Source organism: Streptomyces brasiliensis, assembly GCF_014647875.1.
Lineage (GTDB): Bacteria > Actinomycetota > Actinomycetes > Streptomycetales > Streptomycetaceae > Streptomyces > Streptomyces brasiliensis.
Genome location: NZ_BMQA01000048.1, coordinates 1 through 49,436 on the forward strand (window position 1 = coordinate 1; position 49,436 = coordinate 49,436).

General features: G+C 71.7%; 45 protein-coding genes, 1 tRNA gene, 3 pseudogenes and 1 riboswitch. Of the genes and pseudogenes, 28 read left to right on the forward strand and 21 right to left on the reverse strand.

The window, feature by feature from the left end:
• From ispG to IEZ19_RS38240, 5 genes are all read left to right on the forward strand, one after another.
• Positions 1–748: flavodoxin-dependent (E)-4-hydroxy-3-methylbut-2-enyl-diphosphate synthase (gene ispG / locus IEZ19_RS38220; RefSeq protein WP_189315991.1), on the forward strand; the 748-nt coding region annotated here is incomplete at its 5' end.
• Between the two features lie 28 nt (positions 749–776).
• Positions 777–2,675 carry a 1-deoxy-D-xylulose-5-phosphate synthase gene (dxs, locus tag IEZ19_RS38225; protein WP_189315992.1) on the forward strand — a complete coding sequence of 633 codons (1,899 nt, stop codon included), beginning with the start codon at positions 777–779 and terminating at the stop codon, positions 2,673–2,675.
• The gene (locus IEZ19_RS38230) at positions 2,672–4,057 is read left to right on the forward strand and encodes an aspartate aminotransferase family protein (protein WP_189315993.1); all 1,386 of its coding nucleotides are present in this window, start codon (positions 2,672–2,674) and stop codon (positions 4,055–4,057) included. The genes dxs and IEZ19_RS38230 overlap by 4 nt, the downstream gene beginning before the upstream one ends.
• A 65-nt stretch (positions 4,058–4,122) precedes the next feature.
• Positions 4,123–4,746 carry a helix-turn-helix domain-containing protein gene (locus tag IEZ19_RS38235; protein ID WP_189315994.1) on the forward strand — a complete coding sequence of 208 codons (624 nt, stop codon included), beginning with the start codon at positions 4,123–4,125 and terminating at the stop codon, positions 4,744–4,746.
• Positions 4,743–4,865, forward strand: coding sequence for a DUF6126 family protein (locus tag IEZ19_RS38240; protein WP_189315995.1), 123 nt, complete (start codon positions 4,743–4,745; stop codon positions 4,863–4,865). The genes IEZ19_RS38235 and IEZ19_RS38240 overlap by 4 nt, the downstream gene beginning before the upstream one ends.
• A gap of 6 nt (positions 4,866–4,871) precedes the next feature.
• Here IEZ19_RS38240 and IEZ19_RS38245 read toward each other — a convergent pair whose 3' ends face one another.
• Positions 4,872–5,669: a tyrosine-protein phosphatase gene (locus IEZ19_RS38245; RefSeq protein ID WP_189315996.1), complete on the reverse strand. Its 798-nt coding sequence runs from the start codon at positions 5,667–5,669 to the stop codon at positions 4,872–4,874.
• 173 nt (positions 5,670–5,842) lie between these two features.
• Here IEZ19_RS38245 and IEZ19_RS38250 point away from each other — a divergent pair, with 173 nt between their 5' ends.
• The 3 genes from IEZ19_RS38250 (at position 5,843) to IEZ19_RS38260 (ending at position 10,349) form a co-directional block, all read left to right on the forward strand.
• Positions 5,843–7,915, forward strand: a complete 2,073-nt coding sequence (locus tag IEZ19_RS38250) for an alpha-galactosidase (RefSeq protein ID WP_189316033.1) — start codon at positions 5,843–5,845, stop codon at positions 7,913–7,915.
• Positions 7,916–8,223: 308 nt separating this feature from the next.
• Positions 8,224–8,383, forward strand: a riboswitch (cyclic di-AMP (ydaO/yuaA leader).
• Positions 8,384–8,387: 4 nt separating this feature from the next.
• The gene (locus IEZ19_RS38255) at positions 8,388–9,341 is read left to right on the forward strand and encodes a M23 family metallopeptidase (RefSeq protein ID WP_189315997.1); all 954 of its coding nucleotides are present in this window, start codon (positions 8,388–8,390) and stop codon (positions 9,339–9,341) included.
• A 222-nt stretch (positions 9,342–9,563) separates the two neighbouring features.
• Complete coding sequence (locus IEZ19_RS38260; protein WP_189316034.1) at positions 9,564–10,349, forward strand: SGNH/GDSL hydrolase family protein; 786 nt, start codon at positions 9,564–9,566, stop codon at positions 10,347–10,349.
• 85 nt (positions 10,350–10,434) lie between these two features.
• Here IEZ19_RS38260 and IEZ19_RS38265 read toward each other — a convergent pair.
• The 3 genes and pseudogenes from IEZ19_RS38265 to IEZ19_RS38275 form a co-directional block, all read right to left on the reverse strand.
• Positions 10,435–11,024: pseudogene (locus IEZ19_RS38265) on the reverse strand (TetR/AcrR family transcriptional regulator).
• Between the two features lie 53 nt (positions 11,025–11,077).
• Positions 11,078–11,497: a hypothetical protein gene (locus IEZ19_RS38270; RefSeq protein WP_189315998.1), complete on the reverse strand. Its 420-nt coding sequence runs from the start codon at positions 11,495–11,497 to the stop codon at positions 11,078–11,080.
• A gap of 135 nt (positions 11,498–11,632) precedes the next feature.
• Positions 11,633–12,351 (reverse strand): annotated as a pseudogene (locus tag IEZ19_RS38275) (Rossmann-fold NAD(P)-binding domain-containing protein); the annotation flags it as partial.
• 101 nt (positions 12,352–12,452) lie between these two features.
• Between IEZ19_RS38275 and IEZ19_RS38280 the strand changes: the two are divergent.
• The 13 genes from IEZ19_RS38280 to IEZ19_RS38340 all read left to right on the forward strand — a co-directional run bounded on the left by IEZ19_RS38280 (position 12,453) and on the right by IEZ19_RS38340 (position 24,852).
• Positions 12,453–13,652 (forward strand): MBL fold metallo-hydrolase, encoded by a 1,200-nt coding sequence (locus IEZ19_RS38280; protein WP_189315999.1) that lies wholly within the window; start codon positions 12,453–12,455, stop codon positions 13,650–13,652.
• Between the two features lie 575 nt (positions 13,653–14,227).
• Positions 14,228–16,453: an ATP-binding protein gene (locus IEZ19_RS38285; RefSeq protein WP_189316000.1), complete on the forward strand. Its 2,226-nt coding sequence runs from the start codon at positions 14,228–14,230 to the stop codon at positions 16,451–16,453.
• Positions 16,454–16,562: 109 nt separating this feature from the next.
• The gene (locus IEZ19_RS38290; protein WP_189316001.1) at positions 16,563–16,997 is read left to right on the forward strand and encodes a roadblock/LC7 domain-containing protein; all 435 of its coding nucleotides are present in this window, start codon (positions 16,563–16,565) and stop codon (positions 16,995–16,997) included.
• A 2-nt stretch (positions 16,998–16,999) separates the two neighbouring features.
• Positions 17,000–17,371 (forward strand): DUF742 domain-containing protein, encoded by a 372-nt coding sequence (locus IEZ19_RS38295; RefSeq protein WP_189316035.1) that lies wholly within the window; start codon positions 17,000–17,002, stop codon positions 17,369–17,371.
• Positions 17,349–17,948, forward strand: a complete 600-nt coding sequence (locus IEZ19_RS38300) for a GTP-binding protein (RefSeq protein ID WP_189316002.1) — start codon at positions 17,349–17,351, stop codon at positions 17,946–17,948. Before IEZ19_RS38295 ends, IEZ19_RS38300 begins: the two co-directional genes overlap by 23 nt.
• A 12-nt stretch (positions 17,949–17,960) precedes the next feature.
• The gene (locus tag IEZ19_RS38305; protein WP_189316003.1) at positions 17,961–18,536 is read left to right on the forward strand and encodes a GAF domain-containing protein; all 576 of its coding nucleotides are present in this window, start codon (positions 17,961–17,963) and stop codon (positions 18,534–18,536) included.
• 179 nt (positions 18,537–18,715) lie between these two features.
• Positions 18,716–19,744 carry an L-threonine 3-dehydrogenase gene (gene tdh, locus IEZ19_RS38310; RefSeq protein WP_189316004.1) on the forward strand — a complete coding sequence of 343 codons (1,029 nt, stop codon included), beginning with the start codon at positions 18,716–18,718 and terminating at the stop codon, positions 19,742–19,744.
• A gap of 29 nt (positions 19,745–19,773) precedes the next feature.
• On the forward strand, positions 19,774–20,967 hold the full coding sequence (locus IEZ19_RS38315) for a glycine C-acetyltransferase (protein ID WP_189316005.1): 1,194 nt from the start codon (positions 19,774–19,776) through the stop codon (positions 20,965–20,967).
• Between the two features lie 54 nt (positions 20,968–21,021).
• Complete coding sequence (locus IEZ19_RS38320; RefSeq protein WP_189316006.1) at positions 21,022–21,924, forward strand: LysR family transcriptional regulator; 903 nt, start codon at positions 21,022–21,024, stop codon at positions 21,922–21,924.
• Positions 21,925–21,970: 46 nt separating this feature from the next.
• The gene (locus tag IEZ19_RS38325) at positions 21,971–22,549 is read left to right on the forward strand and encodes a helix-turn-helix domain-containing protein (RefSeq protein WP_189316007.1); all 579 of its coding nucleotides are present in this window, start codon (positions 21,971–21,973) and stop codon (positions 22,547–22,549) included.
• Positions 22,546–23,076, forward strand: a complete 531-nt coding sequence (locus IEZ19_RS38330; protein ID WP_189316008.1) for a GNAT family N-acetyltransferase — start codon at positions 22,546–22,548, stop codon at positions 23,074–23,076. The genes IEZ19_RS38325 and IEZ19_RS38330 overlap by 4 nt, the downstream gene beginning before the upstream one ends.
• A 67-nt stretch (positions 23,077–23,143) precedes the next feature.
• On the forward strand, positions 23,144–23,503 hold the full coding sequence (locus tag IEZ19_RS38335; protein ID WP_189316009.1) for an MmcQ/YjbR family DNA-binding protein: 360 nt from the start codon (positions 23,144–23,146) through the stop codon (positions 23,501–23,503).
• Positions 23,504–23,577: 74 nt separating this feature from the next.
• A complete protein-coding gene (locus tag IEZ19_RS38340; protein ID WP_189316010.1) occupies positions 23,578–24,852 on the forward strand; it encodes an MFS transporter in 1,275 nt (424 codons plus the stop codon).
• A 122-nt stretch (positions 24,853–24,974) separates the two neighbouring features.
• On the opposite strand, the gene IEZ19_RS38345 is transcribed toward IEZ19_RS38340, so the two are convergent.
• A complete protein-coding gene (locus IEZ19_RS38345) occupies positions 24,975–25,886 on the reverse strand; it encodes a transketolase family protein (RefSeq protein WP_189316011.1) in 912 nt (303 codons plus the stop codon).
• 42 nt (positions 25,887–25,928) lie between these two features.
• On the reverse strand, positions 25,929–26,636 hold the full coding sequence (locus IEZ19_RS38350) for a thiamine pyrophosphate-binding protein (RefSeq protein ID WP_189316012.1): 708 nt from the start codon (positions 26,634–26,636) through the stop codon (positions 25,929–25,931).
• Between the two features lie 154 nt (positions 26,637–26,790).
• On the opposite strand from IEZ19_RS38350, the gene IEZ19_RS38355 reads away from it, so the two are divergent.
• From IEZ19_RS38355 to IEZ19_RS38365, 3 genes are all read left to right on the forward strand, one after another.
• A tRNA-Pro gene (locus IEZ19_RS38355) sits at positions 26,791–26,864 on the forward strand.
• A 186-nt stretch (positions 26,865–27,050) separates the two neighbouring features.
• On the forward strand, positions 27,051–28,868 hold the full coding sequence (locus tag IEZ19_RS38360; RefSeq protein ID WP_189316013.1) for an ABC transporter ATP-binding protein: 1,818 nt from the start codon (positions 27,051–27,053) through the stop codon (positions 28,866–28,868).
• Between the two features lie 117 nt (positions 28,869–28,985).
• The gene (locus IEZ19_RS38365; RefSeq protein ID WP_189316014.1) at positions 28,986–29,948 is read left to right on the forward strand and encodes a LysR family transcriptional regulator; all 963 of its coding nucleotides are present in this window, start codon (positions 28,986–28,988) and stop codon (positions 29,946–29,948) included.
• A gap of 127 nt (positions 29,949–30,075) precedes the next feature.
• On the opposite strand, the gene IEZ19_RS38370 is transcribed toward IEZ19_RS38365, so the two are convergent.
• From IEZ19_RS38370 to IEZ19_RS38405, 8 genes are read right to left on the reverse strand one after another with little or no spacing between them, the layout of a single operon-like run.
• Positions 30,076–30,585, reverse strand: coding sequence for a zinc ribbon domain-containing protein (locus IEZ19_RS38370; RefSeq protein WP_189316015.1), 510 nt, complete (start codon positions 30,583–30,585; stop codon positions 30,076–30,078).
• Positions 30,530–31,798: a vWA domain-containing protein gene (locus IEZ19_RS38375; protein ID WP_189316016.1), complete on the reverse strand. Its 1,269-nt coding sequence runs from the start codon at positions 31,796–31,798 to the stop codon at positions 30,530–30,532. Before IEZ19_RS38375 ends, IEZ19_RS38370 begins: the two co-directional genes overlap by 56 nt.
• Positions 31,799–31,813: 15 nt before the next feature.
• Positions 31,814–32,623: an SRPBCC family protein gene (locus tag IEZ19_RS38380; RefSeq protein ID WP_189316017.1), complete on the reverse strand. Its 810-nt coding sequence runs from the start codon at positions 32,621–32,623 to the stop codon at positions 31,814–31,816.
• Positions 32,624–32,626: 3 nt separating this feature from the next.
• On the reverse strand, positions 32,627–33,520 hold the full coding sequence (locus tag IEZ19_RS38385; RefSeq protein WP_189316018.1) for an AAA family ATPase: 894 nt from the start codon (positions 33,518–33,520) through the stop codon (positions 32,627–32,629).
• Positions 33,521–33,523: 3 nt separating this feature from the next.
• A complete protein-coding gene (locus IEZ19_RS38390; protein ID WP_189316019.1) occupies positions 33,524–34,405 on the reverse strand; it encodes an XdhC family protein in 882 nt (293 codons plus the stop codon).
• Between the two features lie 46 nt (positions 34,406–34,451).
• Positions 34,452–36,848 (reverse strand): aerobic carbon-monoxide dehydrogenase large subunit, encoded by a 2,397-nt coding sequence (locus IEZ19_RS38395; protein ID WP_189316020.1) that lies wholly within the window; start codon positions 36,846–36,848, stop codon positions 34,452–34,454.
• On the reverse strand, positions 36,845–37,375 hold the full coding sequence (locus IEZ19_RS38400; RefSeq protein ID WP_373297120.1) for a (2Fe-2S)-binding protein: 531 nt from the start codon (positions 37,373–37,375) through the stop codon (positions 36,845–36,847). The genes IEZ19_RS38395 and IEZ19_RS38400 overlap by 4 nt, the downstream gene beginning before the upstream one ends.
• Complete coding sequence (locus IEZ19_RS38405; RefSeq protein WP_189316022.1) at positions 37,372–38,253, reverse strand: FAD binding domain-containing protein; 882 nt, start codon at positions 38,251–38,253, stop codon at positions 37,372–37,374. The genes IEZ19_RS38400 and IEZ19_RS38405 overlap by 4 nt, the downstream gene beginning before the upstream one ends.
• A gap of 256 nt (positions 38,254–38,509) precedes the next feature.
• On the opposite strand from IEZ19_RS38405, the gene IEZ19_RS38410 reads away from it, so the two are divergent.
• A complete protein-coding gene (locus tag IEZ19_RS38410; RefSeq protein ID WP_189316023.1) occupies positions 38,510–39,613 on the forward strand; it encodes an XdhC family protein in 1,104 nt (367 codons plus the stop codon).
• Positions 39,614–39,619: 6 nt separating this feature from the next.
• Here the strand turns inward: IEZ19_RS38410 and IEZ19_RS38415 are convergent, their stop codons facing one another.
• The 5 genes from IEZ19_RS38415 to IEZ19_RS38435 form a co-directional block, all read right to left on the reverse strand.
• Positions 39,620–40,558, reverse strand: coding sequence for a Dyp-type peroxidase (locus IEZ19_RS38415; RefSeq protein WP_189316024.1), 939 nt, complete (start codon positions 40,556–40,558; stop codon positions 39,620–39,622).
• 155 nt (positions 40,559–40,713) lie between these two features.
• A complete protein-coding gene (locus IEZ19_RS38420; protein ID WP_189316025.1) occupies positions 40,714–41,250 on the reverse strand; it encodes an NUDIX hydrolase family protein in 537 nt (178 codons plus the stop codon).
• Positions 41,251–41,283: 33 nt separating this feature from the next.
• Positions 41,284–42,423 carry an amidohydrolase family protein gene (locus tag IEZ19_RS38425; protein WP_189316026.1) on the reverse strand — a complete coding sequence of 380 codons (1,140 nt, stop codon included), beginning with the start codon at positions 42,421–42,423 and terminating at the stop codon, positions 41,284–41,286.
• A 2-nt stretch (positions 42,424–42,425) separates the two neighbouring features.
• Positions 42,426–43,829, reverse strand: coding sequence for a type I glutamate--ammonia ligase (locus IEZ19_RS38430; RefSeq protein WP_189316027.1), 1,404 nt, complete (start codon positions 43,827–43,829; stop codon positions 42,426–42,428).
• 38 nt (positions 43,830–43,867) lie between these two features.
• Positions 43,868–44,680 carry an SAM-dependent methyltransferase gene (locus IEZ19_RS38435; RefSeq protein WP_189316028.1) on the reverse strand — a complete coding sequence of 271 codons (813 nt, stop codon included), beginning with the start codon at positions 44,678–44,680 and terminating at the stop codon, positions 43,868–43,870.
• Between the two features lie 188 nt (positions 44,681–44,868).
• On the opposite strand from IEZ19_RS38435, the gene IEZ19_RS38440 reads away from it, so the two are divergent.
• Complete coding sequence (locus tag IEZ19_RS38440) at positions 44,869–45,732, forward strand: Cof-type HAD-IIB family hydrolase (protein WP_189316029.1); 864 nt, start codon at positions 44,869–44,871, stop codon at positions 45,730–45,732.
• A gap of 10 nt (positions 45,733–45,742) precedes the next feature.
• Here the strand turns inward: IEZ19_RS38440 and IEZ19_RS38445 are convergent, their stop codons facing one another.
• Positions 45,743–46,552, reverse strand: coding sequence for an alpha/beta fold hydrolase (locus IEZ19_RS38445; protein WP_189316030.1), 810 nt, complete (start codon positions 46,550–46,552; stop codon positions 45,743–45,745).
• Positions 46,553–46,700: 148 nt separating this feature from the next.
• On the opposite strand from IEZ19_RS38445, the gene IEZ19_RS38450 reads away from it, so the two are divergent.
• Positions 46,701–47,888: a thiolase family protein gene (locus IEZ19_RS38450; RefSeq protein ID WP_189316031.1), complete on the forward strand. Its 1,188-nt coding sequence runs from the start codon at positions 46,701–46,703 to the stop codon at positions 47,886–47,888.
• Positions 47,889–48,031: 143 nt separating this feature from the next.
• Positions 48,032–48,805: a sulfite exporter TauE/SafE family protein gene (locus IEZ19_RS38455; protein WP_189316032.1), complete on the forward strand. Its 774-nt coding sequence runs from the start codon at positions 48,032–48,034 to the stop codon at positions 48,803–48,805.
• Between the two features lie 469 nt (positions 48,806–49,274).
• Here the strand turns inward: IEZ19_RS38455 and IEZ19_RS38460 are convergent.
• Positions 49,275–49,436: pseudogene (locus IEZ19_RS38460) on the reverse strand (IS5/IS1182 family transposase); the annotation flags it as partial.

Consider the following 49,436-nt stretch of genomic DNA (forward strand, 5'->3'; position numbering starts at 1 on the left):
GGACCACGGCACGCCGATCCGCATCGGCGTGAACGCGGGTTCTCTGGACAGGCGTCTGCTTCAGAAGTACGGCAAGGCCACCCCGGAAGCCCTGGTGGAGAGCGCGTTGTGGGAGGCGTCCCTCTTCGAGGAGCACGACTTCCGGGAGATCAAGATCTCGGTCAAGCACAACGACCCGGTCGTGATGATCGAGGCGTACCGGCAGCTGGCCGCCCAGTGCGAGTACCCGCTGCACCTCGGCGTCACGGAGGCCGGCCCCGCCTTCCAGGGCACGATCAAGTCGGCCGTCGCCTTCGGGGCGTTGCTGTCCCAGGGCATCGGGGACACGATCCGCGTCTCCCTGTCCGCGCCCCCCGCCGAGGAGGTCAAGGTCGGCATCCAGATCCTGGAGTCGCTGAACCTCAGGCAGCGCCGCCTCGAGATCGTGTCCTGCCCGTCCTGCGGGCGCGCCCAGGTCGACGTCTACCGGCTCGCGGACGAGGTCACGGCCGGACTCGAGGGCATGGAAGTGCCCCTGCGCGTCGCGGTCATGGGGTGTGTCGTCAACGGTCCCGGTGAGGCGCGGGAGGCGGACCTGGGGGTCGCCTCCGGCAACGGGAAGGGCCAGATCTTCGTCAAGGGCGAGGTCATCAAGACCGTCCCCGAGTCGAAGATCGTGGAGACCCTCATCGAGGAGGCGCTGAAGATCGCCGAGCAGATGGAGCAGGACGGCGTCGGTTCGGGGGAACCGGCCATTACCGTGAGTTGAACAGCACGGACCGAGAGGGGGCCCGAGCGTGACCATGCTGGAGAACATCCGGGGACCACGCGACCTGAAGGCGCTGTCCGAGTCGGAACTCGGTGAACTGTCCGAAGAGATCCGCGAGTTCCTGGTGCATGCGGTGGCCAGGACCGGCGGTCACCTCGGGCCCAACCTGGGCGTGGTGGAACTGACCGTCGCGCTCCACCGGGTCTTCGAGTCACCGGTCGACCGCATCCTGTGGGACACCGGCCACCAGAGCTATGTGCACAAGCTTCTGACCGGACGTCAGGACTTCTCCAAGCTGCGCAGCAAGGGCGGCCTGTCCGGCTACCCCTCGCGCGAGGAGTCCGAGCACGACGTCATCGAGAACAGCCACGCCTCCACGGCGCTCGGCTGGGCCGACGGCCTGGCCAAGGCCCGCCAGGTGCAGGGGGAGAAGGGTCATGTGGTCGCGGTCATCGGCGACGGCGCGCTCACCGGCGGCATGGCCTGGGAGGCGCTCAACAACATCGCGGCCGCCAAGGACCGTCCGCTGATCATCGTCGTCAACGACAACGAGCGCTCGTACGCGCCGACCATCGGGGGCCTCGCCAATCACCTGGCCACCCTGCGCACGACCGACGGCTACGAGAAGGTCCTGGCCTGGGGCAAGGAAGTCCTGCAGCGCACGCCGGTGGTCGGCAACACGCTCTACGAGTCCCTGCACGGCGCGAAGAAGGGCTTCAAGGACGCCTTCGCACCGCAGGGCATGTTCGAGGACCTGGGACTGAAGTACGTCGGCCCGATCGACGGGCATGACATCCGGGCGGTCGAGTCCGCGCTGCGCCGGGCGAAACGCTTCCACGGGCCGGTCCTCGTGCACTGCCTCACCGAGAAGGGCCGCGGCTACGAACCCGCCCTCGCCCACGAGGAGGACCACTTCCACACCGTCGGCGTGATGGACCCGCTCACCTGCGAACCCCTCGCGCCGTCCAACGGGCCGTCCTGGACGTCGGTGTTCGGCGACGAGATCGTCCGCATCGGCGAGGAACGCGACGACGTCGTCGCGATCACGGCGGCCATGCTGCACCCGGTGGGCCTCGGCAAGTTCGCCGAGCGCTTCCCGGAGCGCGTGTGGGACGTGGGCATCGCCGAGCAGCACGCGGCGGTGTCGGCGGCGGGGCTGGCCACCGGCGGCCTGCACCCGGTGGTCGCCGTCTACGCCACCTTCCTCAACCGCGCCTTCGACCAGCTCCTGATGGACGTGGCGCTGCACCGCTGCGGCGTCACCTTCGTCCTGGACCGGGCCGGCGTCACCGGCGTCGACGGGCCGTCCCACAACGGCATGTGGGACCTGTCCGTCCTGCAGGTCGTGCCCGGCCTCAGGATCGCCGCCCCGCGCGACGCCGATCAGTTGCGCGCCCAGCTGCGGGAGGCCGTCGCCGTCGACGACGCGCCCACGCTGATCCGGTTCCCGAAGGAGTCGGTGGGCCCGGAGATCCCGGCCGTGGACCACGTCGGCGGCATGGACGTGCTGCACCGGGCCGACGATCCCGAGGTGCTGCTGATCGCCGTCGGAGTCATGGCCCCGGTGTGCCTCCAGGTCGCCGAACTGCTCGAGGCGCGTGGCATCAACTGCACGGTCGTCGACCCCCGTTGGGTCAAACCCGTCGATCCGGCGCTGCCCGGCCTCGCCGCCGGACACCGCCTGGTGGCCGTCGTCGAGGACAACAGCCGTGCCGCCGGGGTCGGTTCGGCCGTGGCCCTCGCCCTCGGCGACGCCGACGTCGACGTGCCCGTACGGCGCTTCGGCATCCCGGAGCAGTTCCTCGCCCACGCCAAACGCGGCGAGCTCCTGGCCGACATCGGCCTCACGCCCGTCGAGGTCGCCGGGCGGATCGGCGCGAGCCTGGCCGTCCAGGACGCGGGCGGCACAGTCAAGGAGAAGGAATGAGCACGGAGTTCGACCTCGGCGCCCTCCTCGCCGAGCGCGGAGCCGAGCGCTACGAGCTGCACGGCAAATACCTCAACCACCAGCTCCCGCGCATGCTGCACACCATCGGCTTCGACAAGGTCTACGAGCGGGCCGAGGGCGCCCACTTCTGGGACGCGGACGGCAACGACTACCTGGACATGCTCGCCGGGTTCGGGGTGATGGGCCTGGGCCGCCACCACCCCGTCGTCCGCAAGGCGCTGCACGACGTCCTCGACGCCCAGCTCGCCGACCTCACCCGTTTCGACTGCCAGCCGCTGCCCGGGCTGCTGGCCGAGAGGCTCCTCACGCACAGCCCGCACCTGGACCGGGTGTTCTTCGGCAACAGCGGCACGGAGGCGGTGGAGACCGCGCTGAAGTTCGCCCGGTTCGCCACCGGCCGGCCGCGGATCCTGTACTGCGCGCACGCCTTCCACGGCCTGACGACCGGCTCGCTTTCCGTGAACGGCGAGACGGGCTTCCGGGACGGCTTCGCACCGCTGCTGCCCGACACGGCCGTACCGCTCGGCGATCTCGCCGCCCTGGAACGGGAGGTGAAGAAGGGAGACGTCGCCGGCCTGATCGTCGAGCCGATCCAGGGCAAGGGCGTGCACGAGGCCCCGCCCGGCTATCTGCGCGCCGCCCAGGAGTTGCTGCACAAGCACAAGGCGCTGCTCATCGCGGACGAGGTGCAGACGGGCCTCGGCCGGACCGGGGACTTCTACGCCTATCAGCACGAGGACGGCGTCGAGCCGGACCTGGTGTGCGTCGCCAAGGCCCTGTCCGGCGGCTATGTACCGGTCGGCGCCACCCTCGGCAAGGACTGGATCTTCAAGAAGGTCTACTCGTCCATGGACCGCGTCCTGGTCCACTCGGCGAGCTTCGGGTCCAACGCGCAGGCGATGGCGGCCGGTCTCGCCGTGCTGTCGGTCATGGAGAACGAGCAGACTGTGGCCCATGTCCGGGCCACGGGCGACCTGCTGAAGTCCCGGCTCACCGAGCTGATCGACAAGTACGAGCTGCTCGCCGACGTCCGCGGCCGGGGCCTGATGATCGGCATCGAGTTCGGCCGGCCCAGCTCGTTGAAACTGCGCAGCCGCTGGACCATGCTGCAGGCGGCCCGCAAGGGCCTGTTCGCGCAGATGGTGGTCGTACCGCTGCTGCAGCGGCACCGGATCCTCACCCAGGTCTCCGGCGACCACCTCGAGGTGATCAAGCTGATCCCGCCGCTGGTCGTCGACGAGGCCGACGTGGACCGGTTCGTGGACGCCTTCACCGATGTCATGGACGACGCGCACAGTGGCGGCGGCCTGATGTGGGACTTCGGCAAGACGCTGATCAAGCAGGCGGTCGCCAGCAGGTGATCGACGCGCTTTGCCTCTGAGGCAAGAAAATTGCCCCAGGGGCAAAGATGCGGCTCAATGGAGATATGAGCTCCTCCTCAGCCGGGCCCCTGCCCGGCCACGACGACGACCTGCCCGTGGTGGCGCCGCAGCTGCGTTCGCTGCGCCGCCGGGCCGGCCTCACCCTGGAGGCGGCGGCCCGCTCCGCCGGGCTGTCGCCCGCCCATCTCTCCCGGCTGGAGACCGGGCAGCGCCAGCCCTCACTGCCGATGCTGCTCTCGCTGGCCCGTATCTACGGTACGACGGTTTCCGAGCTGCTGGGTGAGACCGTCGCCGACCGGGACGCCATCGTGCGCTTCGCCGACATGGAGCCGACCCGGGCGGGCGGCTGGACCTACTGGCAGGCGGGTGCGCCGGGCCGCGGGATGCAGTCCCTGCGCGTCCGGGTGCCGTACGGCGCGCAGGGCGACATCGTGCGGGTCCACCCCGGCGAGGAGTGGCTGTACGTCCTGCGGGGGCGGCTGCGGCTGCGCCTCGGGGACACCGTGCACCTGCTCGCGCCCGGGGACAGCGCACACTTCGATTCGCTGACCCCGCACCGCCTCGCCGCCGAAGACCACGACGGGGTCGAGCTCCTGTTCGTCCACACCCTGCTGCAGAGTCCCACGGCCACCCTGTGCCTGGGCCACATCACTGGAGAGCTGCCATGAGCAACCTGGAGGAGAAGTTCCCGCGGTCCCTGTGGATCCGGCTGATCATCTACATCGCCGTGGGCCACGTCTTCGCCGCCTTCCTCTACCTGCTGTTCGCGCTGGGCGGCAAGGGGTGAGGGCGGTCAGTCCAGCAGGCGCTCGCGCAGCCGCTCCCGGGTCTGCGGGGTGAGCCCGAGTCCCCGCTCCAGATAGGCGTCCACGCCGCCCCATGCCTCGTCCACGGTCTCCAGAGCCGCCGCCAGGTATTCGGCACGGGCGTCGAAGAGGGGGCTCAGCAGCTCCATGACCTCGGGGGAGTAGGCCGCGGCCGAGGAGTTGCTGCGGTGCACCTTGTAACGGCGGTGCGTGGCGTTGGACTCCAGGTAGTCCGCGAGGATGGCGTCCTGCTCCACACCCAGGGCGAGCAGCGTCACGGCTATGGACAGGCCCGCGCGGTCCTTGCCCGCCGCGCAGTGCATCAGCGCGGGGACGCTGTCCTCGGCGAGCGCGTGCAGGACCCGGGAGTGCTCGGCGGTGCGCTGCTTGAGGATCGTGCGGTACGAGGCGATCATCCGGTTCGCCGCCTTGCCGTCGCCGAGGATCGCGCGCAGCTGCTCGATCTCGCCCTCGCGGACCATCTTCCAGAACTCGGCGCCGTCGGCCGGGTCTGTCAGCGGCAGGTTCACGTTCCGCACGCCCGGCAGCTCGATGTCCGGGCCCTCCAGTTTCTGGTCGGCAGCGTTGCGGAAGTCGAAGATCGTGTGCAGCCCCAGGCCCGTCAGGAACACCGCGTCCTGATCCGTCGCGTGCGCCAGGTGACCGCTGCGGAACAGCACCCCGTACCGCACTCGCCGGTTGTCCACGGTCGGCAGCCCGCCCACGTCACGGAAGTTGCGCACACCGGCCAGCTCGGGCTCGGTCGACGGGACCTGCTGCGTCACGGGGGGCTCCTCCCGGTCGGTGCCCGGCGACGCGGTTCGTCGACGGGCGCGCAGTCGACGATACGACATGGGTTTCCCCGGGCAATGAGTTGTCCACAGGCGTTGCCTCCAGGGCCCGTCGCCCTTGATGATGTTGGTGCTTGAGCGGATCTGTTGGCACCTGTGAGGGCTTGATGGTGGACATCGCGGACAACGGCCGGACCTGGCTCCTGAGCGGGCCCACGAGCAGCTACGCGCTGCACCTCACCGACGACGACGAACTGCTCCACCTGCACTGGGGCCCGCGCATCGCGCTCGCCGACGCCGAGGCCCTCGCCGCCCACCCGCTGCCCGGCTACTGGCCCTTCGAGTCCCCGCTCGACGGACGCGAGGAGTACCCCGTCGAGGGCGGACCCCGCTTCGTGCGGCCTGCCCTGTCCGTGCGCACCGAGGAGCGCCGCGGCACCGAGTGGGCCTTCGAGGCGTACGAGACCGAGGGCGACGAACTGCGGCTGCGTTTCCGGGACACGGGCCTGGCGATCACGCTGCACTACCGGATGCGCGGCGACGTCGTCGAGCGCTGGGTCACCCTGGACAACCAGGGGCACACGCGCGTGGAGCTGCTGCGCGCCGACGCGGCCACCTGGACCCTGCCCGACCGCGACGGCTGGCGGCTGTCCCAGCTGCACGGGCGCTGGGCCGCCGAGTCCCGGCTCACCAGCGCCCCGCTCACCTACGGCGACAAGGTCATCGGCAGCCGCCGCGGCCACACCGGGCACCAGCACCTGCCCTGGGTCGCGCTCGACACCGACGCCACCGAGGAGCGCGGCGAGGTGTACGGCTGCGCGCTGGGCTGGTCCGGGTCCTGGCGGATCGCTGTCGCTCAACTCCCCGACGCGCGCGTGCAGATCACCGGCGGCGCCGGCTACGACGACTCGGGCCTGCTGATGCTGGCCGAGGGCGAGTCGTACACCACTCCGGTCTTCGCGGGCCTGTGGAGCGAAGGCGGCTTCGGTGGCGCGAGCCGGACCTGGCACGCCTACCAGCGGGCGTACGTCGTCCCTGAGGCGGACCGGGACCGGCCCGTGCTGTTCAACTCGTGGGAGGCCACGAACTTCGACATCTCGGAGGAACAGCAGGCCGCGCTCGCCCGGCGCGCGGCGGCGATCGGGGTGGAACTGTTCGTCGTGGACGACGGCTGGTTCGGCGCCCGCACCAGCGACCGGGCCGGACTCGGCGACTGGACGCCCAACCCCGACCGCTTCCCGCATGGGCTCAAGCCACTCGCCGACCAGGTGCACGGCCTCGGGATGCAGTTCGGTATCTGGGTCGAGCCCGAGATGGTCAACCCGGACAGCGACCTGTACCGGGCGCACCCCGACTGGGCGCAGTACCAACCGGGGCGAAAGCGGACGGAACTGCGCAATCAGCTCGTCCTCAACCTCGCCCGCGAGGACGTCCAGGAGTACCTCTGGGAGCAGCTCGACGCGCTCCTGTCCAGCGCCCCGATCGACTACGTGAAGTGGGACTTCAACCGCTGCTTCACGGACGCGGGCTGGCCCGGCGAGCCGTACCCGCAGCGCCTGTGGGTCGATCACGTCCGCGCCCTGTACGCACTGTTGGACCGGCTGCGGGCGGCCCACCCCGGTGTCGCGTTCGAGTCCTGCTCGGGCGGCGGCGGCCGGATCGACCTCGGGGTGGCGAGCCGTACGGACCAGGTGTGGACCTCCGACAACACCGACCCGCTCGACCGGCTCGCCATCCAGCACGGGTTCAGCCAGATCCATCCCGCGCGGATCATGGCGGCCTGGGTCACCGACAGCCCGAACACCCAGCTCAACGGGCGGGTCAGCTCGCTGCGCTTTCGTTTCGTGAGTGCCATGGCCGGTGTGCTCGGGGTCGGCGGCGACCTCACCGAGTGGACCGAGGAGGAGCTGGCCGAGGCCCGGCGGTGGGTGGAGTTCTACAAGGACATCCGGCCGGTCGTGCAGCACGGCGAGCTGTACCGGCTGCGGCCCCCGGCGGGCGGGCTGAGCGCGGTGCAGTACGTGCGCGGGGACGAGACCGCCGTCCTCGCCTGGCTCCAGGCCCAGCGCTACGGCGAACCGGTCCCGGCGCTGCGTCTGCGGGGGCTCGACCCGACAGCGTCGTACGAATGTCGTGAAACGGGTGAAATACATCGAGGTGCCGTACTGCTGCACCACGGACTGCGTACCGGACTGAGTGGCGACCTGGATGCGACGGTTCTCCGCCTGCGTCGCATCTGAGCTATCTGTCCGAATTGCCACCTTCGTTCAAAGTCGCCCCGAGGTAAAGGATCCTGGACGAGAGGTGCGTGAGGAGCGTCATATCCGTGACCGTACGTCGCCGGTCAAGCTCACGTAAGTCTCATGCCTTTCCCGGGAATTGAAGAGGTGAATACGGGCGGAATTCACCCAGGGTCACCGGGATTTCCCGTAACGGATCAAGCGAAACACGGACAGAGGGAATCTTCTGCTTGTCCCCTCGCGTCCCGCTCGCTTACGTTCGCCACCAATCCGGTCGGACCGCCGAATCCTGCCGCCGCCCGGAGTCCCCACCACACTCACCCACGCACGGCAGGAGCGGGGGACCCACCAGGTACGACTGCCTGTTCCGGTCTCCGGGACGGCTAGGGGTGAAGTCGCGCTCTCCGCGCGGCCGGGCAGCTCCAGCCCGAACCCGACAGCTCACCTCGCAGGCGCCGGAGAGGAATTCGCCATGCCCGCGAAGGGTAAGCACCGCCATCCCAAGACCCAGCGCTTCACCCGCTCGATCGCCGTCGCCGTCGCCGGCACCGGCGGCGCCGCGCTGGCTCTGCCGCTCATCGGGGCCACCGGCGCCCATGCGGCCACCCCGCAGTCCGTTTCCGAAAAGACCGTCCAGTCGGCCCCGGTGGTCGAGAAGAAGACCGCGGCGACGAATTCCGGCGCCCGCTTCTACACCGTGCAGCCCGGCGACTACCTGTCGAAGATCGCCGTCGACCATCACGTCCGCGGCGGCTGGCCGCAGCTCTACCGGGACAACCGCGCGGCCGTCGGCGACGACCCCTCCCTGATCCACCCGGGCCTGAAGCTCACGTTCGGCCGCACGGTCACGACGACCTCCGCGCCGGCCGCTCCCGCGCCCTCGCAGTCGTCGGCCGAGCAGTCCGCTCCGGCCAAGGCCACGCAGTCCGCGCAGGAGACCCAGGCGCCGGCCTCGTCCGCGCCCGCCACCGCGTCGAACGTGTCGGCCCAGAACGCCACCACCACTCCGGACACCGGCACCGGCTACGTCCTCCCCGTGGACAGCCCCGCCATCGGCACCGCCTACCACGTGGCGGGCAGCATGTGGTCCAGCGGCTACCACACCGGCGTCGACTTCGTCGTCCCGACCGGCACCCCGCTGAAGGCGGTCGGCGCGGGCACCGTCGTCTCCGCCGGTTGGGGCGGCGCGTACGGCAACCAGGTCGTCATCAAGCTGGCCGACGGCTACTACGCGCAGTACGCCCACCTCTCCCAGCTCTCCGTCTCGGCCGGCCAGACCGTGACCGCAGGACAGCAGGTCGGCCTCTCCGGCGCGACCGGCAACGTGACCGGCCCGCACCTGCACTTCGAGATCCGCACCACGCCGGACTACGGCTCGGACGTGGACCCGGTCGTCTACCTCCGCTCGCACGGCGTCGCCGTCTGACGGACTGTCCCGCAAGCCGCCGAAGGCCGGACCCCCGATCCCCGGGTCCGGCCTTCGGCGTTGGGGGTCCGGGGTTCGTCCATGGCGTATTCCCCGTTGGCAAAGTCTTTAGGAGTGGCTTATCTCACCGTTCGTCAACCCCTTCCTACGATCGCGTAAGTCACATCCGAAGGTGAATCATGGGCCGATGTGGCAGACGATTCGAAGAGGGACAACAGAGCAGTGATCGGGTCGTACGTGGCGGTGGGGGACAGCTTCACCGAGGGCGTCGGCGACCCCGGCCCCGACGGGTCGTTCGTCGGCTGGGCGGACCGGTTCGCGGTCCTGCTCGCGGACCGGCAGCCCGAAGGTGACTTCCAGTACACCAACCTGGCCGTGCGCGGAAAGCTGCTCGACCAGATCGTGACGGACCAGATTCCGCAGGCCGTCGAACTCGCGCCGGACCTGGTGTCCTTCTGCGCGGGCGGCAACGACATCATCCGGCCCGGCACCGACCCCGATGACGTGGCCGAGCGCTTCGAACGGGCAGTGGCCCGGCTGACGTCCGCTGCCGGCACCGTCATGGTGACGACCGGCTTCGACACCCGCGGCGTCCCCGTGCTCAAGCATCTGCGCGGCAAGATCGCGACGTACAACGGGCACGTCCGGGCCATCGCCGACCGGTACGGCTGCCCCGTGCTGGACCTCTGGTCCCTCAAGACCGTCCAGGACCGGCGGGCCTGGGACGACGACCGGCTCCACCTCTCACCCGAGGGCCACACGCGCGTGGCGCTCCGTGCCGGCCAGGTCCTCGGCCTGGACGTCCCGGCCGACCCGGACCAGCCCTGGCCGCCGCTGCCGCCCCGCGGCACGCTCGACATCCGGCGCGACGACGTGCACTGGGCCCGTGAGTACCTGGTCCCCTGGATCGGCCGCCGCCTGCGCGGCGAGTCCTCGGGCGATCATGCGACCGCCAAGGGCGCGCTGTCCCCGGACGACATCAAGATGCGGATCGCCTCGGTGGCCTGAGGCACTCGTGGGGCTGGGCGAGCACGAGCACGCGCAGCCCCGCCGGGACGGTCACCGCTCCTGCGCGGTCGCCGCCTCGCGGCGTTCACCGCACCTGTCCGGTCAACGCCTCGCGCCGCAGCCCGAGTTCCCGGGCGAGCGCCTCGTCCACCCATTCCTGGGCCCGTGAACGCGGCACCGCGCCGGCGTACGACGTCAGTTGTACGGCCGGTCCGTCGAGGAGGGCCGTCAGGCGCAGGGCCGTGCCGGCCGGGTCGGGGCAGCTGAACTCGCCCGCCGCCACGCCCCCCGCGATGACCTCGGTGAGCGCGGCCTCCCACTGCCGGTCCAGGTCCCGCGTCACGTCCCGCAGGGCGGGTTCGCGCGGGGCGACCACCCAGCCCTCGATCGCCGGACCCTGGCCTGACCGGTCGGCGCGTACCAGCGGTCGGCGGACCGCAGCCGCCGCAGCGCGTTCGTGCGCCGGCCCAGCAGCTTGCGCAGGTGCGCGAGGTCGTCCTCCGCGGCGAAGGTGACAGCGGCGCCGACCACCTTCTCCTTCGTCGAGAAGTGGTACAGGACAAGTGCGTTGCTCACCCCGAGCGCCGAGGCCACGTCCTCGATCCTGACGGCCACGCCGCGCGCCTCGATCTGCTCGACGGCGGCCCGCAGCAACTCCTCCCGCCGCTCGGTCACACTCAACCGCACCACGCCGTCACCCTACGCGTGTTGCACGCCGGTCCACGAAGTCACTCCACGAACTGGTAGTCGAGCCGGATACGGCCGTCCTCGCCCAGGACCAGGAACTCCCGCCCGCCGCCGGCCGCCCGGCCCTCCTGACGGTTGTAGGACTCCCAGCGGAATGTGATCACGTCGCGCAGGAGTACGGGGGCTTCCTGGACACGGAAGAGGTACGTCCCCGGGGCGACGAAGTCCTCGTACGCCCGCTCCACGCGCGCGCACAACTCTTCGTGGCCGCGGGCCTCGAGGACGGCGGTGGTGAAGCCGAGGCCCACCGCCTTGTCGTGCATCTCCTGGGGCGGTCGGAGGATGTGCAGGCCGTCCTCCGCCCAGAGGTCGTGCACGGTCTTGCGGCGGGCCCCGGGGTCCGGTTCGTTCCAGACGCCGATGTAGCGGTCGATCAGGGACTGCGGGTCGATGGCGGGCACGATGCTCCTCGCGGCGGTCGGTGGACCGGTGGATCAGCGCTGCGCTGTGTGCCCTCGACTCTGCCGCCGTCGCGCCCGTGCCTCAATTCCCGGCAGGGTATGAGGGGCCGGACGCAGGAGACGCCGCAGGCAATGTCACCGGTACCGGCCGAACCGCTCCGCGATCACGTTCACGTGCTCGGTCGCGATGGCGTGTGCGGCGGCGCGCGGGGTCGTGCCGTCCGTCTCCGCGCGGGCCGGCACCAGCTCGACGAGGGCGCGCACGGAGCGTCGTGTATGGGTGAACGCCTCCTCGGCGTCGGGGCCGATGTCCCCGAACAGGGTCCACCACCGGGCGTTCGTACCGGAGTCGACCACCACGTCCGGCAGCACGGTCACCCCGCGCGCCGCGAGCAGCCGCTCTGCCTCGGGCAGCACCGGCATGCTGGCCGCCTCGACGATCCAGCGGGCGCCGATCCGCCCCTGGTCGGCGGTGTCGATCGCGTACGACACCGCCGCCGGGAACAGCACCTCCGCGTCGCTGGACAACCAGGCGTCACCCGGCAGTTCACGGTCGCCGGGACGCAGCGCCGAGCGGTCCACCGTGCCGTGGGCGTCCCGCTCCGCCAGCAGCGCCCCGACATCGAGTCGGGCGGGGTTCGCGAGCGTGCCCGTGACGTCGGCCACGGCGACGACGGTCAGCCCGGCGCGGGCGAGAAAGCGGGCCGTGGCCCCGCCCATGGTGCCCAGCCCCTGCACCGCGACACGTGTGCCCCGGTACGGCACTCCGGCCCGGTCCAGCGTCGCGAGCACCGACGCCGCCCCCCGCAGCCGCCGACCAGCTCGTCCAGGCCGATCCCGTCCACATCGAAAGCATGCCGAGACCCTGTCGACGCTCGTCTGCCGGGGCGTGACACCTGGCTGTCGGAGGGGCCGACCATAATGGATGGCCTGACCGACTCCACCAGGAGGTACCGTGACCGGTTTGCGTTCCCTGAGCTCCGGGCTCCGCGCGCTGCAGCCCGCGGCCTTCGGCGCCGACCCGGGCGGTGAACGCCTGGCGCGGATCCGCAGATCGCCCCACTTCAAGGACGGCGTCTTCCAGAATCCGGGGGGCACCGCCCGCACCCGGCCCTCCGGTTCGATGCTGGACTTCGCGAAGGTCTACTTCGACAAGGACCTGCGCCCGCGCCGCGCCCCCGAGGGCACGGTGCCCGTACACGCCACCACACTCGCCGACTTGGCCAAGCCGCCCGCCACCGGGCTGAGGCTGACCTGGATGGGCCACTCCAGCGTGCTCGCGGAGATCGACGGTCGGCGCGTGCTCTTCGACCCCGTCTGGGGCGAGCGTTGTTCCCCTTTCGCGTTCGTCGGGCCGAAGCGCCTCCACCCGGCGCCGCTGCCGCTGGCCGCGCTCGGCCCGGTCGACGTGGTGGTCATCTCGCACGACCACTACGACCACCTCGACATGCCCACGATCAAGGAGCTGGCCGGCACGGACACCGTGTTCGCCGTCCCGCTGGGCGTCGGCGCCCATCTGGAGCACTGGGGCGTGTCCGCGGACCGGCTGCGCGAACTGGACTGGCACGAGGCGACCAAGGTCGGCGGACTCACCCTGACCGCCACCCCGGCCCGGCACTTCTGCGGCCGCGGCCTGCGCAACACCCAGCACACCCTCTGGGCCTCGTGGGCCGTCGCCGGCGACGAGCACCGGATCTACCACAGCGGCGACACCGGCTACTTCGAGGGCTTCAAGGACATAGGCGCCGAGTACGGCCCCTTCGACGCGACGATGATCCAGATCGGTGCGTACAGCGAGTTCTGGCCCGACATCCACATGACACCCGAGGAGGGCATGCGTGCCCACCTCGACCTCCAGGGCGGCTGGCCGCACGGCGTGATGATGCCCATCCACTGGGGCACGTTCAATCTCGCCCCGCACGCCTGGGCGGAGCCGGGGGCCTGGACCAAGGACGCGGCCGATGCGGTGGGGCAGGCGGCGGCGTTCCCCACACCGGGTGAGCCCTTCGAGCCGAGCGGACAGCTGCCCGTCGAGCCCTGGTGGCAGGGAGTGTCCGCGCCGCTCGCCACGCCGTGGCGCCGTACCGGGGAGCCCGTGCCCGCGCCCGCGCCCGCGCCCGCCCACGAGGACCTCGACCTGGCGAGCGAGGCGTGAGCCCAGGCCCGCTGACCGGGCACGCGTGAACTTCTTTCCGTACGGCCCTGTCCGCGGCGTGGCGCCGAGGACAGGGCCGTACGCCATGTCTGTCCCGGAGGATCCCGGGCGATCTCACGTGAGAGGCGAGCGCCGGCCGACACGGCCGGTGACGTCGGCGCCGGTGCGGCCGGGAACGGAGGAGGTCCAGGAAGTCTCGAGGCGGGCCGGTCGCGGGTGGACAACCCGGGGAAAACGGATGGCCGGTGAGGGTCGGGGAGCGGATGCCGCCCCGACCCTCGCCGACTCTTCGTGACCGCTTCCGACCAGGTCGGATCGTTCCGTTTTCGTTCGGAGTCGCGAATCTCGCAGGGCTATCGGTCTGTCGTACGACGCCTCATACCAGAGCGGGACTGTCTGCGGGGGACTTTGTCGACTGCCCACCGCACATGATGCGCAGGCGACTACTGTGAGTGGCCGCCGGACGACGCAGGGCCGAAAACCATCGGCGCTGCCGACCGGCACGCGATGGCGCATGCCCATGTCGCGCATCCCGCGCGAACAATCAGGCCCGACGGACCCGTACGAGGACACCGATGGCTCAGCTTCGTGCACCGGCCGCACGCGCCGACCGCCGTGAGGGCGGCCGGCACGGACGACCGGTCACCCGCCCCGTTCCGGCGCTGCCCGAGACCCACATACGGCCCCAACTCCTGCGCCTGGCCGTGCTGCCACCCGTCGGGGTCGCCCTCAGCGGCACCGCGGCCGTCCTGTTCACCGTCCGCTCCACCGGCGCACGGCCCGGCATCGTCCTGTGGGCCGTCCTCGCCGGAGCCCTCGCGGTGACCGTCGCAGGCATCGTGATCGCCGCCGTGGCCGCGGGCCGCACCGCCCGCTCGGTGGGCCACCGTGTCGGCGCCCTGCGCCGCAACACCGCGCGTGGCGAGGCCGATCTGCGCTTGCTGCTCGAGGCGCTGCGCCGGGGCGACGGACCCCCGCCGCAGCGCAAGCTGCGCGGCGGACCCCCGCAGGACGCCGACGACTTCGAGCTGCTCGCCGCCGATCTGGCCCGCGCTCACGACGGCGCCGTCACCGCCGTCGTGAGCGCCGCACAGCTCTCCAGCCAGGCCGGCAGCGCACAGAAGCTCGAGGTCTTCGTCAACCTCGCGCGACGGCTGCAGTCCCTCGTGCACCGGGAGATCTCCATCCTCGACGAGATCGAGAACGAGATCGAGGACCCGGATCTGCTCAAGGGCCTGTTCCACGTCGACCACCTCGCCACCCGCATCCGGCGGCACGCCGAGAACCTGGCCGTGCTCGGCGGTGCCGTCTCGCGGCGGCAGTGGAGCAACCCCGTCTCCATGACCGAGGTGCTGCGGTCGGCCATCGCCGAGGTCGAGCAGTACTCCCGGGTCAAGCTCGTCCCGCCCATCGATGGCGAACTGCGCGGCCACGCCGTCGCCGACGTCATCCATCTGCTCGCCGAACTCGTCGAGAACGCCACGGTGTTCTCGGCCCCGCACACCCAGGTGCTGCTGCGCGCCAACCTCGTCACGGCCGGGCTCGCCGTCGAGGTCGAGGACCGGGGCCTGGGCATGCCGGTCGGCGAACAGAGCAGGATGAACGCCCTTCTCGCCGACCCCGATCAGGTCAACGTCGGCAGCCTGCTCGCCGACGGCCGCATCGGCCTCTTCGTGGTCTCCCAGCTCGCCCGTCGGCACGGTATCAACGTCCGGCTGCAGACGAACATCTACGGCGGCGTCCAGGCCGTCATCGTCGTTCCGCAGGGGCTGTTGGGTACGGCACCGGGTGCGCCCGGAGCCGTACCGCAGCCGCGGGGCGCGGGGGGTGTGCCGCCCAACGGGGGACGGCGTGCGGGATCAACAGCCGGGGCGCCTGCGGGAGTCGTGCCCGGGGGAGCGGTGCCCGGTGCGCGGAACGGCTCCTACGCCGGGTCTGCCGGGCCCAACTGGTCCACGGCGCCAGGTCAGCAGCCGCAGCCGCAGCCGCAGCCGCAGCCGCAGTCGTCGGGTCGGCCCGCGTCGTCCGTGGAGACGGCCGGTGGACAACGGCGGCTCGTGCAGCCCGATGCCGTGCGGCCACCGACCGTCGCCTCGGCGGAAGGCGGCGCGCCCGCGCCCCTGCCGGTGCGTGGCCCCAGCGAGGCTCGGCCCAATCCCGCGGAGGCCGTACCCGGAACCAGGTACGACGAACGTCCCGGCGCCGAGAACACCCAGGCCGTCGCGCCCGCCTCGCGCACCGGCACCGTGCGCGGCACCATGGGCAGGCCCCAACTGCCGCGCCGCCGCGCCCAGGAACACCTCGCCCCCCAGCTCAAGGGCGGCCCCGCACCACGCCAGGAGAGCGAGACCCTCGCCGGCCACGACCCCGGCCTCATGGCCGCCTTCCAGCGTGGCATCGGCCTGGCCGAGACAGAGCAGCACGTGGAGGCGACGGACACGGGGAGGGCGGGGGCGACGGCTGAGTCGCAGCCCGTGGACAGGGGAGCGACCGACACGGGTGCGGCACACATGGGGCCGGGACACATGGGCCAGGGGGATATGGGGCACATGGGTCCGGACCACGTAGGTCCCGAGCACATGGACTCCGCTCACACGGACCCACTCCAAGCGCCCCACATGGACGCGCCCCACGTGGACGCACCGCACATGGAACCCGCACCCACGCCGGGCGCCACCCCTACCCTCACCCCCCGCCCCACAGGCCTCCCGCACCCGGACGCGGCCCTCGCAGAGGCCAGTCTCCGTGCGCCTGAACCCGAACTCACCGCGCGGCCCGACGGGAGCGCGCCGGCCGGATGATCGGCTCAGTGACCTCCCCCATCTCCACCCCTGTCCCCAGCCTCGCCCTCACCCTCACCCCCACCCCCAGCGCTCCCGAGACCTTCGTACCCCAAGGAGTCGATCGACCATGGCGAGCGATGCGCCGACCGCCCAGGTATCCGACCTCGACTGGCTGATGAGCGGCCTCGTGCAGCGCGTACCGCACACCACCAGCGCGCTCCTCCTGTCCTGCGACGGGCTCGTGAAGTCCGTGCACGGGCTCGACCCCGACAGCGCCGACCACATGGCGGCCCTGGCCTCCGGCCTGTACTCCCTCGGCCGCAGCGCGGGCGTCCGGTTCGGTGACGGCGGGGACGTCCGGCAGGTCGTCGTCGAACTCGACTCGACCCTGCTGTTCGTCACCACCGCGGGCTCCGGCACCTGTCTCGCCGTGCTGGCCGGCCGCGAGGCCGACGCCGCCGTCCTCGGCTACGAGATGGCGATGCTGGTCAAGAGCGTCCGCCCGTATCTGGTGACCGCGCCACGGCAGCACCCCGTCGAACCCCCGGCGATGAGGCCTTGAGCGTGACGGCGGCCGGCGACGGGCCCTGGCTCGACGACGCGGCCGGACGCCTCGTGCGCCCGTTCACGGTGAGCAACGGCCGCACCAGGCCCACCGTCGCGCTCGACCTCATGTCGCAGTTGATGGCCACCGGAGCCACCCCGCTCGGCTATGTCGGCCCGGAGCACGCCCAGGTGCTCGACCTGTGCCACGGGCCCGTCCCGGTCGCCGAGATCGCCGCGTATCTGCGGCTCCCGGCGGCGGTCACCAAGGTGCTGCTCGCGGACCTGGTCGACTGCGGGGCGCTCACTGCCAAGCCCCCCGCTTTTTTCCACAACCCCACGGACCGGTCCCTACTGGAGGCAGTGCTCGATGGACTACGACGACAGCTCTGACCCGTTCCCCACCGCGCTCAAGATCCTGGTGGCCGGCGGGTTCGGCGTCGGCAAGACGACCTTCGTGGGCGCGGTCAGCGAGATCGCGCCGCTCAGCACGGAGGAGTTGCTCACCACGGTCAGCGCCGCCACCGACGACCTCGACGGCATCGAGAACAAGGTCGAGACGACGGTGGCGATGGACTTCGGCCGCATCACCCTGGACCCGCAGCACGTGCTGTATCTCTTCGGCACGCCCGGTCAGGAGCGGTTCTGGTTCATGTGGGACGAGCTGTCCGAGGGTGCGCTGGGCGCTGTCGTCCTCGCCGACACCCGCCGGCTCGAGGACTGCTTCGCGGCGGTCGACTTCTTCGAGGAACGCGGGCTCGGTTTCATCGTCGCCATCAACGAGTTCGACGGATCCTACCGCTACGACCCCGAGGAAGTGCGCGCCGCCATAGACCTCGACCCCGCCGTTCCCGTTGTCCGTTGCGACGCACGTATCTCCAGTTCCGGTGTCCAGACCTTGCTGACCCTCGTACGCCATCTGATCGCCCACGCCCCGGCACCCGCGCCGAGCCACGGCGCCCACATGTGACGGAGCCCGGCCTTGAGTTACGAACCGCCACGGCCGGCCAGGGGGCTGCTGGTCACCCCCGAGGACAAGGAGGCGCCCGCCCGCGTCCGACGGCTGCGCCGGCTGGGCCTGGGGGAGCACCCCGATCCCTCGCTGGACGCCTTCGCGCACCATCTCGCCGGGATCACCGGCACGCCGTACGCCATGGTCAACTTCATCGGCGAGGAACGGCAGTTCTTCGCGGGCCTGCGCACACCAGGCGCCGGGCCAGCCGTGCAGGAGAACGGCGGCGGGCCCGAGGTCGGCCGGTTCCTGCCGCGCAGCCATGGGTTCTGCCCCCATCTGGTGGCCCGCCGCAAGGCGCTGGTCCTGGACGACGTGCACGACTACCCGCGATTCGCGGGCAACCCAGTGGTGGACGAGTACGGCATCCGCTCCTACCTCGGCGCCCCGCTCATCGACAGCACGGGCATGGTGCTGGGCACGGTGTGCGTGGCCGACCTGGAGCCCCGGCCGTGGGGGACGACCGGCCTGGAGACCATCAAGTCGGCGGCCGCCGATCTCGCCGTACGACTCGAGCGGCGGGAGCACGACGGGCTGCCGCTCTGAGCCGTTCCGCCGAGCGCACCAGTGGGGGCGTGAAGCAAAGCTGAGGCGGCGGTTAAGAAATCCTCGATGGACCGCGCCTCGCGCGTACGGCAGATTGCAGGGAGATTCCACCCCTCTTCCCCGGTGCGGGCTCCTTCGGCGTGCCCGGAACCGGGACCTCACCCACAGGAGCCGTAGCGTTGAAGGCGCTGGTCAAGGAGAAGGCGGAGCCCGGGCTTTGGCTCGCGGACGTCCCGGAGCCGGTGATCGGCCCGGGCGACGTACTGATCAAGGTCCTGCGGACCGGGATCTGCGGTACCGACCTGCACATCCGGTCCTGGGACGGCTGGGCGCAGCAGGCGATCCGCACCCCGCTCGTGGTCGGGCACGAGTTCGTCGGCGAGGTCGTCGAGACCGGCCGCGACGTCACCGACATCAAGTCCGGCGACCGCGTCAGCGGCGAGGGCCATCTGGTGTGCGGCAAGTGCCGCAACTGCCTCGCCGGGCGCCGCCACTTGTGCCGGGCCACGGTCGGGCTCGGTGTGGGCCGCGACGGCGCGTTCGCCGAGTACGTCGCGCTGCCCGCCGGCAACGTCTGGGTGCACCGGGTGCCCGTGGACCTCGATGTCGCCGCGATCTTCGACCCGTTCGGCAACGCCGTGCACACCGCGCTGTCCTTTCCGCTGGTCGGCGAGGACGTCCTGATCACCGGCGCGGGACCGATCGGGCTGATGGCCGCGGCCGTGGCCCGGCACGCAGGCGCCCGCAACGTCGTGATCACCGACGTGAGCGAGGAGCGCCTGGAGCTGGCCCGCAAGATCGGTGTGAGCCTCGCGCTGAACGTCTCCACCGCCACCATCGCCGACGGTCAGCGCGAACTCGGCCTGCGCGAGGGCTTCGACATCGGCCTGGAGATGTCCGGCCGGCCCGAAGCCATGCGCGACATGATCGCCAACATGACGCACGGTGGCCGTATCGCCATGCTCGGCCTGCCGGCGCAGGAGTTCCCGGTCGACTGGGCCCGGATCGTCACCTCGATGATCACGATCAAGGGCATCTACGGCCGTGAGATGTTCGAGACCTGGTACGCGATGTCGGTCCTCCTGGAGGGCGGCCTCGACCTCGCACCCGTGATCACCGGCCGCTACGGCTACCGCGACTTCGAGGCGGCGTTCGCCGACGCGGCGAGCGGCCGCGGCGGCAAGGTCATCCTCGACTGGACCGCGTAAGTCACCCGCTTTTCCAAGGAGTTTCTGTCATGTTCGACTCCGTGCGCGACGACCTGCGCGCCACCCTCGACGAGATCCGTGCCGCCGGTCTGCACAAGCCCGAGCGCGTCATCGGCACCCCGCAGTCCGCGACCGTGAACGTCACCGCCGGCGGCCGCCCCGGTGAGGTCCTCAACTTCTGCGCCAACAACTACCTCGGCCTCGCCGATCACCCCGACGTGATCGCCGCCGCGCACGAGGCCCTGGACCGCTGGGGCTACGGCATGGCGTCCGTGCGCTTCATCTGCGGAACGCAGGAGGTGCACAAGGAGCTGGAGGCGCGGCTGTCCGCGTTCCTCGGCCAGGAGGACACGATCCTCTACTCCTCCTGCTTCGACGCCAACGGCGGAGTCTTCGAGACCCTGCTCGGCGAGGAGGACGCGGTGATCTCCGACGCGCTCAACCACGCGTCGATCATCGACGGCATCCGGCTGTCCAAGGCCCGCCGCTTCCGCTACGCCAACCGCGACCTGGCGGACCTGGAGCGGCAGTTGAAGGAGGCGCAGTCCGCGCGGCGCCGGCTGATCGTCACCGACGGCGTTTTCTCCATGGACGGCTACGTGGCTCCGCTCGCCGAGATCTGCGACCTCGCCGACCGGTACGACGCGATGGTCATGGTCGACGACTCGCACGCCGTCGGCTTCGTCGGCCCCACCGGTCGCGGCACCCCCGAACTGCACGGCGTCATGGACCGCGTCGACATCATCACCGGCACCCTGGGCAAGGCCCTCGGCGGTGCCTCCGGCGGCTACGTGGCCGCCCGCGCCGAGATCGTCGCCCTGCTGCGCCAGCGCTCGCGGCCGTACCTCTTCTCCAACACGCTGGCCCCGGTGATCGCGGCCGCGTCGCTGAAGGTCCTCGACCTGCTGGAGTCGGCGGACGACCTGCGGGTCCGGCTCGGCGAGAACACCGCGCTGTTCCGCCGCCGCATGACCGAGGAGGGCTTCGACATCCTCCCCGGCGACCACGCCATCGCGCCGGTGATGATCGGTGACGCGGCGCGGGCGGGCCGGATGGCGGAGCTGCTGCTGGAGCGCGGCGTGTACGTGATCGGGTTCTCGTACCCGGTGGTGCCGCAGGGGCAGGCCCGGATCCGGGTCCAGCTGTCGGCCGCGCACTCCACCGAGGACGTGAACCGCGCGGTGGACGCGTTCGTCGCGGCCCGGGCCGAGCTGGACGCCTGAGCAATCCGGAGGACCGGGACCGAGCAGTCCGGACATCTTGCGATAATCGTCCGCATGATCGAAGCGCGGCGGCTCCACATCCTCCGTGCGGTGGCCGACCACCGTACGGTGACGGCGGCTGCCGCCGCGCTGTACCTCACGCCCTCGGCGGTCTCCCAGCAGTTGACGGCTCTGGAGCAGGAGACCGGCCACCGGCTGGTCGAGCGGAGCGCGAAGGGCGTACGGCTCACTCCGGCCGGCGAGATCCTGCTCGGCCATACCAACGCCGTCCTCGCCCAGCTCGAGCGGGCCGAGGCGGAGCTGGCCGCCTACAGTTCGGGCGCGGCCGGCACGGTCACCGTCGCGGCCTTCGCGACCGGCATCGCCGAGGTCGTCGCCCCGGCGGTGGCCCGGCTCGCCGAGTCGGCGCCCGGTATCCGGATCCGCGTCCAGGACGCCGAGGGCGATGCCAGCCTGCCCATGGTCCTGGATCGTCAGGTGGACGTCGCGGTCGCCGTCGAGTACCGCGGCGCGCCCCCCGCCGACGACCCGCGCCTCACCCATGTCCCGCTCTACGCCGAGCCGTTCGACGCGGTGGTCCCGGTGACCCATCGGCTGGCCGACGCCAACGAGGTCCCGCTGGCGGAGCTGGCCAAGGACGTGTGGATCGGCCCCTACCCGGGCAACCCCTGCCACGACGTGGTCGTCCTGGCCTGCGAGAGCGCCGGGTTCCAGCCCCTCCTGGAACACTCCTCGGACGACTTCCGCGCCGTCGTCGCCCTCGCCTCGGCCGACGCCGGAGTGGCCCTCGTCCCCCGCTCGGCCCTGCGCGGCATGGACCTCACGGGCGTGGTCGTCCACCCTGTGGACGGCGTGGCCCCGACCCGCAGGGTCTTCGCGGCGGTGCGACGGGGAGCGGAGAACCATCCCCTGATCCGCCCGGTGCTGGACGCGCTGGGCGAGGCCGCCCGGGCTTGAGCCCTTCGTAACACGCCTGTCTCATATCAGGGACAACGTCCCGGATATGAGACACGACCGGGAAGCCCCGGAGCCTGTCGATGTCCGGCTCGGCACCCGCCTCGCGGAACTCCGGGCCGAACACGGCTGGTCGTTGGGCGAGTTGGCGGAACGCAGCGGAGTGAGCAGGTCGACCCTGTCCCGGGCCGAACGGGCCGAGGTCAGCCCCACGGCCGCGCTGCTGGGCCGCATGTGCACCGTGTACGGACGCACCATGTCCCAGCTGCTCAGCGAGGTGGAGTCCGCGCCCGCACCGCTGGTGCGCAGCGCCGAGCAGCCGGTGTGGGAGGACCGCGCCTCCGGATTCGTACGACGGTCGGTGTCGGCCCCGCATCCGGGCCTGCGCGGCGAACTCGTAGAGAGACGGCTCGCGGCCGGGGCGGACATCTCGTACGACCGCCCGCCCGTGGCCGGCCTCGAACAGCACATCTGGGTGCTGGAGGGCGCCCTCGAGATGACCGCGCAGGACGTCCGGCACCACCTCGACGACGGCGACTGTCTGCGGTTGCGGGTGTGGGGCCCCACACGGTTCCGGTGCCCGGGGCCCGAGGACGCGCGCTACGTCCTGGCGGTGGTGCGGCCATGACGGTGCTGCGGCTGGGCGCCGGTCAAGTCCGGGACAACGCCGGTGAATTGGGGGAGCTGCTGGCCGACACGGTGGCCGGCGGGGCGTCCGTAGGCTTCCTCGCACCGCTCGCCCGCCCGGACGCCGTCGCCTGGTGGCGGGAGCGGGCGGACGCCGTGGCCGCCGGGCGGATCGCCGTCTGGGTGGCGCGGGACGGCGGCGGCCGGGTGACCGGCACGGTGGGCCTGGCCTTCCCGGACAAGCCCAACAGCCGGCACCGCGCTGAACTCGTCAAGCTCATGGTCCACCGGGACGGCCGGGGACAGGGCCTCGGCCGCAGGCTTCTGACCATCGCCGAGGAGGCGGCGGTCGCGGCCGGCGTGACCCTGTTGCACCTGGACACCGAGACCGACAGCCCCGCTGAACACCTCTACCGCTCGGCGGGCTGGACCCGGGCCGGAGTCATCCCCGACTACGCGGCGAGCCCGGCCGGGGTGCTGCGGCCGACGACGCTCTACTACAAGCAGCTGGATGCCGTGACGTGGTGACTCTCGGATACGAGCGGCCGGGGCCGTGACCAGGTGACTGTCAGTGGGGCGGGCTACGGTGCCTGTCATGCCGGATGCCGAAGACGTACGCCGTATCGCCCTGTCCCTGCCGGACACGACCGAGAAGATCGCTTGGAGCATGCCCACGTTCCGGGTGGCCGGGAAGATGTTCGCCACGTTGCCCGAGGACGAGACCTCCATCGCCGTGCGCTGTCCCAAGGAGGAGCGCGACGAACTGGTGCTGGCGGAGCCGGAGAAGTTCTGGATCGCCGGCCACGAGGCCCAGTTCGCCTGGGTGCGGGCCCGGCTCGCCGCCCTGGAGGACGAGGCCGAGCTGCGCGACATCCTCGCCGACTCCTGGCGGCAGGCGGCTCCGCCCCGACTGCTCGACGCCCACCCCGGGTTGGGGCGTCCGGGCGGGGCGTGAAAATTCGGGGGCGGGGCGCGCGCGTCGTGGCATGATCCGACGGCGGAACCGGCAGGGGAGGGGAGCGGGCGGGGATGACCGGGACATCGGCACGGCACGACATCGTTGCCAGGGTTCGGTACGGCGGGCAGGGCGGGACTCCGGCCGTCTGGTCGCGGGACTTCGCGCTGTTCTTCGTGGCGCGGGCCGCCGCCCGGCTCGGGGACACCATGCTGCCCGTGGCGCTCGCCGCCGGACTCCTCCAACACGGGTACGGCGCGGGCGCGGTGGGCCTCGCCATGGCCTCGACGGCCGCCTCCTTCGCCGGTCTGGTCGTCTTCGGCGGGGTCATCGCCGACCGGTTCAGCACCCGCAGGCTGATGATCGGCGCCGACCTGGTCCGGCTCGTCACCCAGTCCCTCGCCGCCGCGCTGTTCTTCGCCGGGCACGTGGTCCTCTGGCAGATCTGTGTCATCGGCGTCGTCAACGGCGTGGCGGGCGCGGTCTTCCAGCCCGGCGTGGCGAGCACCGTGCCGCGGCTCGCCTCCGACATCCAGGGCGCGAACGGCGCGATACGCATCGCCGAGTCAGCCGCCCAGCTCGCCGGCCCTGCCCTCGCCGGCCTGCTGGTCGGCTTTGCCTCGCCCGGCGGGGTGTTCGCGGGCCACGCGGCCACATACGCGGTGAGCGCCCTGTGCCTTCTCCTCCTCCGCCTGCCCCCGCTCCCCGAGGGCGCCCGTGCGGCCGGTGCGGGGATGCGCGCCTTCAAGGCCGATCTGGTCGAGGGCTGGCGGGAGTTCAGGGCCCGGACCTGGCTGTGGGGCGTCATCGCCGTCTGGTGCGTCTACATGATCGCCGTCTGGGGGCCGACGGTCCCGCTGGTGGCCACGGAGGTCGTCCAACAGCACGGGGCGCGCGCCTACGGTCTGATCAACTCGGCTCTCGGTGCGGGCACCGTCGTCGGCGGTCTGCTCGCCCTGCGGCTGCGTCCCCGCCGTATGCTCCGGGCCGGGGCGATCGCCCTCTTCGCCTTCACCGGCTTCCCGGCGACCGTCGGCGCGGGCCTCGGCGTTCCCGCCATGGCGGCCGGAGCCGCCGTCGCCGGGGCCGGGATGTCCTTCTGGGGTGTGATGTGGGCGACCAGCGTCCAGACCCAGGTCCCGCCCGACGTCCTCAACCGTATCCACGCCTACGACGTGGCCGGCTCCCTCGCGATGATGCCGGTCGGCCAGGCCCTCGCCGGCCCGGCGGCCGACACCCTCGGAGCCGGCCATGTGCTGCTGGTGGCCGGGGTGATGAGCATCGTCGTCGCGATCGCGCTGCTCGCCGTGCCGGCGATACGTGGTCTGGTGCGCGCGGACGCGAGCTGACGGGGGCCCGAGCCGTTGACGCCGGGGCCGATGAGGTCCGGGCGGACGAGGCCCACGCCGTTGTGCGCCGGGGTCGATCAGGCTTGGCTCGATCGGGTCCGAGCCGACCGTGCCCGGCTCGATCAGGCCGGGGCCGGCAGCCCGGTGAATGCCCCGATCCGCGCGCGCAGGCTCGACGCGTCGAGGCCGTGTGCGGCCACGTGCTGCTCGACGGTGCCGTAGCGCCGCAGCTCACGGCGGCCCACGCCCAGCCCGAGCACTCGGTGCGGCGCATCGGCCAGTGCGTCGTTGACGACGGCCGTCGACGTCCCGGCGAGATACGGCTCGACCAGGACGACGTCCGTGCCCGCCGACTCGGTGGCCCGGCGCAGGCCGGCCGTGTCGAAGGGCCGCACGGTCGTCGCGTACAGGACGGTGACGTCGAGGTCCTCCGTGGCGGCGAGCACGGCGTCCAGCATCGGGCCGACGGCGACGACGACGCCCGAGCGCCCCTCGCGCACGGTGCGCAGGTGCTGCCCGTCGACCGGGCGCCCCTTCCGGTTGGCCTGCACGGACAGCCGTACGTACACCTTGTCGTCGCCCGCGGCGACCGCGTGCCGCAGCAGCGTCTCGGCCTCGTCCGGATGCCCCGGCACATGGACGGTCCAGCCGTCGAGGGTGTCGAGCAGCGCCACGTCGCCCGGCGACATGTGCGTGTACCCGCCGGCAGGCCAGTCGAAGGAGGCGGCGGCGCTGACCAGCACCGCGCCCGCGTTCTGGTGCCCGAGGTCGAGCTTCACCTGCTCGAACGGCCGCTCGACGAGAAAACTCGCGAAGGTGTGCACGACGGGGCGCATCCCGGTCAGCGCGAGCCCGGCCGCGGCGCCGACCAGCAGCTGCTCGCGGATGCCGACGTTGATCACCCGGTCCGGATGCCGGCGCAGTGCCTCGCCGAAGCCGTCCCTGCCGATCTCGGCGAGGACGACCGCGACCCGTGGATCCTCGTCGAGCAGCCGGGTGACGACGGGGGCGAAACGGTCACGCATGGTGTCCATGGAGCTGGTGCCCTTCTGCTGGAAGCGGTAAGTGCCGGGATCTCAGGCGTACTTGGATTCGACGCGGGCCACGACCACGTGCGGCCGACCCGGATGCGGTGCCGTGAAGGCGGCGTACAGCGCCTCGTGGTCCCGCCCGTCGACGGTCGCCGCGGACCAGCCCGCGGCTTCGAAGCGCGCGGCGATCCCGCCGGGGCGCGCGTGACTGGCGGAGGCGTTGTCGACGACGACGGTGTGCAGCCGCTCCAGCCCTGCGGGCCCGGCGAACGCGATCGCCTCGTGGTTGCTGCCCTCGTCCAGCTCGGCGTCGCCGACCAGCACCCACACACGCGGTTCGCCGAGCCTCTGCGCACGCAGCCCGAGTGCGGTGCCGACCGCGATCGGCAGCCCGTGCCCCAGCGAACCACTGCCGATCTCGGCCCCTGGCACCAGCACCCGGTCCGGGTGATGCCCGAGCGGCGAATCGTACGATCCGAACGCCGGCAACCAGTCCACCGGCACGAAGCCCTGGGCGGCGAGCACGGCGTAGTACGCCATCGGCCCGTGCCCCTTGCTGAGCAGGAACCGGTCGCGCCCCGGATCCTCCGTCCCCTCCGGCCGGATCCGCAGCACCCGGTCGTACAGCACCCACAGCACGTCCAGGGTGGAGGTCGCCGCCGGGCCGTGTTTCTCGTCGCCGGTCATCAGCCCCATCAGGCGGGGCAGGTCGTCATAGGTGTACGTCCGTCCGCTTTCCTCGGTGATCGTCATGCGACGATCGTGCAACCTCCACCAAACTTGAGGTCAAGCAGTGATTCCGAGCGTGCGCCACCGCCCCCGGACAAACGAGGGCGCGACCACCGACCCGAGTGCGGTATTGTTTCCCTGCGCGTTTCGACCGGGGAAACCCCAGGTCAAACGGCACCGGGACGTGGCGCAGCTTGGTAGCGCACTTGACTGGGGGTCAAGGGGTCGCAGGTTCAAATCCTGTCGTCCCGACGGTGCGAAGGGTCTTCGCAGGTGAGAGCCTGCGGAGGCCCTTTTTCTGTGCCCGCGCTGCCCGGTGGCGGCCGGGAAAAACGCTTGGACTCCACGGGTGTCGTCGCGGGACACTTCCACTCCTGACCTGCCGTACACGCGCGGCTACACATGGTCACCTTCCCGCGACGACACAGGACTGCTGCCATGGGATTCTCAGAGTCGCGAGGGGCAGCGCCCGGCAAGGGCCCGGTGCTGCTCGCACTTCGCTACTACGGACGGGAGTTATCCCGGCTCCGACGGCTGACCGTGCCCGCGATGCTGCTGCCCGCGCTCGGCAACATCGGCATCGCCTATGTCGCACCGCTCGTCGTGGCCAAGCTCGTCGGACACATCGCCGACGGCACCGGCCTCACCACCGGCTCCACACTGCCGTACGTCCTCGCCTTCGCCGGGGCCCTGCTGCTCGCGGAGACGCTGTGGCGTCTCGGTCTGCACTGCATGAACCGGCTCGACGCCCTCGGTATCGAGCAGCTCTACGTGATCGGCATGGACGAGCTGTTCGCCAAGGACGCCGCGTTCTTCCACGACAACTTCGCCGGGTCGCTGACCAAGCGGGTGCTGAGTTTCGCCACCCGGTTCGAGGAGTTCGTCGACACGCTGACGTTCAACGTCGTGGGGAGCTTCGTGCCGCTGGCGTTCGGCGCGGTGGTGCTGTGGCGCTACGAACCGCTGCTCGTCGTCGGACTCCTGACGATGATCGCCCTCACGGCCCTGTGCGTGGTGCCCCTGATCCGGCGTCGCCAGGCGCTCGTCGACCAGCGCGAGGAGGCGATCGCCCGGGTGTCCGGCCATGTCGCAGACAGCCTGATGAACATGGACACGGTCCGGGCCTTCGCCGCCGAGGAACGGGAGGCCGCCGAACACCGCTCCCGCGTCGCCGAGTCCCGACGGCTCTCGCTGCGGTCCTGGGACTACGGCAACCTGCGCATCGACACCCTGGTCGCGCCGATGTCCGTGCTGACGAACGCGCTGGGCCTGCTGCTCGCCGTCACGCTCGGCGGAGGCAGGCACGGTGTCGAGGGGGTCGTCGTCGCGTTCACGTACTACTCCAACGCGACGCGGATCATGTTCGAGTTCAACCAGATCTACCGCCGCCTCGAGAGCTCGATGACGGAGGCCGCGCAGTTCACCGCCTTGCTGCTGAAGCCGCCCACCGTGCTGGACCCGGCGCTGCCCGAGCCGCTGCGCCCGCGTGCCGCCGACGTCTGCTTCGAGAAGGTGACCTTCTCGCACGCGGGTGCCGAGCCGCTCTTCGAGGGTCTCGAGCTGGACGTGCCCAGCGGGGCGCGGATCGGTCTCGTCGGCCGGTCCGGCGGCGGCAAGACCACGCTCGCCCGGCTGCTCCTGCGCATGACGGACATCGACTCGGGCCGGATCCTGATCGGAGGCCAGGACATCAGCCGGCTGCGCCAGGCGGACCTGCGCAGCCTGATGGCGTACGTGCCGCAGGACCCGGCGATGTTCCACCGGTCGCTGCGGGACAACATCGCCTTCGCCCGGCCGGACGCCACCGAAGCCGAGATCCGCCGCGCGGCCGAGGCGGCGCACGTCACGGAGTTCGCCGACGCGCTGCCGGACCGCTTCGACACGATGGTGGGCGAGCGGGGCGTCAAGCTGTCCGGCGGGCAGCGTCAGCGCGTCGCCCTCGCCCGGGCGATCCTGCGGGACGCGCCCATCCTGCTGCTCGACGAGGCGACCAGCGCCCTGGACTCCGAGAGCGAGATCCTGATCCAGGAGGCGCTGTGGCGGCTCATGGAGGGGCGCACGGCGCTCGTGGTGGCGCACCGGCTGAGCACGGTCGCCGGCATGGACCGCCTCGTGGTTCTCGACCACGGCCGGATCGCCGAGCAGGGCACGCACGAGGAACTGCTCGCCGCGGACGGCGCCTACGCCAAGCTGTGGCAGCATCAGTCGGGCGGCTTCCTCGACGACGGACCGCCCGCGCGAGCCGAGGTGTCCTGAACGCGATCAGCCCGCGCGCGGTCCCGTCGCGCCCATGGCTCCGGATGGATCTGTGCGCTAGCTTGAGACGCAGGTCACAGATGCACGGGCATCCGTGGCGAGCGCGGGAGGTGGTCGTTGACCCCGGCACAGCTACGGGCGTTCTCGGCGACCGTCCGCCTCGGTTCGGTGAAGGCCGCAGCGGCCGATCTGGCTGTGACCGAGGCGGCGGTCTCGATGCACATCGCGCATCTGCGCAAGGAACTCGGCGACAAGCTGTTCACCAGGACGGCCAACGGACTCGCCTTCACGCCGGGCGGGCTGCGGCTCGCCAGCCGCGCCGCCGAGATGCTGGGTCTGCAGGACCAGACCGTCCTCGAGGTGCAGCAGGCGGGCGCCGGGCGCCGGCTGCTGCGCGTCGCCGCTTCGAGCCTGTTCGCCGAGTACGCCGCGCCCGGACTCATCGAGCTGTTCGCCGGGCGGGCCGACGATCTCGACGTCGAGCTGAGCGTGCACGATCCGCAGCGCTTCGCGCTCCTGCTCCTGGAGCGGGCCGTCGACGTGGCCGTCGGGCCCCGGCCCGCCACCGTCGACGACGCGATGATGTGCACCCACTTCCTCAACTACCAGGTCATCGCCGTCGTCGGCGCCGACCATCCGCTCGCCTCCGGCTCCGGCTCCGCCGGGGTCGCCGAGCTGCGCGAACAGACGTGGCTGCTTGGGCCCTCGGCGGTGGGCCGGGTGGGCATGGTGCCCTCCGTACTGCGCCGCATCGGGGTGCCCGAGCACAATCAGCGCATCTTCCAGAGCCACGCCGCCGCCGTCGACGAGGCCAAGCACGGCAAGGGCGTGGCACTCGCGGTCGCGTTCGCCATCGCGAAGGACCTGGCCGACGGCGACCTCCGTCAGGTGAACGGACCCCAGCTGCCCGCCCGCGGCTCCTGGAACCTGCTCGCCCTCGGCGACCGCGAGGCCCCGCCCGCCGCCGCCGAGCTGCGCCGCTTCGTCACCACGCCCCGCGCCACCCAGGCCATGCTCCGCGGCGCGGGCGTCACCGCCGGCCGCTTCCGCCCGGCCATCCACGTGACGCTCTGGAGCTAAGAGTCATCACGTGATGCTGTGATGTCCGTCCGGTCTGTGTACGGAGCGGGCGCGCCTGGGTGGTGTGTGGTCCGTGCGGCTGGCTGTTCCGACGTGGGCCTTGTGCCGCTCGTTCGCGGGTGGGGTCTCATTCGGGGTTTGTCCGGTACCGGTCGGTGTGTTTTGTCGGGCAGAGGCCCTGGGCGGCCGGGGTGTCCCGGCCGGTGGGCTGCCGCGTGGGTGCGGCCCCGTGCGGGGCGGGCACCGCGCTGCGGTGACTCGACAGGGCCTCTTGCAGCCCTGGATCACAGAGGATTTGCGTGTGGCGCGCCTGGACATCGTCCAGGCGCGCAGTGCTGGGGTCGTCCGCGTCGGTGAGCCGGACGTGGGCGCCCAGGGCGGCGGAGACCATGTCGCGGTCGCCGACGAGTCCGCATGCGGTGCAGGTGTGGATCCGGTCGGCGAGGGTTTTGGCGACCTTCGCGCCGCAGAAGCAGGTCTGGGACAGTTTCGTGGTGACGGTGGAGGCGCGCAGTATCCGCCCGCCGGTCTTCTCGCATTCGCGGCCGATGGCGGTGATGAGCCGGCCGGGTGTAGTGGCCTTAGGTCCAGGGAGTGGACACCAGGGGCCGTACCGGTCGGGCCGTACGTCCGTCACGGCCCGTGAGGCGCGCGATCTCAGCCGGCACCCGCAGCAGCGCCGCGAACGTGTCGGCCGGGAGGAGCAGGTCGACATGAGGTAGCGCCGCCGTCATCGTCGTCGTGCGCGGGGCGAACCCCGGGGCGCCCGCGCGGGGGTTGAGCCAGACCACCGTGTGCGCGCGGCGCCGCAGCCGGGCCATCGCCGCGGCGAGCCGCTCGGGCGGGTCGCCGTCCCAGCCGTCCGAGGCGATCAGGACGACCGCCCCGCGCAGCGTGCCCCCGTGGTGCGAGGCCAGCAGCGCCTCCAGGCAGTGCGCGATCCGGGTGCCGCCGAACCGGTCGACGACCCGCTCCGTCGCCTCCTCGAACGCGGTCTGAGCCGAGCGGTGCGCCAGCACCGTGGTGAGCCGCGTCAGCGAGGTCGCGAAAGCGAACACCTCGGCGTGCGTCGTCAGCGCGAGCGCCCGCATCAGATGGAGATACGCCACGGCCTGCGCCTGCATCGACCGGCTCACGTCGCACAGCACGACGACCCGTCGCGGGCGGTCCACCGCGCCCGTCCGTACCAGCCGCACCGGTTCCCAGCCGGTGCGGCGGGCCCGGGCGACCGTCTCCCGGATCGCCACCCGATGTCCGCCCGGCCGCACCGCATGCCGCCGGGAACGGCGCGTCGGCCACTGCCTCAGCGCCGTCTCCAGCCACCGCCCGAGAAGCTCGGCCTCCCGCTCACCGAGCTGCTCGAACGGTGTGTCCACGGCACCCGCCACATCGGTCGGCAGCCGCTCCGGCACGGTCGACGCGTACGCATCGTCGTGCTCGGCGCCCGAGACCACCGATGGCAGCGTCACCCAGGGAAGTCCAGCAGCCTCGATCGGATCACCCGACGCCCCGGCGGGCGGCGGTGCGTGGACCTCGTCCTCGCGCGGGGGCGAGCCGCCACGGCCGTCGCGCCGCGCGTGTGGGTCCACCGCCAGTACGGCCTCGCCGAAGACGGAGTCGAAGACCTCGTCGAACCGGGCCAGCTGCGGCTGGTCGCGGACGAGCGTGACACGTGCCGTCCAGTACAGCGCCGTCCGCGTGGCCGGCGGCGAGGCGGCCAGCGCGGCCACGAAGTCCTGCGTGGCGGTCAGACCCACGGGCACGCCCCGCCGCCGCAGCCGGTCCGCCAGTGCCACGGCGAACGCGGCCCGGTCGACGGCGGGCAGGAACGGGTCGCTGATCCGTGTCATCGCACCGGCTCCGGGTCAACGCACCAGCAGATAGATCACCACGCCGACGACGACGGCCCCCACGGCCACCGGGATCAGCCGCTTGTACACCGACTTCCCGGCCAGCCGCATCAGATCGAGCGGCTCGCTCTCCTCCTGTGTGGCGTCCGGCCGCCGGGCCGCGGGCACGGACCGCGGACGCGCCTCGGCCGCCGGGGAGTCCGCTTCGGCACCGGCCGGCGCGGCCTCCGCCTCCCCCCCGGCCCCCGCTTCCGTCCCGGCGTGTGTGTCCGTCCCGGTCGCAGGGGACGGCGAGGGCCGTACGGCCGTCGACGCCTCGCCCGCCCCGGCCCACGCGGCTGCCGCCGGGACCGGGTCCGGCTCCGGTGTCTCCGGCTCCGGCGGGGCCAGCAGCCGCTCCTCCACGTTCGCGACGAACTGGGCGAACAGCTTCTCCGAGATCTCCTTGATCATCCCGCTGCCGAACTGGGCCAGCTTTCCGCTGATGTTGAGGTCCGTGCTGACCGACACGACCGTGCGCGTGCCCTCGGGGCGCAGCAGCGCGTGGATGGTCGCCGATGCGTTGCCCTGCCCGCGCGTGTCCTTGCCCGCCGCGCTGATCACTGCGCTGTGCGCGGTCTCGTCCTTCTCCACGAACCGGGCCGTGCCCTGGAACTGGCTGACCACCGGTCCGACCTTGACCCGGACCTTGCCGCGATAGACGTCACCGTCGACGCCGGTGAGCTGGGCGCCCGGCATGCACGGGGCGAGAGCCTCCAGATCGGTGAGCGCCTCCCACGCCCGCTCGACGGGGACGTCGACGCCGAACTCGTTGTCGATCTTCATGGCTTACGGTCTCCTCGCTTCTTCGGGGTAGCCGAGTTCTTCGAGGGCCCCGGTGATGGCGGTGCGGTCGTCGGGGCTCTTGGCGACCGCGCTCAGGGTGGTGACGACATCGCGGCGGGCCAGCCGGGACACGCGCAGCGCGGCGAGGGCGGAGACCCAGTCGATGGCCTCCGCCATGCCGGGCGCCTTGTCCAGGTCCAGTGCGCGGACCCGGCCGATGAACTCGGTGGCGGACGCGATCAGCGGTTCGTTCGCGGCCGGCACCGAGCGGCGCAGGATCTCCGCCGCGCGCTCGGGGGAGGGGAAGTCGATCCAGTGGTAGAGGCAGCGGCGGCGCAGCGCGTCGTGCAGTTCGCGGCTGCGGTTGGAGGTGAGGACCACGACCGGCGGTCGTACGGCGGCGAAGGTGCCCAGCTCCGGAATGGTGATCGCCCACTCGCCGAGGAACTCGAAGAGCAGCGCCTCGAATTCGTCGTCGGCCCGGTCGATCTCGTCGATCAGCAGCACCGGTGGCAGCGGGCCCTGATGCCGTACGGCCCGCAACAAGGGCCGGTCGAGCAGGAACTCCTCGGTGAACAGGTCCGCGTCGGCGAGGTGTTCGCCGCGCGCCTCGGTGAGCCGAACGGCGAGCAGTTGGCGCTGGTAGTTCCACTCGTACAGCGCCTCGCCCGCCGTCAGGCCCTCGTAGCACTGCAACCGGATCAGCGGGGTGTCCAGTGCCTCGGCGAGGGCCTTGGCGGCACTGGTCTTGCCGACGCCCGGCTCGCCCTCGAGGAGCAGCGGGCGGTCGAGGACCGTGGCCAGGTAGAGGGCGGTCGCGGTGCCCACGTCGACCAGGTGGCCGACCTCGGCGAGGCGCCGCCGTACGTCTTCGGCGTCCGTGAACAGTTCGCTCACCCTCTAGCCCACCAGCCCCGCCGCGTAGCGGTCCCGGCAGCCGGTGCCGCAGAACCAGAACTCCTCGTCCTCGGCGGTCAGATGAGGGGTGTCCCTGCCCACGGTCACCGTCATCCCGCACACCGGGTCCACCGCCTCGGCCGGACGGTCGGCGACCTGCGGGGGCGTGCGCGTCGACCGTACGGCCTCGACGACCTCCGCCAGGATCGACAGGGCGACCTCCGGTGCGGTGCGGGCGCCGATGTCCAGTCCGGCCGGGGTGTGGATGCGGGCCCGTTCCTGTTCGCCCAGGCCGAGTTCGTCGAGCAGGGCGGAGCCCCGGCGGCGGCTGGCGACCAGCGCGATGTGCGGCACGCCCGCGTCGAGCGCGGCACGCAACGCCTCCGCATCACCGCGGCCCTGCCCGGCCACGATCACCGCGCCCGTGTGCTCGGCGGGCGGCCCGTCGGGCAGGGAGCGCGCCGTGGCATAGCCGAGGACGTCGGCGAGGGCGACGAACGCCTCCGCGATCGGGGTGTGCCCGACGACCTCGATCAGCGGCGGCGGCAGCACCGGCTCCAGGAAGATCTCCAACGCCCCTCCGGACAGACAGGGGTTGACCACCACCTGCGCGCCCGGCGTCTCCGGGAACACGGCCTCGCCCTGCGGCAGCACCCGCAGCAGCAGCGGGCCGCCGCCGTGCAGGGCGCCCAGCGCCGCCGTACGCACCGAGCCCTCGGCGCACATCCCGCCGACGAACCCGTCGATCGTGCCGTCGCCGTACACGATCGCCTCGTCGCCCGGGTGCGCGGACGCGGGCGCCTGGGCGCGTACTACGCGGGCATGCACGAACGGCACGCGCCGCTCCGCCAGTTCGAGCGCTCGCGCGCTCACCGTCTTGGGCACCCTGCCACCTCCACGGACCTCCTCGTCGACGTCCTGGCCGTGTCGCTCAGATCGGCGGCACCGGCCGGCCCTGCATCGCCTCCCACACCCGCGAGGGCGTCAGCGGCATGTCCGCGTGCCGGATCCCGAACGGCGCCAGCGCGTCGACCACCGCGTTGACGATGGCCGGCGGCGATCCGACCGTCGCCGACTCGCCGACGCCCTTCGCGCCGATCGGATGGTGCGGCGAGGGCGTGACCGTGAACCCGGTCTCCCAGTCGGGGACTTCGAGCGCGGTCGGGATGAGGTAGTCCATGAGCGAACCGCTCAGGCAGTTGCCGTCCTCGTCGAAGGCGATCATCTCCATCAGCGCCATGCCGACACCGTCGGTGAGCCCGCCGTGCACCTGGCCCTCGATGATCATCGGGTTGATGCGGGTGCCGCAGTCGTCGACCGCGACGAACCGCCGCACCGTCACCTTCGCCGTGCCCGGGTCGATGTCGACCACGCAGATGTAGGCGCCGTGCGGATAGGTGAGGTTCTCCGGGTTGTAGCAGATCTGTGCCTCCAGGCCGCCCTCGACGCCCTCGGGCAGATCGCCGGCGCCGTGCGCGCGCATCGCGATGTCCTGGATGGTCACCGACGCGTTCGGGTCGCCCGCCACCCGGAACGAACCCTTCTCCCACTCCAGGTCCGCGACCGACACCTCCAGCATCCCGGAGGCGATCAGCTTCGCCTTGTCGCGCACCTTGCGGGCGACCAGCGCCGCCGCCGCGCCCGAGACCGGCGTCGACCGGCTGCCGTAGGTGCCGAGTCCGAACGGCGTCTGGTCGGTGTCGCCGTGCACGACCTCGATGTCCTGCGGCGGGATGCCCAGTTCCTCGGCGACGATCTGCGCGAACGTCGTCTCGTGGCCCTGCCCCTGCGTCTGCACCGACAGCCGGACCACCGCCTTGCCGGTGGGGTGGACCCTGAGTTCGCAGCCGTCGGCCATGCCCAGGCCGAGGATGTCCATGTCCTTGCGGGGGCCCGCGCCCACCGCCTCCGTGAAGAACGACACGCCGATGCCCATGAGTTCGCCCCGGACCCGCTTCTCGGCCTGCTCGGCGCGCAGCTCGTCGTAGCCCGCGAGCTGCTTGGCGAGTTCCATGGTCGGGGCGTAGTTCCCGGAGTCGTACACCCAGCCCGTCTTCGTGCGGTACGGGAACTGCTCGGGCCGGATGAAGTTCTTCATCCGCAGCTCGACAGGGTCCATGTCCAGCTCGAACGCCAGGCAGTTGACGATCCGTTCGACCAGGTACACCGCCTCGGTGATGCGGAACGAGCAGGCGTACGCCACCCCGCCCGGCGCCTTGTTGGTGTAGACGGCCGTCATCTTGCAGTGGGCGGCCTCCAGGTCGTAACTGCCGGTGAAGACACCGAAGAAGCCCGCCGGGTACTTCACCGGCGCCGCCGTGCCGTTGAACGCGCCGTGGTCGGCCAGGACGTTGGTGCGGATCGCGAGGATCTTCCCGTCCCGGGTCGCCGCGATCTCGCCGCGCATCACGTAGTCACGCGCGAAGCCCGTGCTGATCAGGTTCTCCGCGCGGTCCTCCATCCACTTCACCGGCTTGCCGGTGAGCAGCGAGCCGACGATCGCGCACACGTAACCCGGGTAGATCGGCACCTTGTTGCCGAAGCCGCCGCCGATGTCCGGCGAGACGACCCGGATCTTGTGCTCGGGCAGCCCGGCCACGAGCGCGTACAACGTGCGGTGGGCGTGCGGAGCCTGGGTGGTGGACCACAGGGTGAGCTTGCCGTCGACCGCGTCGTAGTCGGCGACCGCGCCGCACGTCTCCATCGGCGCCGGATGCACACGCGGGTAGACGATGTCCTCGCTGACCACGACGTCCGCACGGGCGAACACGGCGTCCGTCTCGGCCGCGTCGCCGGTCTCCCAGTCGAAGCAGTGGTTGTCGGACTTGCCCTCCAGGTCGTCGCGGATGACGGGCGCGTCGGGGGACAGCGCGGTGCGGACGTCGATCACCGGGTCGAGTGCCTCGTACTCGACGTCGATCAACTCCAGTGCGTCGCGCGCCGAGTAGCGGTCCTCCGCGACGACGAACGCGACCTCCTGGCCCTGGAAGCGGACCTTGTCGGTGGCGAGCACCGCCTGGACGTCGTTGGACAGGGTCGGCATCCACGCCAGGCCCTTCTCGGCGAGCATGGCACCGGTCACCACGAGGCGGACCTTGGGATGGGCCTCGGCCAGTGTCGTGTCGACCGACAGGACGCGGGCGTGGGCGAGCGGGGAGCGCAGGATCGCCAGGTGCAGCATGCCGGGCAGCTGGAGGTCGTCGACGTAGCGGCCCTTGCCGCGTACGAAGCGCGGGTCCTCCTTGCGGAGCATCCGGCCGTGCCCGGTGGGTTTCCGGTCGTTGTCGACGAAGGCGGTGCGGTGGCCGTTCGACGCGACGGTGGTCATGACGCGCTCCCCGAGGTGGTCGCGACGGTGTGCTCGGTGTCCGGGGCCGTCGTCCGGGTGCCGGCCTCCTCCGCCGCCGCCCAGCGGATCGAGCGGACGATGGTCGCATAGCCGGTGCAGCGGCAGATCTGGCCCGAGATCGCCTCGCGGATCTCCTCGTCCGAGGGGTCCGGATTGGTGTCGAGCAGGGCGCGGGCGGTCATCATCATGCCCGGGGTGCAGAACCCGCACTGCAGCCCGTGGCACTCCATGAACCCACGCTGGATCGGGTCGAGCTGTCCGTTCTGCTCCAGCCCTTCGACGGTGCGCACCTCGTGGCCGCCCGCCATCGCGGCCAGCACCGTACAGGACTTGACCGGCTCGCCGTCCAGCCACACCACGCACGTACCGCAGTTGCTGGTGTCACAGCCCCAGTGGGTGCCGGTCAGCTGGAGGTGGTCGCGCAGGAAGTGCACCAGCAGCAGCCGCCCCTCGATCTCCCGGGTGACCTCTTCGCCGTTGACGATCATGGTGACCTGCACGATCACACCTCCTGTCCGTCGATCCGGGCCACGGCCCGGCGCAGCACGCGTACGGTCAGTTCGCGCGCGAGATGCCGCTTGTACTCGGCGCTGCCGCGCCGGTCCGTGACCGGCGAGCAGGCCTCGGCCGCGATGTCGCCGGCCCGCGCCCACAGCTCCTCGGCGGGCGCCTGCCCGCGCAGCGCGTCCGCGATCCCCGCAATGCCCGCGGTGTTCGGACCGACCGCGGCGAGCCCCACCCGGGCGTCCGCGATCAGCCCGGCCTCGTCCAGCCAGACCGCCGCGCCCGCCGAGACCACGGCCCAGTCGCCGGCCCGCCGCTCGACCTTCTCGTAGGCGCTGGACCCGCGCGGCCGGACCGGGAAGCGGACCTCGGTGAGAATCTCCGCGTCGCCGACGGCCGTCTCGTACGGCCCCTGGTGGAAGTCCTCCATCGACACCACCCGCTCGCCGTTCATCCCGTGGATCACGCAGGACGCGTCGAGCGTGGTGCACACCGCCGACAGATCCTCGGACGGGTCCGCCTGGCACAGGGAGCCGCCGAGCGTGCCCCGGTTGCGTACGACGGGATCGGCGATCACGCGCTCCGCGTCGCGGAAGATCGGGAAGGCCGCGGCCAGCTCGTCGGACTCCAGCAGCTCGCGGTGCCGGGTCATCGCGCCGATGCGGATACGGCCGGGCTCGGCGCGGATGTAGCCCAGCTCGTCGTGCAGCTCGTTGATGTCGATCAGGTACTCGAAGTTGGCCAGCCTGAGCTTCATCATCGGGATGAGGCTGTGCCCGCCGGCCACCAGACGCGCAGTGTCGCCGAGCCGGTCCAGGAGTGTGACCGCCTCGTCCACCGTGCTCACCCGCTGGTACTCGAACGGAGCGGGAACCTGCATGCCGCAATCCCCCTGTCCCGCCCGGCGCGCGGCCGGGCGCCTCGGGCGCCATGTCCGCCCTCATTGGGCACCCGGCCGACAGGGGTGTCAACGGCTGCTTAACCGATCGCTTAACTCGCTCACGGCGATCGCCGGGCCGACCTAAGCGAAGACTTAATCAGCCGTTGACATGTGGCGGACGGTGTTCGCATGCTCCGGACGGCCAGGGCCGCCGGCACGGCACACGGTGGTGGACGCTGCCGAAGGAGGCACACGGATGCGGGACATCGCGGAGGGCTTGGCCTCCTGGAGCGCGGCGGGCAGGCGATTCGCCGTGGCGACCGTCGTACGGACCTGGAAGTCGGCGCCGCGCAGACCCGGTGCGTCGCTGGCGGTCGCCGAGGACGGCGAGGTGATCGGCAGCGTGTCGGGCGGGTGCGTCGAGGGAGCGGTGTACGAGCTGGCGCGCGAGGTGATCGAGACGGGCGAACCGGCCCTGGTCACGTACGGCGTCAGCGACGACGACGCGTTGGCGGTCGGTCTGACCTGCGGCGGGATCATCGAGATCCTGGTCCGCCCGGCGGGCGCGGGACACGTCCCGGAGCTGCCGGCAGTGCTGGCGGACATCGCGGCGGGTCGCCCTGTGGCGGTGGCGACGCCGTTGCCGCAGGAGGGTTCGGGGGAGGCGACCGGAGAACTGGTCGTCACTCCTGCTTCCGTCGTCGGCACACTCGGTGACGCCCGTCTGGACTCGGCCGTGGCCGAGCGAGTTCGGGGTCTGCTCGCCCAGGGCGGCACCGACGTCGTGCATGTCGGGCGTGCGGGTGAGGAGCGGCGCGACGATCTCGCCGTGTTCGTACAGTCCTTCGCGCCGCCGCCCCGGATGCTGGTGTTCGGCGCCATCGACTTCGCCTCCTCGGTCGCCCGCATCGGCAAGTTCCTCGGCTACCACGTCACCGTCTGCGACGCCCGTCCCGTCTTCGCCACGCGCCGCCGCTTCCCCGACGCCGACGAACTGGTCGTCTCCTGGCCGCACCGCTACCTCGACGAGACCGTGGTGGACGCGAACACGGTGATCTGCGTCCTCACCCACGACCCCAAGTTCGACGTGCCCCTCCTCCAGCGCGCCCTGCGCACCCCCGCCCGCTACATCGGCGCCATGGGGAGCCGCCGAACCCACGAGGACCGGTTGCGCCGGCTGCACGAGGCCGGGCTCGACGAGTCGGAGCTGGCCCGGCTCGCCTCACCCATCGGCCTCGACCTCGGCGCCCGCACGCCGGAGGAGACCGCCGTCGCCATCATGGCCGAGATCATCGCCCTGCGCTGGGGTGGCACGGGGCGCCGGCTCGTGGAGACGACACCCCTGCCCATTCACCGCTGACGGTGCTCAGGACTTCGCGGGACCGGGAAGCTCGTCCAGGAAGTCCGCCGAGGGCACGAAGAAGAGGGAGCCGGTCACGGCCGTGGAGAAGTCCAGGATCCGGTCGTGCGGCGCATCGGCCGTGCCCAGGAACATGTTCCGCAGCATCTCCTCGGTGACCGAGGGCGTACGGGCGTACCCGATGAAGTACGTGCCGAACTCGCCGCGTCCGGCGCTCCCGAACGGCATGTTGTCCCGCAGGATCTGCCGCTCGGTGCCGTCCGGATCGTTGAGCGAGGTGAGGGCGATGTGCGCGTCGGACGGCTTCGACGCGTCGTCCAGCTCCATGTTGGTCATCTTGGTCCGCCCGACGACCCGCTCCTGCTCCTCGACCGACAGGGCGTTCCAGGTCGCCATGTCGTGCAGGTACTTCTGCACGATCACATAGCTCCCGCCCGCGAAGTCCGGGTCCTCGTCGCCGATCAGCACGGCCTCCCGCGCCTCGCGGCCGACGGGGTTCTCCGTGCCGTCCACGAAGCCCAGGAGATCGCGTACGTCGAAGTACTTGAACCCGCTCACCTCGTCGCGCACGGTGACCCTGCCCCGCAGCCGGCCCATGATCTCGGAGGCCAGCTCGAAGCAGAGGTCGGGGCGGGCGGCCCTGATGTGGAAGAGCAGGTCTCCGGGCGTGCCGGGAGCGTGGTGCCGGGGTCCGGACAACTCCCGGAACGGATGCAGTTCGGCGGGGCGTGGACCGTCGAAGAGCCGGTCCCACGCGGTGGAGCCGACACCGGCCGCACAGCTGAGCCGCCCCTCCGGCTCGCGGAAGCCTATGGACCGGGTCAACCCGGCGAGATCGGCGAGGAGTTGGCGTGCCGCGTCCTCACCGTCCGGATCGATGTCGAGGACGAGGAAGGTCGCGCTGGGGGTCAGGGCGTCGAGAATGGCCTGCGGAGTCGGTGTCATGGGAACGAGTGTGCGGTAGTCGCCGCGCACCCGCCAAGGGGCGACTGCGCCGGACGCCCGAGAGGGAGCCGCAGAAGCCTCGTTGAAGTCCCGTCACGACGAGGTCGGCTGAGGACCAGGAAATTGGCTGGCTGTCAGGTCGGCCCACACTCGGCTCAGGCAACGTGCCCCACGTGTGCGAGCGCCTGCTTGAGCAGCACCCCGTGTCCGCCCGGCATCTCGCTCTGCACCGCTGCCGAACCGGCCTCCTGCGGGGTGAACCAGACCAGGTCCAGCGCGTCCTGCCGGGGGCGGCAGTCGCCGGTGACTGGGACGATGTAGGCTAGGGACACCGCGTGCTGGCGCGGGTCGTGGTACGGCGTGATGCCCGCCGTCGGGAAGTACTCGGCGACCGTGAACGGCTGCAGCGAGGCCGGGATGCGGGGCAGGGCCACGGGACCGAGGTCCTTCTCCAGGTGGCGCAGCAGCGCGTCGCGGACCCGCTCGTGGTGCAGGACACGGCCGGAGACGAGGGTCCGGCTGACCGTCCCGTCGGGGCCGATGCGCAGCAGCAGACCGATGCTGGTGACCTCGCCGCTGTCGTCGACACGCACGGGCACGGCCTCGACGTACAGGATCGGCATGCGGGCGCGTGCCATCTCCAGCTCGTCGGGGGAGAGCCAGCCAGGCGTGGTTTCGGTCAAGTCAGACATTGCTTGATCATACTTTCCGGGTGTCGTGCGCGCTCAGTCGCGGGCGGAGTCGGGTGTGGGCAGTCCGTACAGGCGGCGGGCGTTGTCGCGGCCCGTCCAGGTGGCGATCCGCAGGGCGTCGGGCAGGCTCAGTTCGTCGGCGTCCACCCGGTCCTGGAGCAGTGCGGCCAGCCCCTGCCGGAAGCACAGCGCGCCGAGGTGGTGGAATTCGGCCACGCCGTAGGCGTCGGAGCTGTGGAGCAGTTTGCGGAACGGGGTGATCTCCAGTGCCTCCTCCAGGACGGCCCGGGAGCGGGCCGGGCCGGTGTGGTGCAGGGCCAGTCCCACGTCGAGGTACACCTGCTCGAACACCGCGGCCAGATAGGCGGCTTGACGCTGGTACGGCCAGCAGTGCAGCAGCAGGACGGGAACGGTGCCGCGCGTGAGGTGCAGCCAGTCCGTGAGCAGAGCGGGGTCGGCGTGGTGCAGCCGGATGTCGTCGTCGCCGAAGCCGGTGTGCAGTTGGAGCGGCAGACCGAGGTCGACGGCGGTCCACAGCAGGTGCCGTACGAGGACCGGGTCGGCGAGTCGGCCGCCGCGCGCGAGCCAGCGCCGGGCCGCCTCCGTGACCTCCGCGTCCGTCGGCCGGGCGGGGTTCAGGTCGAAGCCCGTGCGGTAGGCGGCCACCGACTTCACCGCCACCACGCCCGGCTTCCGTACGGCCTCGCCTGCTGCCGCGCCGACCACGCGCGCGTACTCGTCCGGCTCGACGCCCTGCGCGACGACCGCCTCGGCCAGGGCCTCCAGCCGTACGACCTCGTAGGCCGTCGCGCCCGCCGCATGGGCCAGTTCGTCCGGGGAGGTGAGCGAGTGCGGGGCATACCCCGTGTCGACGCAGAAGACCTCGGTCCGCGCGGCGGACAGGAAACGCCGGTTGACCTCGCGCCAGCCCAGGGCGGACCGCCGGGCCAGGTAGTCGGCGGCGGGCGCGTGCCGGGGGAGGTCGAGGAGGGGTGCGCAGTGGCGTCGTACGGCCACCCCGACCGGACTGTCGAAGGGGGACACGCCGGGCCAGGCACCGCCCTCCGTGAGCAGCGACGCGAAGTCCCCCGCGGACAGGTCGGCGGTGACGGCGCCGTGGCAGTGGTGGTCCACGAGCGGCAGCGCGTCGAGCGCCTCCTGGATCGGCCCCATCGTCAGTAGACCCAGCGGTAGGCCGCCGCCACGCGCGCGTCGTCGAACCCCTCGACGGCGGCGGCCTCTCCGAGCCGTACGGCCGTCACCGCGTCCGCGAGGACAGGACCGAGCGCGGTCCGCAGCACCTCGTCGGTGCGGAACTCCGCGACGGCCTGCGTCAGTGAGGTCGGCAGCCGCCGTACGCCCCGGGCCGCCGCCTCCTCGGCGCCGAACCGGGCCGGGTTGCCGGTGATCTCCTCCGGCAGGGCGGCGGCGGAATCGATCCCGTCCAGGCCGGCGGCGACGGCGCAGCCGAGGGCGAGATACGGGTTGGCGGCCAGGTCGACGGGTTTGACCTCCAGGTTGGCGTCCCGCTCCCGGCGGCCGAGCGTGCCGGTGACCACGCGCAGCGCGGCCTCGCGCGTCTCCCGGCCCCAGGCGGTGAACACCCCCGCCCACTGCGAGGGTCTGAGCCGCAGATAGCTGGCCGGGCTGGGCGCCGTCACGGCCGTCAGCGCGGGGAGGTGGGCGAGCAGCCCGGCCACGAAGGACTCGGCCTCGGCCGTCATGCCGTACCGGCCGTCGCCCCCGGTGTGCAGGTTCCGGCCGTCGCGCAGACAGGACAGGTGCAGATGGCCGCCGTTGCCGACGCCCGTCGCGGACACGGCCGGGGCGAACGACACCCGCAGGCCGTGCCGCCCGGCCATCGCCCGGATCGTCTGCCGGACCAGGACGCTCCGATCGGCCGCAGCCACCGGGTCCAGCGCACCCACCGACACCTCGAACTGCCCGGCCGCGTACTCGGGATGAACCTGGTCGACCTCCACGCCCTGCGCCGCGAGGGCCGCCAGCAGGTCGGACGTGTAGTCGCTCAGCTCGACCTGCCGGGTCGCGCCGTACGCCGGACCGGACACCGCCGGGACGAACTCCCCGCCGGGCGCCGACCCGAGGCCGATCGACCACTCGATCTCGATGGCGGCCTTGAACCTGAGGCCGGACCGCCCCTCGGCCTCCGCGACGGTCCGGCGCAGGAACGTGCGGCTGCACCCGGGGTGCCGCTCGCCCTCCTGGGTGATCCGGTCGACCGGGGCCCAGGCCCAGCCGGGCTGCGCGGCCAGGACCACCAGCCGGTCCAGGTCCGGAAAGAGCCGCAGATCGCCGTCCGGCGAGCCGAGTACGTCGGTGGTGACGACGGAGTCGTCGGCCAGGAACGTGTCGAAGACCGGGGACATGCCGACGCCCCAGGCCACTGCGTCGGCGAGCCGGGCCGTCGGCACCGTCTTCACCCGGCCGACCCCCGCCGTGTCGACGTAGGCCAGGACGATCCCGTGCACGCCCCGGCCGGCCAGCTCGGCCGCGAGTTCCGTGGCCCGCTCGACGTCGCCGGGACGCCCGCCGGGCACGGGGTCGGCAAGGGTGGCCATACGTCCTCCTGGACGGACTCGGCTGTGCGCGTGCACGGTCAGGGTTTCACGGCCACCGCGCCGAACTGCGGTACCGCGGCGGGGGAGTCGGGTCCCGCGCGCCATTGCGAGCACGGCACCAGGCCGGGATCCAGCAGTTCGAGACCGTCGAAGAAGGCGGTCACCTCCGCGCGGCTGCGGGCGGTGATGGGCGGGGTGGCGTTGGCGTTCCAGAACTCCATCGTGGCGACGTTGCCCGCGCCACCGAGCTCGGCGTCGAAGGTGGGGTGCGTGAGCACGAGGAAGCTGCCGGAGGGCACCGCCGCCATCACCCGGCGCACGATGTCGCGCGCCTTGTCGGCGTCCAGCACGAAGTTCAGGATGCCGAGCATCATCACCGCGACCGGCCGCTCCAGGTCGAGGGTCTCGGCGGCTCGCCGCACGATGCCCTCCGGGTCGTGCACATCGGCGTCGATGTAGTCGGTGACACCCTCCGGGCTGCTCGTGAGCAGGGTGCGGGCGTGCACCAGCACGATCGGGTCGTTGTCCACGTACACGATCCGCGACTCGGGCGCGATCCGCTGGGCTGTCACGTGCGTGTTGTTCACGGTCGGCAGCCCGGTGCCGATGTCCAGGAACTGCCGCATCCCACGTTCACCGGCCAGGAAGCCGACCGCCCGCCCCAGGAACTCGCGGTCCGCGCGCGCCACCGCCCGGATCACCGGGAACATCCCGGCCACGTGCTCGCCGACCTGCTGGTCGACCTCGTAGTTGTCCGTGCCGCCGATCCAGTAGTTCCAGACCCGCGCGTTGTGCGCCACGGAGGTGTTCAGCCGCGCCTCCGCGCCAGTCGGGGGGTGGCCCTCGCTCACGTCCCTGCCCTTCTCAGGTGCCGTTGTCCACCGGCATTGTGCCGCCCGGTGATCAGGATGTCCCGGGTATCGGCACAGCGGGCGGTTCCGGGACCGTACGGCCCATGCGTAACACTGGCGTGCGAATACCTCCGTACGGCCGTTCACCGTACGACCCCGTACGACCCGTTCCCGACCGGAAGCAGGACATGCCCGCCACCCCCGCGCCCCTCCTCACCGCCTCCGGCCCCGTCCCGGCCGCCGCCGACATCAGGCTCGTCGTCACCGACATGGACGGCACCCTCCTCGACGACGCCAAGCGCATCCCGGCGGGCCTGTGGCCGATGCTGGCCGAACTGCGCCGCCGCGGCGTCCTGTTCAGCCCGGCCAGCGGCCGCCAGTACGCCACGCTGGCCCGGCAGTTCGCAGACGTCGCCGAGGGCATGGCGTTCATCGCTGAGAACGGCACGTATGTGGTGCGCGACGGGGTGGAGCTCAGCTCGGATCCGCTGGACCAGGCCGTCGCCGCGGACATCGCCCGGACCGTACGGCGGCTCGTCGCCGGCGGCACCGACGTGGGCGCCGTCGTCTGCGGCAAGCGGTCCGCCTACGTCGAGCGGACCGACGAGGCGTTCCTGGCCGAGGTGCGCCGGTACTACGTCGAGCACCTGATCGTCGACGACGTCACGGCCGTCGACGACGACGTGATCAAGGTGGCCCTGTTCGACTTCGGCCCGGCGGAGCGGACCACCGCGCCCGCCCTCGCGGACTTCGCCGCCACGCATCAGGTCGTCGTCTCCGGTGAGCACTGGGTCGACGTCATGAACCGCACCGCCAACAAGGGTGCCGCCCTGCGCGGACTCCAGCGCGAACTCGGCATCACGCCCGCGCAGACCATGGTGTTCGGCGACTACCTCAACGACCTGGAGATGCTGGACGCCGCCGACTGGTCCTTCGCCATGTCCAACGCCCACCCCGAGGTCGTCCGCCGGGCCCGCCACCTGGCCCCGTCCAACAATGACAACGGAGTGCTCCGCACGATCGGGCGGCTGCTCGGGATTCCCGTGCACTGAGCGGGCGGGCTCAGCCGGTCAGTGCCGTGTCCAGGAACGCCGTCAGGTCCGCGAAGACCTCCTCCTTGTTCGTCTCGTGGAACACCTCGTGTCGCGCCCCTGCGTAGATCCGCTCCGTCGCCCGTCCGCTGCCGAGCCGTTCCACGCCGGGGCGGCTGCCGGGCAGCGGGACGAGCCGGTCGTCGCCGCCGTGCAGCCACAGCAGCGGGAGTGAGCCGACGTCACCCGCCCGCTCGACGGTGTCCAGGGTGCGGACGAACGCCTCCAGGGTCGGCCGCTTCATCGGGCCGTGCCACACCAGCGGGTCGGCCGCGTAGGCGGCGCCCACGGCCGGGTCACGCGACAGCGCGCGCGGACTGATCGGGGTGTCCGGGATCTCGTCGAGCGCGAGCAGCCTGCCGGGCAGCTCCCATGTGCCGATCACCGGGCCGGACAGGACGAGCGCGGTGAGCCGGGCACCGTACCGCTGCGCGTACCGGGCCGCGATCAGGCCGCCCATGGAGTGGCCGACCAGGACCACCGGCAGCCCGGGATGCGCGGCACGCGCCGGCGCCGCCACGGCGTGCAGATCGGTGACCACGTCCTCGAAGTCCTCGATCACGACACGCTCACCTGCCGACTTCCCGTGCCCGATGTGGTCGGGCCCGAAGACGGCGGCGCCGTGCCCGGCGAGTGCGGCGGCGAGGCCCGCGTAGCGGCCCATGTGCTCGCCGTATCCGTGCGCCACGAGGGCCACGTACCGGGGCCGGGGGTGTGGCCACTCATACGCGACGACCGTGCCCCGGGTGCCGGTGAGATCGTGCTCGCGGACGTGGTCCATCTCTCCTCCAGCGGCTCGGTGAAGGTCCGGTGGATCTTCCCAGGAGACGGGTCGGAGGTCTATAGTCCAAAACTAGCACTGCTAATTAACGTGGGTGGTGCCTCTCGGTTCCGGATGATCCGCAACGTCGTAGGTCAGGAGTCCTGTCGTGCGTCCCGTCCACTTCGCGGCCGCCCGCCGCACCCCCATCGGAAAGCTGCGCGGCGCCCTGTCCGGCGTACGGCCCGACGACCTCGCGGCGACCGTGATCCGCCACCTGGTGGCCGACGTGCCCGCGCTCGACCCGGCTCGCGTCGACGACGTGTACTGGGGCGCGGCCAACCAGGCCGGCGAGGACAACCGCAACGTCGCCCGCATGGCCGCCCTGCTCGCCGGCCTCCCCGAGACCGTCCCCGGCGCCACCGTCAACCGGCTGTGCGCCTCCGGCCTCGAGGCGGTCACCACCGCCGCCCGCACCATCGCCGCGGGCGAGGCCGACACCGTGATCGCGGGCGGCTCCGAGTCGATGAGCCGCGCCCCCTTCGTCCTGCCCCGCCCCGACGAGGCCCTGCCGCACCGCATGGAGACCGCCGACACCCGCCTGGGGTGGCGCCTGGTCAACCCGGCGATGAAGGACCTGCACGGCCTGCTCTCCATGGGCGAGACCGCCGAGGAGGTCGCGGAGCGGTACGGCGTTCCGCGTGAACGTCAGGACGAATTCGCCCTGCGCAGCCACCAACGGGCCGCCACCGCACGCAAGGACGGCCACTTCGACGCCGAACTCCTGCCCGTGGAGCGCCCGGATGGCACCGTCGTCGACAGCGACGAGTGCATCCGCGAGGACACCTCACTCGAGAAGCTGTCCCGGCTGGGGCCCGTCTTCCGGCAGGACGGCACGGTCACCGCCGGGAACGCCTCGCCGATGAACGACGGCGCCGCCGGACTGCTGCTGGTCAGCGAGGAAGCCCTGAACGAGCTGGGCCTGGAGTCGCTCGGCCGGTACGTCGCCGGTGCCTCCGCGGGCGTCCACCCCGACGTCATGGGCATCGGACCGGTGCCCGCGACCCGCAAGGCGCTGGCGCGCGTGGGCTGGAAGATCGACGACGTCCAGGAGGCCGAGTTCAACGAGGCGTTCGCCGCACAGGCCCTCGCCTGCGTCGACCAGCTCGGCATCGACCCGGACCTGGTCAACCCCAGCGGCGGCGCGATCGCCCTCGGCCATCCACTGGGCTGCTCCGGCGCCCGCATCCTCACCACGCTGCTGCACCGGATGCGCCGCACCGGCGCCGGGCGCGGCCTGGCCACCATGTGCGTGGGCGTGGGGCAGGGGAGCGCGGTGCTGGTGGAGCGGGACTAGGCACTGTCCCGCCGATTCCCGTCTCCCTCGTTCCGGGTGTACTTGGATGGATTTGACGGGAATTGCCGGACGGGTCCCCAGGGGCCACCAGACGAGATGCTCCTTACGTGCGCCGGATGCGTGGGCATAGCATCGGTCTCCGCATGAACACGATGACGCTCTGGCACATCACCAGCTGGGAGTTCGCCGCGCTCGCCTTCGCGGCGCTCCTCGTCGGCTTCTCCAAGACCGCGGTCAGTGGGGCCAACACGGTCAGCCTGGCCGTCTTCGCAGCCGTCCTGCCCGCCCGCGCCTCCACCGGAGTCCTGCTCCCGGTGCTCATAGCCGGTGACGTGCTCGCCGTCGCCACCTACCGGCGGCACGCCCACTGGCCCACCCTGTGGCGGCTGTTCCCGGCGGTGGCGGCCGGCGTGGTGGTCGGCACGCTGTTCCTGGTCTGGGCCGACGACGCGGTCGTACGGACCTCGATCGGCGCGATCCTGCTGCTGATGGCCGGAGTCACCCTGTGGCGCAGACGCACCGCGAACACCGAGGACGAACCGGACTCGGTCGCCACCCGGTCGGGCCGGGTCAAGGCCCGCTCGTACGGCGTCCTCGGCGGCTTCACTACCATGGTCGCCAACGCGGGCGGCCCCGTCATGTCGATGTACCTGCTGTCGGCGGGCTTCCGGAAGCTGGGCTTCCTGGGGACGTCCGCGTTCTTCTTCCTGATCGTGAACGTGTCCAAGGTGCCCTTCAGTGCGGGCCTCGGCCTCATCGACGGCCGCTCGCTGGTGCTGGACGCCGCGCTCGCCGTCTTCGTCGTACCCGGCGCGTTCATCGGGAAATGGGCTGTGAACAGGATCAACCAGCGGTTGTTCGAGCAACTGGTGATCGCGGCCACGATCGTGGGCGGCGTCCAACTGCTCCTGCGCTAAGAGTCATCACGTGATGCTGTGATGTCCGTCCGGTGTCTGTACGGAGCGGGCGCGCCTGGGTGGTGTGTGGTCCGTGCGGCCGGCTGTTCCGACGTGGGCCTTGTGCCGCTCGTTCGCGGGTGGGGTCTCATTCGGGGTTTGTCCGGTACCGGTCGGTGTGTTTTGTCGGGCAGAGGCCCGCGGCGGCCGGAAGATTCCGGCCTGTGGGCTGCCGCGTGGGTGCGGCCCCGTGCGGGGCGGGCACCCCGCTGCGGTTGACTCGGCAGGGCCTTTTGCAGCCCTGGATTGAAGAGGATTTGCGTGTGGCGCGGGTCGTCCATCGTCCGCCAGTGCCGACGCCGCGGCAACGCGATCAACCACGCCGTCGCGGGTGTCGCGGCACTTCACAACCTCAAGCTCGACATCCGGTAAACGGAGCAATCACCGCGGCAAGACGCGTCTCCGCCTGCATTACGTGATGGCTCTTAGCTTAGAACTCCTGACAGTGTGCGAGGTTCTTCAGTCGGCGCCGGCAGATGATGCTGCAGGCCAGGCTGAGGAAGGCTTCGTGGATGTCGTCGCGGATCTCCCAGCGGATGCGCAGGCGGCGGAACCGGTGCGGGAGCGCGAGACTCTGCTCTACCACCCAGCG

Bases quoted from the DNA above. Each gene is read 5' to 3' on its own strand.
- IEZ19_RS38360 (WP_189316013.1), top strand. From the start codon at position 27,051: ATGGGATTCTCAGAGTCGCGAGGGGCAGCGCCCGGCAAGGGCCCGGTG.
- IEZ19_RS38250 (WP_189316033.1), top strand. From the start codon at position 5,843: ATGGTGGACATCGCGGACAACGGCCGGACCTGGCTCCTGAGCGGGCCC.
- IEZ19_RS38315 (WP_189316005.1), top strand. From the start codon at position 19,774: ATGTTCGACTCCGTGCGCGACGACCTGCGCGCCACCCTCGACGAGATC.
- IEZ19_RS38320 (WP_189316006.1), top strand. From the start codon at position 21,022: ATGATCGAAGCGCGGCGGCTCCACATCCTCCGTGCGGTGGCCGACCAC.
- IEZ19_RS38325 (WP_189316007.1), top strand. From the start codon at position 21,971: ATGAGACACGACCGGGAAGCCCCGGAGCCTGTCGATGTCCGGCTCGGC.
- IEZ19_RS38395 (WP_189316020.1), bottom strand. From the start codon at position 36,848: ATGACCACCGTCGCGTCGAACGGCCACCGCACCGCCTTCGTCGACAAC.
- IEZ19_RS38290 (WP_189316001.1), top strand. From the start codon at position 16,563: ATGGCGAGCGATGCGCCGACCGCCCAGGTATCCGACCTCGACTGGCTG.
- IEZ19_RS38255 (WP_189315997.1), top strand. From the start codon at position 8,388: ATGCCCGCGAAGGGTAAGCACCGCCATCCCAAGACCCAGCGCTTCACC.
- IEZ19_RS38230 (WP_189315993.1), top strand. From the start codon at position 2,672: ATGAGCACGGAGTTCGACCTCGGCGCCCTCCTCGCCGAGCGCGGAGCC.
- IEZ19_RS38455 (WP_189316032.1), top strand. From the start codon at position 48,032: ATGAACACGATGACGCTCTGGCACATCACCAGCTGGGAGTTCGCCGCG.
- IEZ19_RS38335 (WP_189316009.1), top strand. From the start codon at position 23,144: ATGCCGGATGCCGAAGACGTACGCCGTATCGCCCTGTCCCTGCCGGAC.
- IEZ19_RS38330 (WP_189316008.1), top strand. From the start codon at position 22,546: ATGACGGTGCTGCGGCTGGGCGCCGGTCAAGTCCGGGACAACGCCGGT.
- IEZ19_RS38410 (WP_189316023.1), top strand. From the start codon at position 38,510: ATGCGGGACATCGCGGAGGGCTTGGCCTCCTGGAGCGCGGCGGGCAGG.
- IEZ19_RS38380 (WP_189316017.1), bottom strand. From the start codon at position 32,623: ATGAAGATCGACAACGAGTTCGGCGTCGACGTCCCCGTCGAGCGGGCG.
- IEZ19_RS38420 (WP_189316025.1), bottom strand. From the start codon at position 41,250: ATGTCTGACTTGACCGAAACCACGCCTGGCTGGCTCTCCCCCGACGAG.
- IEZ19_RS38345 (WP_189316011.1), bottom strand. From the start codon at position 25,886: ATGGACACCATGCGTGACCGTTTCGCCCCCGTCGTCACCCGGCTGCTC.
- IEZ19_RS38405 (WP_189316022.1), bottom strand. From the start codon at position 38,253: ATGCAGGTTCCCGCTCCGTTCGAGTACCAGCGGGTGAGCACGGTGGAC.
- IEZ19_RS38235 (WP_189315994.1), top strand. From the start codon at position 4,123: ATGAGCTCCTCCTCAGCCGGGCCCCTGCCCGGCCACGACGACGACCTG.
- IEZ19_RS38240 (WP_189315995.1), top strand. From the start codon at position 4,743: ATGAGCAACCTGGAGGAGAAGTTCCCGCGGTCCCTGTGGATCCGGCTG.
- IEZ19_RS38340 (WP_189316010.1), top strand. From the start codon at position 23,578: ATGACCGGGACATCGGCACGGCACGACATCGTTGCCAGGGTTCGGTAC.
- IEZ19_RS38430 (WP_189316027.1), bottom strand. From the start codon at position 43,829: ATGGCCACCCTTGCCGACCCCGTGCCCGGCGGGCGTCCCGGCGACGTC.
- IEZ19_RS38425 (WP_189316026.1), bottom strand. From the start codon at position 42,423: ATGGGGCCGATCCAGGAGGCGCTCGACGCGCTGCCGCTCGTGGACCAC.
- IEZ19_RS38350 (WP_189316012.1), bottom strand. From the start codon at position 26,636: ATGACGATCACCGAGGAAAGCGGACGGACGTACACCTATGACGACCTG.
- IEZ19_RS38300 (WP_189316002.1), top strand. From the start codon at position 17,349: ATGGACTACGACGACAGCTCTGACCCGTTCCCCACCGCGCTCAAGATC.
- IEZ19_RS38445 (WP_189316030.1), bottom strand. From the start codon at position 46,552: ATGGACCACGTCCGCGAGCACGATCTCACCGGCACCCGGGGCACGGTC.
- IEZ19_RS38285 (WP_189316000.1), top strand. From the start codon at position 14,228: ATGGCTCAGCTTCGTGCACCGGCCGCACGCGCCGACCGCCGTGAGGGC.
- IEZ19_RS38415 (WP_189316024.1), bottom strand. From the start codon at position 40,558: ATGACACCGACTCCGCAGGCCATTCTCGACGCCCTGACCCCCAGCGCG.
- IEZ19_RS38375 (WP_189316016.1), bottom strand. From the start codon at position 31,798: ATGACACGGATCAGCGACCCGTTCCTGCCCGCCGTCGACCGGGCCGCG.
- IEZ19_RS38440 (WP_189316029.1), top strand. From the start codon at position 44,869: ATGCCCGCCACCCCCGCGCCCCTCCTCACCGCCTCCGGCCCCGTCCCG.